At 59.4% G+C, this 57,014-nt stretch carries 51 protein-coding genes and 1 tRNA gene (2 of these 52 cut by a window edge); 29 read left to right on the forward strand and 23 right to left on the reverse strand.

Annotated elements, in window-relative coordinates:
* Positions 1-116, forward strand: partial view of an MFS transporter gene (locus ACQZ60_RS10605; protein ID WP_448735201.1) — the end only. It extends 1,216 nt beyond the left edge of the window; only the last 116 of its 1,332 coding nucleotides appear in the window; its start codon lies off the left edge, out of view; its stop codon occupies positions 114-116.
* Between the two features lie 71 nt (positions 117-187).
* Here the strand turns inward: ACQZ60_RS10605 and metH are convergent, their stop codons facing one another.
* On the reverse strand, positions 188-3,961 hold the full coding sequence (gene metH / locus ACQZ60_RS10610) for a methionine synthase (RefSeq protein ID WP_448735202.1): 3,774 nt from the start codon (positions 3,959-3,961) through the stop codon (positions 188-190).
* A gap of 192 nt (positions 3,962-4,153) precedes the next feature.
* Between metH and ACQZ60_RS10615 the strand changes: the two genes are divergently transcribed.
* Positions 4,154-5,401, forward strand: a complete 1,248-nt coding sequence (locus ACQZ60_RS10615; RefSeq protein WP_448735203.1) for an AGE family epimerase/isomerase — start codon at positions 4,154-4,156, stop codon at positions 5,399-5,401.
* A 133-nt stretch (positions 5,402-5,534) separates the two neighbouring features.
* Here ACQZ60_RS10615 and ACQZ60_RS10620 read toward each other — a convergent pair whose 3' ends face one another.
* Positions 5,535-6,095, reverse strand: coding sequence for a dual specificity protein phosphatase family protein (locus ACQZ60_RS10620; protein ID WP_035261022.1), 561 nt, complete (start codon positions 6,093-6,095; stop codon positions 5,535-5,537).
* A gap of 211 nt (positions 6,096-6,306) precedes the next feature.
* Positions 6,307-6,759 (reverse strand): hypothetical protein, encoded by a 453-nt coding sequence (locus ACQZ60_RS10625; protein WP_035261016.1) that lies wholly within the window; start codon positions 6,757-6,759, stop codon positions 6,307-6,309.
* A gap of 441 nt (positions 6,760-7,200) precedes the next feature.
* Between ACQZ60_RS10625 and ACQZ60_RS10630 the strand changes: the two genes are divergently transcribed.
* Together ACQZ60_RS10630 and ACQZ60_RS10635 are read left to right on the forward strand one after the other, a co-directional pair.
* Entirely contained in the window at positions 7,201-7,833 is a 633-nt protein-coding gene (locus ACQZ60_RS10630) for an outer membrane protein (protein WP_035261014.1), read from the forward strand.
* A 212-nt stretch (positions 7,834-8,045) separates the two neighbouring features.
* A complete protein-coding gene (locus ACQZ60_RS10635; protein ID WP_035261012.1) occupies positions 8,046-8,417 on the forward strand; it encodes a hypothetical protein in 372 nt (123 codons plus the stop codon).
* Between the two features lie 283 nt (positions 8,418-8,700).
* Here ACQZ60_RS10635 and ACQZ60_RS10640 read toward each other — a convergent pair whose 3' ends face one another.
* The gene (locus ACQZ60_RS10640) at positions 8,701-9,486 is read right to left on the reverse strand and encodes a hypothetical protein (protein ID WP_035261010.1); all 786 of its coding nucleotides are present in this window, start codon (positions 9,484-9,486) and stop codon (positions 8,701-8,703) included.
* Positions 9,487-9,871: 385 nt separating this feature from the next.
* Positions 9,872-9,947 (reverse strand) — tRNA-Ile (locus ACQZ60_RS10645).
* A gap of 180 nt (positions 9,948-10,127) precedes the next feature.
* Here ACQZ60_RS10645 and ACQZ60_RS10650 point away from each other — a divergent pair.
* The gene (locus tag ACQZ60_RS10650) at positions 10,128-10,871 is read left to right on the forward strand and encodes an SIMPL domain-containing protein (RefSeq protein ID WP_035261009.1); all 744 of its coding nucleotides are present in this window, start codon (positions 10,128-10,130) and stop codon (positions 10,869-10,871) included.
* Between the two features lie 184 nt (positions 10,872-11,055).
* On the opposite strand, the gene ACQZ60_RS10655 is transcribed toward ACQZ60_RS10650, so the two are convergent.
* Both ACQZ60_RS10655 and ACQZ60_RS10660 read right to left on the reverse strand, forming a co-directional pair.
* Positions 11,056-11,391, reverse strand: coding sequence for a hypothetical protein (locus ACQZ60_RS10655; protein WP_035260982.1), 336 nt, complete (start codon positions 11,389-11,391; stop codon positions 11,056-11,058).
* Between the two features lie 151 nt (positions 11,392-11,542).
* Entirely contained in the window at positions 11,543-11,965 is a 423-nt protein-coding gene (locus ACQZ60_RS10660; protein ID WP_448735204.1) for a secondary thiamine-phosphate synthase enzyme YjbQ, read from the reverse strand.
* Between the two features lie 253 nt (positions 11,966-12,218).
* Here ACQZ60_RS10660 and ACQZ60_RS10665 point away from each other — a divergent pair, with 253 nt between their 5' ends.
* Positions 12,219-14,771 (forward strand): HWE histidine kinase domain-containing protein, encoded by a 2,553-nt coding sequence (locus ACQZ60_RS10665; protein WP_035260978.1) that lies wholly within the window; start codon positions 12,219-12,221, stop codon positions 14,769-14,771.
* A gap of 43 nt (positions 14,772-14,814) precedes the next feature.
* On the opposite strand, the gene ACQZ60_RS10670 is transcribed toward ACQZ60_RS10665, so the two are convergent.
* The 3 genes from ACQZ60_RS10670 to dnaG all read right to left on the reverse strand — a co-directional run bounded on the left by ACQZ60_RS10670 (position 14,815) and on the right by dnaG (position 20,362).
* Entirely contained in the window at positions 14,815-15,732 is a 918-nt protein-coding gene (locus ACQZ60_RS10670) for a DUF930 domain-containing protein (RefSeq protein WP_035260976.1), read from the reverse strand.
* A gap of 196 nt (positions 15,733-15,928) precedes the next feature.
* Positions 15,929-17,983 (reverse strand): RNA polymerase sigma factor RpoD, encoded by a 2,055-nt coding sequence (rpoD, locus tag ACQZ60_RS10675; RefSeq protein WP_035260974.1) that lies wholly within the window; start codon positions 17,981-17,983, stop codon positions 15,929-15,931.
* A 393-nt stretch (positions 17,984-18,376) separates the two neighbouring features.
* Positions 18,377-20,362 (reverse strand): DNA primase, encoded by a 1,986-nt coding sequence (gene dnaG, locus ACQZ60_RS10680; RefSeq protein ID WP_035260972.1) that lies wholly within the window; start codon positions 20,360-20,362, stop codon positions 18,377-18,379.
* 174 nt (positions 20,363-20,536) lie between these two features.
* Between dnaG and ACQZ60_RS10685 the strand changes: the two genes are divergently transcribed.
* Positions 20,537-20,830 carry a BrnT family toxin gene (locus tag ACQZ60_RS10685; RefSeq protein ID WP_080707245.1) on the forward strand — a complete coding sequence of 98 codons (294 nt, stop codon included), beginning with the start codon at positions 20,537-20,539 and terminating at the stop codon, positions 20,828-20,830.
* Entirely contained in the window at positions 20,793-21,122 is a 330-nt protein-coding gene (locus ACQZ60_RS10690; protein WP_035260970.1) for a BrnA antitoxin family protein, read from the forward strand. Before ACQZ60_RS10685 ends, ACQZ60_RS10690 begins: the two co-directional genes overlap by 38 nt.
* A 282-nt stretch (positions 21,123-21,404) precedes the next feature.
* On the opposite strand, the gene ACQZ60_RS10695 is transcribed toward ACQZ60_RS10690, so the two are convergent.
* Complete coding sequence (locus tag ACQZ60_RS10695; RefSeq protein ID WP_003522833.1) at positions 21,405-21,857, reverse strand: GatB/YqeY domain-containing protein; 453 nt, start codon at positions 21,855-21,857, stop codon at positions 21,405-21,407.
* 335 nt (positions 21,858-22,192) lie between these two features.
* Here ACQZ60_RS10695 and carA point away from each other — a divergent pair, with 335 nt between their 5' ends.
* A complete protein-coding gene (gene carA, locus ACQZ60_RS10700; protein WP_003522834.1) occupies positions 22,193-23,398 on the forward strand; it encodes a glutamine-hydrolyzing carbamoyl-phosphate synthase small subunit in 1,206 nt (401 codons plus the stop codon).
* Positions 23,399-23,436: 38 nt separating this feature from the next.
* Here carA and ACQZ60_RS10705 read toward each other — a convergent pair whose 3' ends face one another.
* Positions 23,437-24,834 carry an MATE family efflux transporter gene (locus ACQZ60_RS10705; RefSeq protein ID WP_020809198.1) on the reverse strand — a complete coding sequence of 466 codons (1,398 nt, stop codon included), beginning with the start codon at positions 24,832-24,834 and terminating at the stop codon, positions 23,437-23,439.
* 329 nt (positions 24,835-25,163) lie between these two features.
* Here ACQZ60_RS10705 and mcpU point away from each other — a divergent pair, with 329 nt between their 5' ends.
* Both mcpU and ACQZ60_RS10715 read left to right on the forward strand, forming a co-directional pair.
* Positions 25,164-27,254: a methyl-accepting chemotaxis protein McpU gene (gene mcpU / locus ACQZ60_RS10710; RefSeq protein WP_448735205.1), complete on the forward strand. Its 2,091-nt coding sequence runs from the start codon at positions 25,164-25,166 to the stop codon at positions 27,252-27,254.
* 123 nt (positions 27,255-27,377) lie between these two features.
* Positions 27,378-27,857 carry a DUF2938 domain-containing protein gene (locus ACQZ60_RS10715; RefSeq protein WP_448735206.1) on the forward strand — a complete coding sequence of 160 codons (480 nt, stop codon included), beginning with the start codon at positions 27,378-27,380 and terminating at the stop codon, positions 27,855-27,857.
* Between the two features lie 40 nt (positions 27,858-27,897).
* Here the strand turns inward: ACQZ60_RS10715 and ypfJ are convergent, their stop codons facing one another.
* Positions 27,898-28,830 (reverse strand): KPN_02809 family neutral zinc metallopeptidase, encoded by a 933-nt coding sequence (gene ypfJ / locus ACQZ60_RS10720; protein WP_020809202.1) that lies wholly within the window; start codon positions 28,828-28,830, stop codon positions 27,898-27,900.
* A 99-nt stretch (positions 28,831-28,929) separates the two neighbouring features.
* Entirely contained in the window at positions 28,930-29,418 is a 489-nt protein-coding gene (locus ACQZ60_RS10725) for a DUF2306 domain-containing protein (RefSeq protein ID WP_448735207.1), read from the reverse strand.
* 92 nt (positions 29,419-29,510) lie between these two features.
* On the opposite strand from ACQZ60_RS10725, the gene ACQZ60_RS10730 reads away from it, so the two are divergent.
* The 3 genes from ACQZ60_RS10730 (at position 29,511) to ACQZ60_RS10740 (ending at position 34,361) form a co-directional block, all read left to right on the forward strand.
* Positions 29,511-30,332 (forward strand): LytTR family DNA-binding domain-containing protein, encoded by an 822-nt coding sequence (locus ACQZ60_RS10730; RefSeq protein ID WP_448735208.1) that lies wholly within the window; start codon positions 29,511-29,513, stop codon positions 30,330-30,332.
* A 156-nt stretch (positions 30,333-30,488) separates the two neighbouring features.
* On the forward strand, positions 30,489-33,977 hold the full coding sequence (carB, locus tag ACQZ60_RS10735; protein WP_003522842.1) for a carbamoyl-phosphate synthase large subunit: 3,489 nt from the start codon (positions 30,489-30,491) through the stop codon (positions 33,975-33,977).
* 195 nt (positions 33,978-34,172) lie between these two features.
* Positions 34,173-34,361, forward strand: a complete 189-nt coding sequence (locus ACQZ60_RS10740) for a type II toxin-antitoxin system antitoxin (RefSeq protein WP_031233516.1) — start codon at positions 34,173-34,175, stop codon at positions 34,359-34,361.
* Positions 34,362-34,440: 79 nt separating this feature from the next.
* Here the strand turns inward: ACQZ60_RS10740 and ACQZ60_RS10745 are convergent, their stop codons facing one another.
* The 3 genes from ACQZ60_RS10745 to ACQZ60_RS10755 form a co-directional block, all read right to left on the reverse strand.
* Positions 34,441-35,580 (reverse strand): GGDEF domain-containing protein, encoded by a 1,140-nt coding sequence (locus ACQZ60_RS10745; RefSeq protein ID WP_448735209.1) that lies wholly within the window; start codon positions 35,578-35,580, stop codon positions 34,441-34,443.
* Positions 35,581-35,731: 151 nt separating this feature from the next.
* Positions 35,732-37,180, reverse strand: coding sequence for a UdgX family uracil-DNA binding protein (locus ACQZ60_RS10750; protein ID WP_448735210.1), 1,449 nt, complete (start codon positions 37,178-37,180; stop codon positions 35,732-35,734).
* Positions 37,180-38,412 (reverse strand): putative DNA modification/repair radical SAM protein, encoded by a 1,233-nt coding sequence (locus ACQZ60_RS10755; protein ID WP_020809207.1) that lies wholly within the window; start codon positions 38,410-38,412, stop codon positions 37,180-37,182. Before ACQZ60_RS10755 ends, ACQZ60_RS10750 begins: the two co-directional genes overlap by 1 nt.
* A gap of 221 nt (positions 38,413-38,633) precedes the next feature.
* On the opposite strand from ACQZ60_RS10755, the gene greA reads away from it, so the two are divergent.
* Both greA and ACQZ60_RS10765 read left to right on the forward strand, forming a co-directional pair.
* Complete coding sequence (greA, locus tag ACQZ60_RS10760; protein ID WP_003522847.1) at positions 38,634-39,110, forward strand: transcription elongation factor GreA; 477 nt, start codon at positions 38,634-38,636, stop codon at positions 39,108-39,110.
* A 90-nt stretch (positions 39,111-39,200) separates the two neighbouring features.
* Complete coding sequence (locus ACQZ60_RS10765; protein ID WP_020811378.1) at positions 39,201-40,256, forward strand: glycosyltransferase family 4 protein; 1,056 nt, start codon at positions 39,201-39,203, stop codon at positions 40,254-40,256.
* Between the two features lie 186 nt (positions 40,257-40,442).
* On the opposite strand, the gene ACQZ60_RS10770 is transcribed toward ACQZ60_RS10765, so the two are convergent.
* On the reverse strand, positions 40,443-40,910 hold the full coding sequence (locus ACQZ60_RS10770; RefSeq protein ID WP_020811379.1) for an Lrp/AsnC family transcriptional regulator: 468 nt from the start codon (positions 40,908-40,910) through the stop codon (positions 40,443-40,445).
* A 266-nt stretch (positions 40,911-41,176) separates the two neighbouring features.
* Here ACQZ60_RS10770 and trxB point away from each other — a divergent pair, with 266 nt between their 5' ends.
* The 4 genes from trxB (at position 41,177) to ACQZ60_RS10790 (ending at position 45,202) form a co-directional block, all read left to right on the forward strand.
* A complete protein-coding gene (gene trxB / locus ACQZ60_RS10775; RefSeq protein ID WP_020811380.1) occupies positions 41,177-42,151 on the forward strand; it encodes a thioredoxin-disulfide reductase in 975 nt (324 codons plus the stop codon).
* Between the two features lie 24 nt (positions 42,152-42,175).
* Positions 42,176-43,072, forward strand: coding sequence for a LysR family transcriptional regulator VtlR (locus ACQZ60_RS10780; protein WP_020011327.1), 897 nt, complete (start codon positions 42,176-42,178; stop codon positions 43,070-43,072).
* Positions 43,073-43,671: 599 nt separating this feature from the next.
* Positions 43,672-43,962 carry an ArsR/SmtB family transcription factor gene (locus tag ACQZ60_RS10785; protein WP_003522852.1) on the forward strand — a complete coding sequence of 97 codons (291 nt, stop codon included), beginning with the start codon at positions 43,672-43,674 and terminating at the stop codon, positions 43,960-43,962.
* A 127-nt stretch (positions 43,963-44,089) separates the two neighbouring features.
* Positions 44,090-45,202, forward strand: a complete 1,113-nt coding sequence (locus ACQZ60_RS10790; RefSeq protein ID WP_003522853.1) for an alkene reductase — start codon at positions 44,090-44,092, stop codon at positions 45,200-45,202.
* A 53-nt stretch (positions 45,203-45,255) separates the two neighbouring features.
* On the opposite strand, the gene ACQZ60_RS10795 is transcribed toward ACQZ60_RS10790, so the two are convergent.
* Positions 45,256-45,645, reverse strand: a complete 390-nt coding sequence (locus ACQZ60_RS10795; protein ID WP_020811435.1) for a DUF6220 domain-containing protein — start codon at positions 45,643-45,645, stop codon at positions 45,256-45,258.
* Positions 45,645-46,682 carry an NAD-dependent epimerase/dehydratase family protein gene (locus ACQZ60_RS10800; protein WP_448735211.1) on the reverse strand — a complete coding sequence of 346 codons (1,038 nt, stop codon included), beginning with the start codon at positions 46,680-46,682 and terminating at the stop codon, positions 45,645-45,647. Before ACQZ60_RS10800 ends, ACQZ60_RS10795 begins: the two co-directional genes overlap by 1 nt.
* Positions 46,683-46,771: 89 nt before the next feature.
* On the opposite strand from ACQZ60_RS10800, the gene ACQZ60_RS10805 reads away from it, so the two are divergent.
* Positions 46,772-47,716, forward strand: a complete 945-nt coding sequence (locus ACQZ60_RS10805; RefSeq protein WP_003522856.1) for a LysR family transcriptional regulator — start codon at positions 46,772-46,774, stop codon at positions 47,714-47,716.
* A 109-nt stretch (positions 47,717-47,825) separates the two neighbouring features.
* Here ACQZ60_RS10805 and ACQZ60_RS10810 read toward each other — a convergent pair whose 3' ends face one another.
* Complete coding sequence (locus ACQZ60_RS10810; RefSeq protein ID WP_003522857.1) at positions 47,826-48,092, reverse strand: DUF2188 domain-containing protein; 267 nt, start codon at positions 48,090-48,092, stop codon at positions 47,826-47,828.
* Between the two features lie 194 nt (positions 48,093-48,286).
* On the opposite strand from ACQZ60_RS10810, the gene ACQZ60_RS10815 reads away from it, so the two are divergent.
* Positions 48,287-49,393, forward strand: a complete 1,107-nt coding sequence (locus ACQZ60_RS10815; protein ID WP_059757467.1) for a calcium:cation antiporter — start codon at positions 48,287-48,289, stop codon at positions 49,391-49,393.
* Positions 49,394-49,597: 204 nt separating this feature from the next.
* Here ACQZ60_RS10815 and ACQZ60_RS10820 read toward each other — a convergent pair whose 3' ends face one another.
* Positions 49,598-50,800, reverse strand: coding sequence for a pyridoxal phosphate-dependent aminotransferase (locus tag ACQZ60_RS10820; RefSeq protein ID WP_035263659.1), 1,203 nt, complete (start codon positions 50,798-50,800; stop codon positions 49,598-49,600).
* Positions 50,801-51,011: 211 nt separating this feature from the next.
* On the opposite strand from ACQZ60_RS10820, the gene ACQZ60_RS10825 reads away from it, so the two are divergent.
* From ACQZ60_RS10825 to ACQZ60_RS10840, 4 genes are all read left to right on the forward strand, one after another.
* The gene (locus ACQZ60_RS10825; protein WP_425647019.1) at positions 51,012-51,938 is read left to right on the forward strand and encodes an EAL domain-containing protein; all 927 of its coding nucleotides are present in this window, start codon (positions 51,012-51,014) and stop codon (positions 51,936-51,938) included.
* A gap of 146 nt (positions 51,939-52,084) precedes the next feature.
* Positions 52,085-52,396 carry a hypothetical protein gene (locus tag ACQZ60_RS10830; protein WP_080629628.1) on the forward strand — a complete coding sequence of 104 codons (312 nt, stop codon included), beginning with the start codon at positions 52,085-52,087 and terminating at the stop codon, positions 52,394-52,396.
* A gap of 150 nt (positions 52,397-52,546) precedes the next feature.
* Positions 52,547-53,449, forward strand: a complete 903-nt coding sequence (locus ACQZ60_RS10835; RefSeq protein ID WP_035263654.1) for a DMT family transporter — start codon at positions 52,547-52,549, stop codon at positions 53,447-53,449.
* A gap of 444 nt (positions 53,450-53,893) precedes the next feature.
* Positions 53,894-54,109, forward strand: a complete 216-nt coding sequence (locus tag ACQZ60_RS10840) for a cold-shock protein (protein WP_003494703.1) — start codon at positions 53,894-53,896, stop codon at positions 54,107-54,109.
* Positions 54,110-54,227: 118 nt separating this feature from the next.
* Here ACQZ60_RS10840 and ACQZ60_RS10845 read toward each other — a convergent pair whose 3' ends face one another.
* On the reverse strand, positions 54,228-54,872 hold the full coding sequence (locus ACQZ60_RS10845) for an MBL fold metallo-hydrolase (RefSeq protein WP_020811278.1): 645 nt from the start codon (positions 54,870-54,872) through the stop codon (positions 54,228-54,230).
* A 231-nt stretch (positions 54,873-55,103) separates the two neighbouring features.
* Between ACQZ60_RS10845 and ACQZ60_RS10850 the strand changes: the two genes are divergently transcribed.
* The 3 genes from ACQZ60_RS10850 to ACQZ60_RS10860 form a co-directional block, all read left to right on the forward strand.
* Entirely contained in the window at positions 55,104-55,703 is a 600-nt protein-coding gene (locus ACQZ60_RS10850) for a DUF1236 domain-containing protein (protein ID WP_448735212.1), read from the forward strand.
* Positions 55,704-55,944: 241 nt separating this feature from the next.
* Positions 55,945-56,451 carry a MarR family winged helix-turn-helix transcriptional regulator gene (locus ACQZ60_RS10855; RefSeq protein WP_031234081.1) on the forward strand — a complete coding sequence of 169 codons (507 nt, stop codon included), beginning with the start codon at positions 55,945-55,947 and terminating at the stop codon, positions 56,449-56,451.
* Positions 56,452-56,453: 2 nt separating this feature from the next.
* Positions 56,454-57,014, forward strand: the 5' portion of a protein-coding gene (locus tag ACQZ60_RS10860) for a response regulator (protein ID WP_003522866.1). The gene runs 153 nt beyond the window's last position; only the first 561 of its 714 coding nucleotides appear in the window; the start codon lies at positions 56,454-56,456; its stop codon lies off the right edge, out of view.

The raw sequence follows: 57,014 nt of genomic DNA on the forward strand, positions 1-57,014 counted from the left end.
GGTATCTAGTCTTCATCGCCGTCCTCGCCTTCTGCATTGGCCTTTACCTCTATCTGCGCGGCAGCGAAGTGGAGAGCCATGTCGGCATCGAGGAACTGGCGGCGTTACGGTCTTAAACAACCCAATGAATGCAAAAAGCGCGGGCAAGACCCGCGCTTTTTTTATTGAATGGCAGCACACCGGAACATCAGGCAGCGCTGTCGATTTCCTCAGCACCATTCGTCGGCACGTAGTTGAGGACAGGGCCGAGCCAGCGCTCCACCTCTTCCACCGGCATGTCCTTACGACGCGCATAATCGAGAACCTGATCGCGCTCCACCTTGGCGACACCGAAATAATAGCTCTCGGGATGGCCGATATAGATGCCGGAGACGGAGGAGCCCGGCCACATGGCATAGCTTTCCGTCAATTCCACGCCCGCCGCATTGGTGGCATCGAGCAGGGCGAACAGCGTCTTCTTTTCGGTATGATCGGGCTGGGCCGGATAGCCGGGTGCCGGGCGAATGCCAGCATAGGCCTCGCCAATCAGCTCTTCGCCGGCAAGAGCCTCGTCCGGTGCATAACCCCAGAACTCCTTGCGCACCCGCTCATGCATGCGCTCGGCAAAGGCTTCCGCAAAACGGTCGGCCAGCGCCTTGACGAGAATGGACGAATAATCGTCATTGGCCCGCTCGAAGCGCTCGGCAATCGCCACTTCCTCGATGCCCGCCGTTACCACGAAACCGCCGACATAATCGGCAACGCCGCTATCGACAGGTGCGACGAAATCCGACAGCGCCACATTGGGGCGACCGTCGCGCTTGGAAAGCTGCTGGCGCAGCGTGAAGAAAGTCGCCAGCTCTTCCTTACGGTTTTCATCCGTGAACAGCCGGATATCGTCACCCACGGCGTTTGCCGGCCAGAAGCCGATCACCGCGCGCGGCCGGAACCAGTTTTCCTCGATGATCTTCTTCAGCATCGCCTGCGCATCGCTGTAAAGCTGCCGCGCCGCCTCGCCCTGCTTTTCGTCATCGAGAATGACCGGGAAACGACCCTTTAGCTCCCAGGTCTGGAAGAACGGCGTCCAGTCTATGTAACGGGAAAGCTCTTCAAGATCGTAAGTCTCGAACACCCTGGTGCCGAAGAATTGCGGTTTGACGGCGCTATAGGCCGACCAGTCGATCTTATGCGCATTCTCGCGGGCGCGGGAAAGCGGCAGGCGCTGCTTCTCGCGCTCATTGCGTGCGTGCGCCTCCGCCACCTTGGCATATTCGCTGCGGATACCGTCGATATAAGCGGGCTTCTGCTCGGCGGAGAGAAGGGCCGACACGACGCCCACCGCACGCGAGGCGTCGGTGACATAGATTGCCTGCCCCGCCTCGTAACGCGGATGGATTTTCACCGCCGTATGCACACGGCTCGTCGTTGCGCCACCGATCAGCAGCGGGATGTCGAAACCCTGCCGCTCCATTTCGGCCGCCACATGCACCATCTCGTCCAGCGACGGGGTGATGAGGCCGGAAAGGCCGATCACATCGACCTTTTCGGCAATCGCCGTTTCGAGGATTTTCGTCGTCGGCACCATGACGCCGAGATCGATGATCTCGTAATTGTTGCAGGCGAGAACGACACCGACAATGTTCTTGCCGATATCGTGCACATCGCCCTTCACGGTGGCCATCAGCACCTTGCCGGCGGCACTGCGCTCGGAGCCGCCATTCAGGCGCTTTTCCTCTTCCATGTAAGGCAAAAGCACGGCAACCGCCTGCTTCATCACGCGGGCGGATTTCACCACCTGCGGCAGGAACATCTTGCCGGAACCGAAGAGATCGCCGACCACATTCATGCCGGCCATCAGCGGCCCTTCGATGACGTGCAACGGGCGCTCCGCCTTCTGGCGCGCCTCTTCCGTATCGGCTTCGATATATTCGGTAATGCCGTTGACCAGCGCATGTTCCAGCCGCTTCTCGACGGGCAGTTCGCGCCAGGAAAGGTCCTGCACCTTCGTATCCTTGGCGCCCGTGCCACGGAAGCGCTCCGCGACCTCCAGCAACCGTTCCGTCGCGTCGTCGCGGCGGTTCAGCACCACGTCCTCGCAGGCCTCACGCAGTTCCGGATCGATATTGTCGTAAACCGCAAGCTGCCCGGCATTGACGATGCCCATATCCATGCCGACCTGAATGGCATGGTAGAGGAACACGGCATGCATCGCCTCACGCACCGGCTCATTGCCGCGGAAGGAGAAGGACAGGTTGGAGACGCCGCCGGAAATATGCGTCAGCGGCATGGTTTCGCGGATGGTTTTGGTGGCCTGAATGAAATCCACGCCGTAATTATTGTGCTCCTCGATACCCGTCGCGACGGCAAAGACGTTGGGGTCGAAGATGATGTCTTCCGGTGACAGGCCAGCCTTTTCGGTCAAGAGCTTGTAGGCGCGCGAGCAGATCTCGACCTTGCGCTCATAGGTATCGGCCTGCCCGACCTCATCGAAGGCCATGACCACGACCGCCGCACCGTAATTATGGACGAGCCGCGCCTGCTGTAGAAACTTCTCCTCGCCTTCCTTCAGCGAAATCGAATTGACGATCGATTTGCCCTGAACGCATTTCAGGCCGGCCTCGATGATCTCGAACTTGGATGAGTCGATCATCACAGGCACGCGGGCAATGTCAGGTTCGGCGGCGATGAGGTTCAGAAACTCCACCATCGCCTTTTCGGAATCGATCAGACCCTCATCCATGTTGATGTCGATGATCTGCGCACCGTTTTCCACCTGGTCGCGGGCAACAGCCAGCGCCGCCGTATAATCACCGGCGGTGATGAGCTTGCGGAAACGGGCCGAGCCAGTGACGTTGGTGCGTTCGCCGACATTGACGAAGGGAATGTCCTTGGTCAGCACGAAAGGCTCGAGGCCCGAAAGCGACATGAACGGCTTGTGCTCAGGAATTTCGCGCGGCTTGTAGCCTTTGACAGCCTCTGCAATCGCCCGGATATGCTCCGGCGTCGAACCGCAGCAGCCGCCGACGATATTGACGAGACCGTCACGAACGAAGCCCTCGACCTGACGCGCCATCATCTCAGGCGTTTCGTCGTATTGGCCGAATTCATTCGGCAGGCCGGCATTCGGATAGGCGCAGACGAAGGTATCGGCCACGTCAGACAATTCCTGCAGATGCGGACGCATGGCGTCGGCACCCAGCGCGCAGTTCAGGCCGATGGTGAAGGGATTGGCGTGTCGCACCGAGTTCCAGAACGCCGAAGGCGTCTGGCCGGAAAGCGTGCGGCCGGAAAGGTCGGTGATCGTGCCCGAGATCATCACCGGCAGGCGGATGCCCTTGGCCTCGAAACGCTCCTCGCAGGCGAAGATCGCGGCCTTGGCGTTCAGCGTATCGAAGATCGTCTCGATCAGAATGATATCTGCACCGCCGTCGATCAGGCCATCGATCTGCTCGCCATAGGCGATACGCAGATCGTCGAAGCTGACGGCGCGAAAGCCGGGATTGTTGACGTCAGGCGAAATCGAGGCCGTGCGGTTGGTCGGGCCGATGGCGCCTGCCACGAAACGGCGGCGGCCATCTTCCCGCTCGGCGCGCTGGGCGGCACGGCGGACAATCGCGGCACCCTCGCGGTTGAGGTCGTAGACGGCATTTTCCATCTCGTAATCGGCCTGCGCGATGCGCGTCGACGAAAACGTATTGGTTTCGAGAATATCCGCACCCGCCATGGCGTAACGGTAATGGATGTCCTCGATGGCATCCGGCTGGGTCAGGATCAGAAGGTCGTTATTGCCCTTCTGGTGACAGACGCAGCCGATAAAACGATCGCCACGAAAATGGTCTTCGTCAAAACCCAGCCCCTGGATCTGCGTGCCCATGGCACCATCGAGAATGAGGATGCGTTCGCTGGCGGCATCGCGCAGCGCCTTGAAAATTTCCGCGCCGTCGCGCTTTGCCCCTTCAGGGCCAAACAGGTCGTCAAACACGGGCACACTCCTCATTTCGATTTGCAAGATCGCAAGCCGTCAAGTCACATAAAGATATGTTTATGTCAATATATCTTCAAGGGACAGGCATGGCTTTGCGCAGTTGCAGCACGTTACGAAATATCGCTGACAGATGACAGGTTTATACGGCAAGGATATAAGCCGAAGCAGCAAACCGCATGGAGGACGAGAATGCCCGAGGACGATCACAACAGCCGCAACTGGAACACTCTGCCCTGGCATCGCCAATGGCTGGTAAAACAGGCCGAGGGACTTTTCGATTTCTTCCAGTATCGTGCCCTAAACCCTGCCGGCGGCTTCTTCGATCTCGATGCCAGGGGCGCGCCGCTGCAGCCGAATGATCCCGTGCGCGGCATTCACGCATCCGCCCGCATGGTCCATTGCTTCTCCATCGGCCACCTGCTTGGCCGCCCGGGCTGCGGCGATATCGTCGACCACGGCATGACCTATCTCTGGAACAGGCACCGCGATGGCGAGCATGGCGGTTATTTCTGGCAGGTGAACGATGCCGGCCCTGTGGACGCCACCAAGCAGGGCTACGGCCATGCCTTCGTGCTTCTGGCCACCTCTTCCGCCAAGACCGTCGGCCACCCGCTGGCCGACAAGATGCTGGCCGATATTACCGAGGTTCTGGAAACCCGCTTCTGGGAAGAAAAACACGGCGCCATCGCCGAGGAATTCCATCGCGACTGGTCGCCCATCGAGAATTACCGCGGCCAGAACTCCAACATGCACCTGACCGAAGCGCTGATGGCGGCCTATGAGGTTACCGGCGACAATAGCTACCTCAGCAAGGCGGAGCGCATCGCCGATCTCGTCATCCGCCGCCGCGCCGGCGAGCTGGATTTCCGCGTGCCGGAGCATTTCGACGAGAACTGGACGCTCGACAAGGATTATCGCGGCAACGAAATGTTCCGCCCCTCCGGCTCCACCCCCGGCCACTGGCTGGAATGGGCGCGCCTCATCCTGCAATTATGGGTGCTGGGGGAGCGCCGCCACGACTGGATGCCGGTGGCCGCAAAATCGCTCTTCGTGCAATCCATGGCGCTCGGCTGGGACCGGGAAAAGGGCGGCTTCTTTTATACGCTCGACTGGAACGACAATCCCGACAAGCGGGCCAAGCTCTGGTGGCCCATGTCCGAGGCGGCGGGCGCTGCCCACTTCCTCAACGAGAACCTGCCGGCGGACAACTTCTATGAAGACAGCTATCGCCGCATCTGGAGCACCATCGCCAACAACTTCATCGACCATGAGAATGGCGGCTGGCACGAGGAATTGACGGAAGATCTGGTTCCCGCCCACACGCTGTTCCCCGGCAAGGGCGATATCTACCACGCGCTGCAGGCCTGCCTCATCCCGCTTTTCCCGGCGACGGGAAGCCTGACGAAGGTGATCAGGGAAAGCGGCGGGGATTATTGAGGCGCGCTGCGGCCAATAGCCCCTCTGCCGTCATGCTCGGGCTTGTCCCGAGCATCTGCAACCTATCCGCTGAACGCAACGTGGTTGGATCCTCGGCACAGGGCCGAGGATGACGCCGCGTATATAGCAATCCTCAAAACCCGATGGTTTCTTCGAAATCGTCCCAGGACTGGTACATTTCATAACGCCCGATACCCGGGATCGGCACATGCCCGTAATAGGGCGAAAGCTGAAATTCTGCGGCCGCCTCGCTCTTGCCGGCCACGGCGGCCACATAGATGGCGGAGGCGAGCCCCGTGCGGTTGGCGCCATGTTCGCAATGGATGAGAACAGGTTTTTCCGCATTGCGCAGCACGGCCGCCAGCGTTTCCGAATCTTCCACCGAGACCTTTTCGCTTGAGCTCAGCGGATAATCGACCAGCCGGATGCCGTTTTTCTTGGCCGCAAGGCTTTCGGCATCATACCAGCCTTCACGCTTTTCATCGCGCAGGTTGATGATCGTCTTGATGCCGTAAGCCTTGGCATAGGCCGCGATGTCCTTGCCGCTCGGCTGGGCCGAACGATAAAGCTCTCCGGGAATGACTTCGTGAAAATTTCCGGTGAGCTGGCCTATGCCCATATGCGCACCCGCCAGAACCGGCAGGGCGACAAGGCCGATGGCGGTTATTTTCAGAAACTTCAGAACAATACGCAAAACATCAACCCGCGACATTCATCGAATGGAGGGGGAGATGGCATCGCAAATGGACGAAAACAAGTCAGCGACTGCCCCAGCCGGTTCCCGTGCGGACGATAGGAGTTCACCGATCCGCCTGAAACCGCTGTGATGCAGGGATTTTCCGACCGCCGCTCACCGGCACGAAAATTTTCAAAATGTCGTGATAACCGGCCGTCGCACGAACCGCTCAGTCGAATTCCGCTGAAATGACGGTGACGCGCCATTCCAGCCGTTGCGGCTCCACCCTTTCATTGTTGCGCATCCGGAACGCCCGGCAGGCCGAGAAAGTCTCCCCGGCCTCGATCCGTCTTTCGCTCACCTGATAGGGATCGAAGGAAACGGAGGCACGGAAGGCCGGTTCGAACCCTTCGAGCGTATAGGTCAGCCGCTGTACGGCGACATTATTGTCGTTGCGGAAGCTGACGCGGATCGGCAATGCCGCATCCGGGCAGGCCGCATCGAATACGGCGCGGGCGACGATATGGTCGAGCCGCTGGTTGCCGCGCCACCAGTCATAAATCACAAAGGCGGCGGTGGCCGTCCAGATCAGCAACAGGCAGATAACGACGGATTTGAGATGCCGCGGAAATGCAATGAGGGTGAGAAGAAGAATGGCGCTGAGAACGGCTCCGACAATCACGTCGCCCCTCCTCCGCTAAAATAAAGCCTCATGCGATCTCTTCCTCCCATGCCCTTTCCGCCCGCAACGATCCCCTCACCGGGAAGTCGCAGGTGTAGTCTCAACCGCAGCTTATGCTGCCGGCAATGCAGCGAAAAACACCGGCACCGCCATAGTCTACCACAACTCTATGGTCGCGCCCTGCGCTGTCAAGACAACCAAGCGTGACGTCGGCCAGCCGCCCTGCCGGACTTTCGACGAAACGGCGAAGGGAACCAAACACGGCCAAAGACGTTCGCCGCATCAGAACAGCATGGCGGGGCGATAAAAAGCCGCGATCCGGGGCAAGTCGGCCAGCAAAGCCGGGAGGACACGAGCGCCTCTTGGAACCGCCGAACCCCGACCCATATTAAAAGCAGCTAATCTATGCTATGGATGTCAGTCAGCTCAGGGAGAAAAACGATGAAAACGCTGATCGTAACGTCACTCCTGGCCCTGTCGGCCAGCACCGCAATGGCCGCGGATGCCGTCTACGAAACGCCCGCACCTCCGGTCGCGCAGGAAACCCTGCCCGTCTTCACCTGGTCTGGCCCCTATCTTGGTATTCAAGGCGGCGCGGGCTGGGCGAATGGCGATTTTTCGGCGGGCGGCCCGGTCGCCTCGGATAATTTCGACGGCGGCATTCTGGGCGCCTTCGTGGGTTACAATTACCAGTTCGACAATAATCTGGTCCTCGGCATCGAAGGCGATGTCGATTATAACTGGAACGACAACGACTATGCGGGCACCGAAATCGGCACCGACTGGCAGGGCTCCGTTCGCGGCCGTGTGGGTTATGCCTTCGACCGTGCCCTGCTCTATGCCACCGCCGGCTGGACCGCGACACGCGGCTTCATCGAAACGCCCGGCGCCGGCAAGGACAGCACCACCTTCAACGGCTATACCGTTGGCGCGGGTCTGGACTATGCCTTCACCGACAATGTGTTCGGCAGGCTGGAATATCGCTACAACGACTATAGCGACAAGGACATCTTCGGCATCAACACCGATGTCGACCAGCACACTGTGAAGGTCGGTCTCGGCGTGAAGTTCTGATCGCGACCAATCGATTTCGACAAAAAAGCCCGGCCAACCGCCGGGCTTTTCCGTTACTGAAAGGCTGAACCGGCTCAAATTCTTACATTCTGACATCAGAAAAATATGAACTGTGCAGAAATGGAATATTCACAGGCCGTTCACCCGTCCCGTGCCATGATCCGGGCATAATGAGCCTCTATCTCCCGAAGCAGGCTTATGGAGTAGCCCCGATGAAAAAGATAATTCTTTCCACTATTGCCGCGCTGGTCGCCACCGGCAGCATTTTTGCATCCTATGGCACCGCTGCCGCGCAGGACTATCCCTATCGCCCCCGCTATGACCGTGGCTACGACCGCGGCGGCCCACCCCCGCCGCCCTACCGCGAACACCGCCGCCACAATGACGGCGCAGCGATTGCCGGCGGCCTCGCCGCAGGCGTCATCGGCGGCCTGATCGGCGGCGCCATCGCCAACAGCAACAACGGCCCGCGCTACTACGAGCCGCCACCGCCGCCTCGCCCCCGCTGCTGGTTCGAAGACCGCCGCGTGCCCAATTCCTATGACGGCGGCTGGCATACGGAAAGTATGCGGGTCTGTAACTGACATTAAAGCTTTCTCGATCCGGCTTGCCCCATCGGCACGCCGGATCGGCTCCGGCGCACTCATTCCGCAGCCGGACTTTGCCATCGGCATAGCAGAGATCACGCCTCAGACGTGACAGAAGAGCGCTCGCGAAGAGTCGCGAAACATCCCAAGCAATTGATCTCGAAAGAAAATGGTGGGCCTGGAGGAACATGAAAGATGCATGTATTCAGGTACTTAGGGTGCTTAAAAACCCTGATACCCGCATATGTGCCCCTATTTCACATACCAACCATATCAAGGGTTAGATCGACTGCTGCTCCAGTTGCACGATCAGCTTTTTGAGTTCGTCCACGGCGGTCATATCATGGGGCTTGCCAAAGACGTGTTTGAACCAGTCATTTTGCTTCTCGATATAATGAATTCGGGCTCGATAATCGGAGAGAGTTTTCGGCGGGAAGAAGCGCATAAACGACTGCCATGCTGTAATCGAAACCTGCACCAGTTCCTGAATGCATCCTTCTAGCAGGTCCGGTACGAGAAACGGCCCCATGTAGGCGTCAGCATTTGGCTCAGGACGCAGCATAGCAAAGCCAGCAAAGGTTGGGTGGCCGCATAAAACACAGAGCCGCTTATAGTGTGCTTCCCGCTTCTTCTCCGTGAAGCCATCGCGCTTATCCAGTTGGTCGCGGATTTTGCCGGGCCGGAACACGCTCTGCCGCCTGTCCTCTGGGGTTGCCTTCCACTCTTGGACCAAACTCGGATCGGTCCTCAGATAATCGAGCAGCCAACCGCTCTCCATGATGAAGCGAATCTGCAGTCCGGACGACTGGTAGTAGCCTCCGAGCAGCAACTTGAATGCCGACGCCATTGAATTGAACACGCTGGCACCGATGAGCGCCACGATCACCTGGTCCTCACTCATTTCGGGCGTATTCGTGCGAACGTATTGCATCATGTCCATGCAGGTTTCGATCATCGAGACGTGCAGCGACATGTCCTCGCTGGCCTCAATAAGCGCGATAGACTTTGCTCGAAGGTCTTCTTCGCCGCTGTGAAGCAGGGTGAGGTTTTCAGGAATGTATCTCATGTAACACCATCATGGCCAGCAACACCCAAGTCAGGCAGCAAGCCGGTATCTTGGGTGTAAATAGAAAATTGAGGGTATCGCGGGACTCGAACCCGCAACGTTTGGGACTCGAATCCCCAACCGCTTGCAGCACTTATTGAAGCGATACTCGACGTGCGAATCGGATGTACGTCGATGAGCTAACTAACTGAAATACATATTTGTTCTCACAGCAATAGCCGAACCAAAGCGCCATTTTATATTAAGCCAAAGTTGTGGTGCGGGCATTTGGGACATTTTTGGCTGGGTATATGGCCGCAAAAGTACCCGCAAAACCGCCCAAAATCACTCTTCTCAAGTGATCTTGACAAAGTTAAGCCATTGATTTTATTTGATAATTTTTAAATGGTGGGCCCGGAGGGACTCGAACCCCCAACCAAGCGGTTATGAGCCGCCGGCTCTAACCATTGAGCTACAGGCCCTTTTCGGAAAAACCAGTCCGAAACACCGGTCTCGCAATGGCTCGAATCCGGTGGGTCACGCTCTAACGTAATTTTTACAGGCCGACAAGCCAATGGTGCTTTCGCAAAGCAGTGCCGCCGTATTAGCTACACAATCTAAGGCAATACCCTTCAAAGGGACTCAATCAACGAGGAAACACCATGAAGACAAAAACGGCCCGCCTTTTCGCACTCACCGCAATGACCGCAGCAGCCATGATGCCGCTCGCCGCACAGGTGTCTGCGCAGGAGGCTACTCCGCGCGAAGCCACCATCAGTGTTTCCGGTGAAGGCCAGTCGGCCATTGCCCCCGACATGGCGATCCTGTCCTTCAGCGTCGTCAAGCAGGCGGAGACCGCGGCTGCGGCGCTGACCGAAAACTCCAAGGCGCTTGCCGATGTTCTGAAGGCGCTGAAAGAGGCCGCCATCGAGGACCGCGACCTGCAGACCAGCAACTTCTCGGTGCAGCCGCTCTACAAGCACTATGAACCCAAGGATGGCGTCTATGTCGCGCCCGAGATCACCGGTTATCAGGTGTCCAACGGCCTGACCGTACGGGTGCGCGACCTGAAAAAGCTCGGCGCGATCCTCGATACATCCGTCAAGCTCGGCATCAACCAGGGCGGCGACATCACTTTCACCAATGACAAGCCCGAAGCGACGGTGACCGAGGCCCGCAAGCTGGCCGTTGCCGATGCGCTGGCCAAGGCGAAGACGCTGACGGAAGCGGCGGGCGTGAAGCTTGGCCGGGTCATTCAGATCAGCGAAAACTCGCAGCGCCCGATGCCGATACCGGCGGGCATGATGCGCGCTTCGATGGCGAAGGAAGCCGACAGCGTTCCGATCGCTTCTGGCGAGAACAGCTATAGCGTGGTGGTTAACGTCACCTTCGCTCTCGAGCAATAAGATCGACGGCGGGCGGCGCTTCGGCGCCGCTCCTGCTCCGTCTTGCGCTCAGCTATTCACATAACCCAAAATAAAATGCCCCTCGCCTGCCTTTCCGGACAAGCGAGGGGCATTTTTGATCCATCTGCCGTACGGGGATATCGGCAGATCGATAAGGTCGCCGCTGTTAGCGGCGGATTACATATTAGCGGCGGATGACGGGGCAGCCGCGCTCATTGGCGAAGACGACGCGGTCACGGCCGTAACGGTTGAAGCCAGCCACCACGACACGGCGCGGCGATACATCAACCACGCGGGCGCGGCGAAGACCCATGCGGCCTGCCTTTTCTTCCGCCAGCCAGGGCGAGCAGCCACGGCGCGGGCGATCCGGGCGACCCCAGCCGGGACGATGGCCATAGCCATCCTGAACCTGAACTCTGAACTGAACATCCGAGCCCGCGGAAGCCGCCGGCGCAGTAAAGGAAATTCCACCGAGGGCGATGAGGGCAGCCAGGCCGGCTTTTGCGAAGGTGCTGAACATGAACTCACTCCGTTTGTTGCTTTGCCGACAGGGGAACATCCCCCGGCGATTGACGAGACCCTAGACTCGCCCGCCTGAATATCAGCAGAACCGAATGTTCAGCAGGCGTTCAGGGAGGTTAACGCGGAACGCCTCGATCCGGATCCGGATATCACGGCGAGATATGCAGCACGATTTCGCGCCGATGCGGCTCATCGCGGTGTTCGAAAAGATAAAGGCCCTGCCAGGTGCCGAGCACGAGCCTGCCGTCGCTGATCGGCACGCCGATGGAAACCGTGGTGAGCGCCGATTTGATATGGGCGGGCATATCGTCGGGGCCTTCGAGCGTGTGGATGATCCAGCGCATGGAAGGATCGTCGGAGGGCGGCACGAGACGGGAGAAAAACACCGTGAGATCGCGCCGCACGTCGGGATCGGCATTTTCCTGGATAAGCAGCGAGCAGGATGTGTGCCGGACGAAGATCGTCAGCAGGCCTTCTTCCAAGCCGGCGTGGCTGACGAATACCTTGGCCTCGGATGTGAATTCGTAAAGACCCTGCCCCCGGGTGGCGACGATCATTTTTCTCTGCGGCACATTTTTTCCTTCAACGGGTTGGAACAAAATCGGCGCTGCCAACGTTTCAGCATGTCAAATTGTATCCAATGACGTAATGGATACGATAATTGCGTGACGACGGCCTATAAGAGCAGAACGGAAAACCGGCGTCACAGTTGCAAAAAACGGGGAAGGGTTGGCACTATTAGAATGAATTATTCAAGCTTACCCGTTCCTCGACGAACACAATACTCCCCGTACAAGACAGGCACAGGGTGCGAAAGACTTATTCATGGCCCCCAGTGACTATCATGTCGACCTGACCAATTGCGACCGCGAACCCATCCACATCCCAGGCTATATTCAACCGCATGGCTGCCTCATCGCCTGCGATAACGCCATGCGCATGGTGCTGCGGCATTCTGAAAACTGCCGCGAACTGCTGGGCGTCCAAGGCGATATCAATGGCAGGACCGCCGAGGAAGTGCTCGGCAAAAAGCTCGTCCACGATCTTCGCAATGCGCTCACCGTCACCGGCAGAACCACACGTCCCGCCATGCTGCCCGCCATGGAAATGAGCGACGGCCGCAGCTTCGATATTTCCCTGCACCGCTACAAATCCACCACGATCATCGAATTCGAACCCTCCCGCAGCGAAACGCAGCCGCTGGGCACCGCGCGCAAGATGGTGGACCGCATCCGCGAGGCGGACAGCGTCGAAAGCCTGATCTCCAGAACGACGCGGCTGATAAAGGCGACGCTCGGTTACGACCGGGTGATGATCTATCGTTTCGAGGAAGACGGCGCCGGCAAGGTCGTGTCGGAAGCCAAGCAGCCGGAGCTGGAAAGCTTTCTCGGTCAATATTTCCCCGCCAGCGACATACCCCAGCAGGCCCGCGCGCTCTATCTCAAGAACACGTTGCGCATCATCTCCGATGCGAGCGGCGCCCGGGTTTTCGTCCTGCCGGCGCTCGACGCATCGGGCGAACCTCTCGATATGTCCTTTGCGCATCTGCGCAGCGTCTCGCCCATCCATTGCGAATATCTTCGCAACATGGGTGTTGCGGCTTCCATGTCGATTTCGGTGATTGTCGACGGTGCGCTGTGGGGCCTGATCGCCTGCCATCATTATTCCCCGCGCGTGCTGACGATGCCCGTCCGGATCGCCGCTGAAATGTTCGGAGAGTTTTTCTCCATGCATTTGCAGGTTCTGAAACAAAAGCGCAGGCTCGATACCGTCAACCATGCCCATGCCGCGCTTGACCGCTTTCTTCGGCTTGCCGCCCATCACGCCAACATCGAAGAACTGCTGATCGACAGCTTTCAGGATTTTGCCGATCTGATGCCCTGCGATGGCGTCGGCCTGTGGGTAGGAAACAACTGGCACGGCCATGGCGCAACGCCGCCACATGACGCCATTCCAAGGCTGGCGCGATTCGTCGCCTCGGCGTCGGAAGGCAAGGTCTGGGCGACGCACGCGCTGTCGCAGGCCATACCGGAGGCGGAAATCTATGCCGGCACGGCAGCCGGAATGCTCGCCATTCCGCTGTCGCAGGTGAAAAACGACTACCTGCTGTTTTTCCGCAAGGAGATCGTGCAAAACCTGAACTGGGCCGGCAATCCGGAAAAATCCTACGAGACCGGCCCGATGGGCGACCGCCTCACCCCGCGCAAGAGTTTTGCGATCTGGAAAGAGACGGTCCGCCTGCAGGCGCAGCCCTGGTCGGAAGCCGACCGGGAAATCGCGGAAGCGGCGAGAATTGCGCTGGTCGAGGTCGCATTCCATCACAGCGAACTGATGGCGGGCGAAAGAGAGCGCGCGGAAGTGCGCCAGCGCATGCTGAACGAGGAACTCAACCACCGCGTCAAGAATGTTCTCGCCATCATCAAATCGCTGGTCGGTAATCCCTCGCAAGAGGGCAAGACCCTGCAGGAATATGTGACCGCCCTGAAGGGCCGCATTCAGGCATTGTCCTTTGCCCATGACCAGATCATTCGCGGTGAAGGCGGCGGCGCGCTTCGCGATCTTCTGGATGCCGAACTGTCGCCGCATCGCTCGCCGGAAACCGTTGTGAAACTGACCGGCCCGCAGGTGACGCTCGATTCGCGCGCTTTTTCCGTCATGGCTCTTGTTCTGCATGAGCTGGCGACGAACGCCGCCAAATACGGCGCGCTTTCGCAAAATGGCGGGCAATTGCATGTGCGCTGGACTATCAACGAGAACCGCGATTGCGAGATTGAGTGGCGCGAAATCCTGCCCACCAAACTGCCCCCGCCATCGCGCGCGGGCTTCGGCACGGCGCTCATCAGCCGCAGCATCCCATACGATCTCGGCGGACGCAGCACGATACGCTATTTGCCTGACGGGCTGGAGGCGGAAATTCTCCTGCCCTCCCGTCACGTTTCCTCGGCCACGGCAATCGCCGACACGCAAACCGAAGATGAAACCGCGCCGCAGCCCAGACGCTATAACCGGGAGGAGCCGTTGAAAGTATTACTCGTTGAAGACCAGATGCTGATCGCCATGGATGTCGAGAATATGCTGGAAGACAACGGCATCAAGGCAATCGAAACGGCAACCTCGTCGGCAATGGCCATTGAAAAGCTGAAGACCTATGTGCCGGATGTGGCCATTCTCGACATCAATCTCGGCTCCGATACATCGATCCCTGTCGCCCGGGAACTCCACCGCCGTGGCGTCCCCTTCCTCTTCGCCACCGGTTATGCGGATGGCAGCATGGTGCCGGATGAATTCGGCACCGTGCCGGTGATCAGGAAGCCCTATGATGAAGATGCGCTAATGGCGGGCATTGGGTTGCTGGTGGGGGACACGGAGCGGGTGTAAGAGACTTATGTGAACGAGGCTTCCTGATTGAGAAAACCCGCCCTCACTGAAACCTCGTAAAGCCCCGCTTTTTCGCGTCTTCCGGGCTGACCTCATCTCCGATTTTAAACCGGAATTCCGTCACCGTGTAATTTTCCAGATCGACTTCGCACTGGAACGAGACGTCATGCCAGCCATTGCCCGTGTTGAACGCGCCGCCGGAAGCATCGATCGAATTACCGGAAATCCTGCCGCCCGTGTCCGAATAGGGGATCATGCCTCTGGCGGCAAATCCCGCGCCCTGAATCTGGGCCAGAGCTTCGGTGCTGCAAAGCTGAACGACGCGGCGACGCGGTGGCAGATCGCCAAACATCTGGCGTCTCTGGGCCGGTGACAGCATGGCCGAAGACAGGAGGTTTTTAGCCGCCGGAAGTTTCGCGGGCTTCTTTTCCGTCACTTCCGCCGGCTTTTCCTCAGTCGGCTTGGCCTGCGGCACCGGTGGCTGATCGGGCTGCGCTTCTTCCGTCACGGGTGAAACCGCGATCTCCCCCTGTGCGGCGGAAGCCTGAAGATCGCTGTTGGCGGCAGGAGCTGCGGGCTTTTCCTCAGCCGTTTTCTCAGGCTGGCTTGCAGGCTCCTCGGAAGGCTCGGTCTTTTCCGCTTCCTCCGTCTTGCCCGGCTTGTCCTCAGGGTCCGCCTGCGTTTCCTCGGGCCTCATGGCAATGGCCGGCAACGTCGCCTGCGGCGGCGGCAAAGGTTTTGCCTCTTCCGCCGGAGGAGCGGGCGGCGGCGGGGGTTGCGGCTTTTCCTCTTTCGCCTTCTCTTCACCCGGCGGCGGGGCCTCTTCCGCCTTTTTCTCCTCGGGCGGAGGCACCAGATCGACGCTGATGCTTTCCGGCTCCTGCGGCTCGGCTATCCGCTCCGGCAGCTCGAAAAAGAAAAGCGCGACGACGGCAAGATGCAGCAGCACGGAGACGGGCACAGCCCATCCTCCCCTCCGCCATTTGCCTGCCGAAATCTGTTGCATCTCATCGAACCAAATCGAACCCGGGCTTATCCAGCAAAAGCGGAATGCCTGTTTTCACACATAAGGCTTGTCGCAGAGTTCGCCAGTGCGGGAAACAAAAAACCCGGCCAGCGCGGACTGACCGGGTTCAATTTTAAAGGAAACAAACAGCTTAGCTGTCGAGGAAGCTCCGGAGCTTTCGCGACCGGCTCGGATGCTTCAGCTTGCGCAGCGCCTTCGCCTCGATCTGGCGGATACGTTCGCGCGTGACCGAGAACTGCTGGCCGACTTCTTCCAGCGTATGGTCGGTGTTCATGCCGATGCCGAAGCGCATGCGCAGAACGCGTTCTTCACGCGGCGTCAGCGAAGCCAGAACGCGGGTTGTCGTCTCGCGCAGGTTCGCCTGAATGGCGGCGTCGATAGGCAGCAGCGCATTCTTGTCCTCGATGAAGTCGCCGAGATGCGAATCCTCTTCATCGCCCACGGGGGTTTCGAGCGAAATCGGCTCTTTGGCGATCTTCAGAACCTTGCGCACCTTTTCAAGCGGCATGGCGAGCTTTTCGGCCAGTTCTTCCGGGGTCGGCTCGCGGCCGATCTCGTGCAGCATCTGGCGCGAGGTGCGAACGATCTTGTTGATCGTCTCGATCATGTGAACCGGAATACGGATCGTGCGGGCCTGGTCGGCAATCGAACGGGTGATCGCCTGCCTGATCCACCAAGTCGCATAGGTCGAGAACTTGTAACCACGGCGATATTCGAACTTATCAACCGCCTTCATCAGGCCGATATTGCCTTCCTGAATGAGGTCGAGGAACTGCAGGCCACGGTTGGTGTATTTTTTCGCAATCGAGATCACGAGACGCAGGTTGGCCTCGACCATCTCCTTCTTGGCGATACGCGCTTCGCGCTCGCCCTTCTGCACCATCGAAACGATGCGGCGGAATTCGGCGATGGAAATGCCGGTTTCCGTGGAGAGGTTCTGGATTTCCTGACGGATTTCGCGGATCGTATTGCTTTCCTCGCGGGCGAATTCCTTCCAGCCGCGGGCGGCCAGATTGGCAATCGACTTCATCCAGTTCGGATCGAGTTCCGCACCGTGATACTGCTCAAGGAAGCTGTCACGCTTGACGCCATAGGATTCGGCAAGGCGCAGCAGACGGCCTTCATTCTGCATCAGACGCTTGGAAATATCGTAGAGCTGCTCGACAAGGCTGTCGATACGGTTCTGGTTCAGCGACAGCGACTTGACGGCCGTGATCAGCTGATCCTTCAATTCCTTGTACCGACGCTCCTGACCGGAAGACAGGGTGCCGGTGCAGGCAAGACGCGCCTCAACCTGCTGATCCTGAAGCTTGCGCAGCTTCTTGTAGGTGTCGGCGATGGTGTCGAGCGTTTCCATGACCTGCGGGCGCAGTTCGGCTTCCATCGCGGCAAGCGAAAGATTGGACTCGTCGTCGTCCTCTTCTTCCTCTTCCGGCGGAAGGCCATCGCCGCCAACATCCGTCACATCCTCGTCGCCTGTCGGCGCACGCAGCTTGCGGGTCTTTTCCTTCTCTTCGGCAGCCTTGCGGTCCGCTTCGATCTTTTCCGGGCTCTGGAACTGCGGAGCCGCCTTGGCTTCCGGACCGGAATAGGTGGTTTCGAGATCGATGATCTCGCGCAGCAGCGTCGTGCCTTCGTTGAGCTCGTCGCGCCAGATGATCAGCGCCTGGAACGTCAGCGGGCTTTCGCACAGGCCGGAAATCATCGTTTCGCGGCCGGCCTCGATGCGCTTGGCGATGGCGATTTCGCCTTCGCGCGACAGAAGCTCCACGGAACCCATTTCGCGCAGATACATGCGCACCGGGTCGTCGGTACGGTCGGTCGGTTCTTTCTTCTTGGCGGTCGCAAGCGCGGTGCCGCTGGAAGGGGCAAGTTCCCCACCCTCGGAATCGTCGCTATCGGAATCGCTGTCGTCGTCGCTGCTGGCGGCTTCCTCGGCGTCCTCGTCCTCGATCACGTTGATGCCCATGTCGGACAGCATCGCCATCGTGTCCTCGATCTGCTCGGAGGTCACCTCTTCAGACGGCAGGACGGAATTCAGCTCGTCCATCGTCACATAGCCGCGCTTCTTGGCGGCCTTGATCATTTTCTTGACCGCGTCATCCGAAAGGTCGAGAAGCGGGCCGTCCGTCGCACCGTCGCGTTCGTTTTCTGCTTCTTCGTTTTCTTTGACTTTGGTTGCCATCTATCTCGTCGCTTTCCCTGACGCTAACACCTGTTCCGCCGCATCGCCGTCCGCCCCTTGAGCATCCGGCGCATTGCCGCGAATCACTGTCAGACACCTAACGGAGTGATCTTTAATTGCCGATTAACCACGGCAGCCTCAGGCAGAATGCAAAGACAGTGCACCCGGAAATGCTTGCTCATGCAATTTCTATCCGCCAAGGCTCATTCCACCTTACTTTTCCTGAAATGGTGATTCCCGCTATTTCCCGCCCCGTCAAGCCTTTGAGGGCGAGACAGCCAAGGAAATTCTTAAAAAGAGCCGCATTTTGCGGGTTATCACCAGACTATCCCCTATTTAGGACGCCTGCCGCAAAAGGCAACCCCAAACACCTTTCAATTCTGCCGACCGCCCTCAGCCATGGCCGACGGCCGGCCCCTTCACCCGGCCGGACATGACCCCGAAACCATCGATGATCGCCTCCTGATTTTCCATACGGCCGATTTCAAGCTGCACTTCGGCCAGCGCCCGCACCAGCAATGTACCGCGTTCGTCATCCGTCGCCTCGGCGATTTCCCGCTCCAGTTCCTTTTTCTGCCAGAGCAGGGATTTCGTCCTCTTATGCAGGGAAAGCGCCTGCACATAGCCTTCGCGCGCATCCTCCATCGCGGCCTCACCGGTCGCCGTCCACAGGCGGGCATTGCGCACCTGCTGGTCCATGGTCTTCAAAAGCGCTTCAAAACCCTGTTGCGACAGGCGCTCGACCAGCCCGGCCCGCGATATCTCCGCCGCATTTTCCGCCGCATAGGTCAGCACCGTCGACCACAGGCGCTGCAAATCACGGCTCTCGTAATCGATGGCGGCGATTTCGTCATATTCCTCGAGCAGCAATTCGGGATGGTTGACGATGGTGATGGCGAGAACGCTTTCCCGGAGCGAAGGCTTTGTCTGATAGCCCCTGACAAGGCCAGACTGCGCCAGCCGGTCTGAAATGCTGCTGGCCGGCGCGGCCATCGCCCCGCCCCGCCCCGGCGCATTGCGCTGGAAGCCGCGTCCCGCGGGCTGCGCGCCGTTGCGGCGGAAATTGCCGTTCTGAGCCCCGCTTTGCTGAAAACGCGGCTGGAAAAAACCGTTCAGCCTGTCGCGCATATCCTGCTGGTAAAACCGGCGCACCGTCTCGTCGCCGATAACGGCCACGATCTGCCGCAACCGGCTTTCAAGCTGCGCGCGTTTTTCCGGCGTATCGAAAGTGACGCCGGAGGTCTCGCGGCTCCAGATCATCGCGGCCAGCGGCTTGGCTTCAGACAGCACCCGGTCGAAAGGCGCGCGCCCCTCCAGCCGCACGAGATCGTCCGGATCCTTGCCATCGGGCAGAAGCGCGAAGCTGACGGAACGGTCCGGCTTGATATGCGGCAGGGCCAGATCCGCCGCACGGTTGGCGGCGCGAATACCGGCGCCATCGCCATCGAAGCAGAGGATCGGCTGCGGCGACATTTTCCAGAGGAGATCGAGCTGGCTTTCCGTCAGCGCGGTGCCGAGCGGTGCGACAGCATTCTCAACGCCCGCCTGATAAAGCGCGATGACATCCATATAACCTTCGACGGCGATGACCGTGCCACCCGCCGCCTGCGAGGCGCGCCGCGCCCGGGCGAAATTGTAGAGAACGTTGCCCTTGTGAAAAAGCTCTGTTTCGTTGGAGTTCAGATATTTGGCCACCGCATCCGCCGCCATGGCGCGGCCGCCGAAAGCGATCACCTTTTCCCGCGACGACAGGATCGGGAACATGATGCGGTCGCGGAACCGGTCGTAGGAGACCGGCACATTCTCATGCACCACCAGCCCGCAGGCCTCCATCTGCTCCTTCGTCACGCCCTTGCTCGCCAGATGCTCTTTCAGCGCATTGCGGCTATCCGGCGCAAAACCGAGCCGGAACGTCTCGATGGTGCGCCCGGTCAACCCGCGATCGCGCAGGTAAGCCCGCGCCCGCGCACCGAGCGCGGTCTGCAACTGGTCCTGAAAGAACAGCGTCGCCATTTCCATGACGTCCTGAAGCGAGGTGCGCTCGCGCTCGCGCTTTTCCGCCTGCGGATCGGGCTGCGGCATGGAAATGCCGGCCATATCGGCAATCTGCTGCACGGCCTCCGGAAAACTCAGGCCCTCAAGCTCGGTCAGAAAGCGGAAGTGATCGCCGGAAACGCCGCAACCGAAACAATGATACCGCCCCTTGCGGTCCTCGCAATGGAAGCTCGGGCTTTTTTCCCCATGGAACGGGCAGCAGGCCCAATAATCCCCGCGCGACGTGTTGGTCTTCTTCTTGTCCCAGGACACACGTCGACCGATCACATCGGAGATGTTCACGCGGTCGCGTATCTCATCGAGGAAAGAGTTGGAAAAGCGCATGGGTTACCTATTCGAGGCCAGTCTTTCATATAAGCGCAGAAAAGCCGCAATACAAAACTGGCAGGTAAATAATACCCACTATTCACAGGCGGCGTTGACATTAATGTATATACAGATGAATATACACAAACGGCGCATGAGTGCTTTTGAACTGGAACCGGTTTCAGGCTGCTCATGGACATTGTGACGAAAGATTTCATTTCCTTTGAATGGGATGAAAACAAGCGGCAGATTAATATTCAGAAGCACGGCATCGACTTTCCACGGGCGGCGCGGGCGCTTTCGCAACCCCATCTGGAAAGTCGCTCCGATCAAAACGGGGAAAGTCGTATTCTGGCGATATGCCCGGATACAGGCGATCTCATCGCCATCATTTATACGATGCGGGGCGAGGTTTGCCGGATCATATCAGCAAGGGCGACGAGGAAAAATGAGCGAAGAACGTATCGTCAGATATTCTCCGGATGAAATCCGCAAAAAGATTGCCAAGGGCGAAGATCGAACCGACTGGGCGCGCGTCGACGCCATGACCGACGAGGACATCGAACGCGCCACACGTGACGACCCGGACTGGGCGGGCTTTGAGGATATCGACTGGTCGAAGGCCGATGTGGTTTTCCCCACAGCCAAACAATCCATTTCCATCCGTGTCGATCAGGACGTCGTGGACTTTTTCAAGTCCACCGGCAAAGGATATCAGACACGTATGAACGCCGTTCTGCGCCATTATGTGCATGAACAGAAAAAGCGGCAGGGTTGAAGACTGCAAATCGCCATTGCGCCCGCTTCGGGCAAATTTATGGCACCGCAACATCACCAAAAATTATGTTTTTGTAATTTGAGCCGGCCGCAGCGGCGATGTAAAAACATCAGCGAAGGCAGCAATTGACCTCCGTATAATCTGCCGACGCCCGCAGGCACGCCCCCCGAAAAAAGCCTGTGAAGGACCGCATTTTGATCCGCCGGAATGCGTTTTCGTCGACAGAAAAAAGGCAGGGCAGCCCACATCTGCCCTGCCTTTACTTTTTAAGGATGCCCGAACTTACTTCAGCAAATCCTTGACGACGCCGGAAGCCTTGGCGAAGTCGATCTGGCCGGGATAACGCTCCTTCAGCGCGTTCATGCACTTGCCCATGTCGCGCAGGCCGGAGGCGCCGGTCTCAGTGATGACGGCCTGGCAGAGTTCGCGCACCTTCTCGGCCGGGATTTCTTCCGGCATAAATTCCTTGATGATGACGATTTCCTCGCGCTCCTGAGCGGCAAGCTCGGGGCGGCCGGCGCCTTCATAGATATTGGCGGATTCTTCCCGCTGCTTCACCATCTTGGTCAGGATCTGCATGATGTCCTCATCGCTGACGGGGTCTTTGCCCACGCCGCGATTGGCGATATCGCGATCCTTGATGGCGGTCTGGATAAGGCGCACGGTCGAGGTGCGGCGTGCATCACGAGCCTTCAATGCGTCCTTCAAAGCGTTTGCGAACGTGTCGCGCATCATTTTTCTTCTCCTTGGGAAAGCGCTTTCCGCAGCTTCTCGATACGGAAACTTTCCACCTCATTTTGCGAAACGACATAAACGAGCAGACACGCTCAAGCAAATCAAATGCATAAGACCTTGAAAATACGGTGGTTTAATTCCACGTAAATCTTGGCCCTGCGGTTGACCGCTTGGGCTGCTTTCGTTATTTTCCGGCACCTGCACGAGATTTTAACGAAGGGTCGGAACGCGAGCTTTATCGCGCGCCCCTTTATGTCACGAAGCCTGCGACAAAAATGGCCCCTTACCCCCTGCCTTTCAAGAGGCGGGGTGCGAAGCGGCAGAAACGGAACGAGATGACCGAGACAGCGCCCTGGACTACCCGCAAACCGACCGCAATGCTTGTTCTTGCCGATGGCACGGTGATTGAAGGAACGGGCATTGGCGCAACCGGCAAGGTTCAGGCCGAAGTCTGCTTCAACACGGCGCTTACGGGTTACGAGGAAATCCTGACCGATCCTTCCTATCTCGGCCAGATCGTCACCTTCACCTTCCCGCATATCGGCAATGTCGGCACCAATGAGGAAGACATCGAAGACCTGACGCCCGCCGCCCGTCGCGGCGCCGTCGGCGTCATCTTCAAGGCCGACATCACCGATCCGTCGAACTTCCGCGCCGCCAAGCATCTCGATGCCTGGCTGAAGGCCCGTGGCGTCATTGGCCTTTGCGGCATCGACACCCGCGCGCTCACCGCATGGATCCGCGAAAATGGCGCGCCGAACGCGGTCATCGCCCATGACCCGAACGGCGTCTTCGACATCGAAGCGCTGAAGGCGGAAGCCAAGGCCTGGAGCGGCCTCGTCGGCCTCGATCTCGCCATCGAAGCCACCTCCGGCCAGTCCTCCACCTGGACGGAAACGCCGTGGGTCTGGAACAAGGGCTACGGCACGCTCGGCGAAGCCGATGCCAAGTATCACGTCGTCTGCGTCGATTTCGGCGTCAAGCGCAACATCCTGCGCCTCTTCGCCGGTCTCGATTGCAAGGTCACGGTCGTTCCGGCCCAGACATCGGCCGAAGACATTCTGGCGCTGAAGCCGGATGGCGTGTTCCTGTCCAACGGCCCGGGAGACCCGGCCGCGACGGGCGAATATGCCGTGCCGGTTATCCAGAACCTCATCAAGAGCGAGCTGCCGATCTTCGGCATCTGCCTCGGTCACCAGATGCTCGGTCTCGCCGTCGGTGCAAAGACCGAAAAGATGCATCAGGGCCACCACGGCGCCAACCACCCGGTCAAGGACTTCACCACCGGCAAGGTTGAAATCGTCTCCATGAACCACGGCTTTGCGGTCGACACCAAGTCGCTGCCCGAAGGCGTCGAAGAGACCCATATCTCGCTGTTCGATGGCACCAATTGCGGCCTGCGCATCGTCGGCAAGCCGGTCTTCTCCGTCCAGCACCACCCGGAAGCATCGCCCGGCCCGCAGGACAGCCACTATCTCTTCCGCCGCTTCGTCAACCTGCTGCGCGAAAGACAAGGCGAGGCAGCGCTCGCCGAGCGCTGATACCTCGTAAAATCAGGAAAGAGTATGCGGCCCGCTTTTCAGCGGGCCGTTTGCATTTCACGCTTCACCAGAAGGACGAAGCGGACGGTGAGCAGAACCGCCGCCGTCGAAAGGCCGATCACGAAACCGAACCAGACGCCTCGCCCGCCAAAGCCGAGCGGAAAGGCCATGGTCCAGGCAAGCGCCAGCCCGATCGGCCAATAGGAAATCAGCGCCAGCATCGCCGGAATGCGCGCATCCTTCAATCCGCGCAGCAGGCCCGCCGTCACGGCCTGAATGCCGTCGACAAGCTGGAAGATGCCGGCGATCACCACCAGGCTGCTGGCATAGGCAAGCACTTCCGCCGCCTCGGGCAACTTCGCATCCAGGAACCATTTCGCCAGAAATTCCGGCACGGCCGCAAACAGAATGCCGCCGCAAATGGCAATGCCGCAGGCAATCGCATAGACCATGATGGAAGCGCGGATGAGGTTCTTGAAGTCCCCCTGACCGCGTGCGATGCCCACCCGCACGGTCGCCGCCTGCGACAGCCCGAGCGGAATCATGAAGGCGATGGAGGCGAGCTGCAGGGCAATGCCGTGCGCCGCAAGCTGCACGGTGCCGATCTGCCCCATCAGGATCGAAGCGGCGGCGAACAGCGTCACTTCGGCAAGGATGGTGATGCTGATCGGCAGGCCGAGGCGCAGCACTTCGAAGAGCGCATGCCAGTCCGGCCGCCAGAAACGCACGAACAGCTCGTATTTCCTGGTTTCCTCCCGCGTCTGCACATAGGCGACGATGAAGATGAAGCTGAAGGCATTGACGATGACGGCAACGACGGCAGCACCGTTCATGCCCATGGCCGGCAATCCGAAATGGCCGAACACCAGCGCATAGGCAAGCACACCGTTCATCACCAGCATGATGATGGTGACATAAAGAATGATGCCGGCGCGCCCGATGGCGCTGACGAGCCCGCGCAGGACATAAAACAGCAGCGCCGGCAAAAGACCGAATTTGGCAATGGCGAGATAATGGCCGGTCAACGCCGCCACATTGGGGTTCTGCCCGAGAGAAATGAGAATGCGCTCGGCGTTGAAGAAGATCGGAAGGGCGAGCAGCCAATAGGCGATCGCCACCCACATGCCCATACGCAGCGAGCGACGAGCCGCCGTCGCATCCCCCTGCCCGTAGGCCTGCGCCACCATCGGCACCACGGCCACGGAAAAGCCGGAGCCGAAAATGAAGACGACGAAGAAGAACTGCCCGGCCAGCACCATGGCCGCCAGCTTTTCAGCACCAAGCTGTCCGACGATGACCATATCCGTTGTATGGATGCCAAGCTGTGCGAGCTGCGCACCGATGAGCGGAATTCCCAGCGCAAGCGTAGCCTGAAAATGCGAAAACCACGACCCCGATCCGGACGGAACGGTTTCTGCAACAACCGACGAAGACATTGTAATTCACCTGAACTTTGGCCGTTGCCCGCGAATTGCGCAACGGCAGCATGGTGATGAATAAAATATTCCCTTCCTGCACGCAACCTTTGCGGATGAGTGATCAAAATTTACGCAAACGAACGGCGCCACTCCGGCCTCGGCGCAAACGACATGACATAAGACAAATTTAGCTGAATTTTACCATTCCGCTTTATTCATTAGAACATCGCGTAGTTCTTTTAAATCACAAGCTGCATGATGCAGAATATTCCCGCCTTTCTGGCATGTCTTTCCCACCATTTCACAAGATGAGCCGAACGGTACATCCTGTTCCAAGGACGTGTAGCTTGCCCAAAAAAACCAACCTCATGACACGCATCCTCTTTGCGGCGTCTTCGCTTGTCGTCGCCGCCTTTGCCGGTTTTTCTTTCTACATCGACAGCCTTCAGCACCGTGTCACGACGGAAGCGGTGGCGGAAAACATCGATTCTTCCGGCAAGCAGGCCGCGCAAAGCATCGCCAACTGGCTGAACGGCCGCATCATGCTGACGGAAACAGTAGCAAAGACGCTTGCCAAGCTTCCGGATGAAGAGGCGAAGCTGCGGTTTCTGGAAAACGACGTTCTGACCGCGCAGTTCATGTCGACCTATTTCGGCAATGCCGAAACGGGAAGCTTCACCACCTTCCCCAAAACGCCGCTGCCGGAAGGATATGACCCGCGCAAGCGTCCGTGGTATCTGGACGCGGTCAAGGCCGGCAAAACGGTTCTGACCGAACCCTATAACGACGCCTCGACCGGCGGGCTCATCATCACCGCCGCCATTCCCGTTTCCATCGATGGCAAGCTGGCCGGCGTGACGGGCAGCGACTTCTCGCTCAATTCGCTGGTCAACATGATCAAGTCGGTGGATGCCGGCACGGACGGATATGCGTTCCTCGTCAGCAAGGACGGCAAGATCCTTATTCACCCCGATCCGAAATTCGTCGACAAGCCGCTGACCGATCTCTTCAAGGTCAATACGCCGGCGATTTCCTCGGCGATTTCGCAGACCGAAATCGACGGTAAGGGCAAGATCACCAGCTTCATTCCGGTCGCCGGCTTGCCCTCGGTCGACTGGTATCTCGGCTTTGTCGTTGATTCCGATGTTGCCTATGGCGCCATTGGCCAGTTCCGCCTGGCGGCGACCATCGCCACAATTCTCGCCGCCGCGATCATGATCGGTCTCTTGGCCACCGTGCTGTCCCGCTTCATCGTTCGCCCGGTGACGCAGATGACCTCGGCCATGGAAGGCCTCGCATCCGGCAATCTCGAGGTCGCCATTCCCGGTCAGGAGCGCACCGACCAGATCGGCTCCATGGCCGCAGCCGTCGCCGTGTTCCGGTCGAACGCCATGGAACGCCTGCGCCTCGAAGGCGATGCCGAAGAAAACCGCACGCTTTCCGAACGGGAGCGCAGCGAGCGCGAAAGACTGGCGGCAAAGGACGCCGCCGACATCCAGTTCGCGGTCGATTCGCTTGCCCGTGGATTGGCGCATCTTTCCGATGGCGACCTCAATTACCGCATCGACACACCTTTCGTGACCCGCATCGACCGTCTGCGCGATGATTTCAACAATTCCGTCGCCAAGCTGAACGCAGCGCTCAGCACCGTCGGCCAGAACGCTCGCGCCATCGACGCCGGCGCCGGCGAAATCCGCCAGTCCGCCGACGATCTCGCACGGCGCACCGAGCAACAGGCGGCTTCCGTGGAAGAGACCGCAGCGGCGCTTGAGGAAATCACCACGACGGTCAAGGATTCCGCCCGCCGTGCGGAAGAAGTGGGCCGTCTGGTCGACCGCGCCCGCAACAATGCCGAACAGTCCGGCGTCATCGTCGAAGATGCGGTTCGCGCCATGGAAGGCATCGAAAAATCGTCGTCCGAGATCAGCAACATCATCGGCGTGATTGACGAGATCGCCTTCCAGACCAACCTTCTGGCGCTGAATGCCGGTGTGGAAGCCGCCCGCGCCGGTGAGGCCGGCAAGGGTTTTGCCGTCGTCGCCCAGGAAGTGCGCGAGCTTGCCCAGCGCTCCGCCAATGCGGCGAAGGAGATCAAGACGCTGATCAACGCCTCCACATCGCAGGTGCAGTCCGGCGTCGATCTCGTCGGCAATGCCGGCAAGGCGCTGGAAACCATCGTCCGCGAAGTGCAGGAAATCAATCGCCACATCGACGCCATCGTGACGTCGTCGCGCGAACAGTCGACCGGCCTTCAGGAAATCAACACCGCCATCAACACCATTGATCAGGGCACGCAGCAGAATGCCGCCATGGTTGAGGAACAGACGGCCGCAAGCCACGGGCTCGCCTCGGAAGCGGCGGCGCTCAACGAGCTGCTCGCACAATTCCAGCTCGCCACGGCTACGCGGCGGCAGGCGGAGTATGGGCGCGCTGCATGATGGCAAAAACAGAAATGGCCGGAGCGATCCGGCCATTTTTCTTGTCCGCCCCGGCAATAGCCGGTTTCCGCCACCGGCGTGATCCGCTAGAGCTTGATCGATCATGATCATGCGGAGGGATTCATGCTGGAACTGATTTGGCGCGGCATTGCCATGGGCATTGGCGGCACCGTGTTTATGGATATATGGGCAATCGTGCTGCACCGGTTCTTCGGCCAGTCCGCGCCAAACTGGGCGCCGGTCGGCCGCTGGTTCTGGCACGTGCCGAAAGGTACGATATTTCACGACAGCATCGCCACGGCTGAACCCTATGAACACGAACTGGCGCTCGGCTGGATTTCACATTACGCCGTCGGCATTCTTTATGGCGTCATTCTCGCGCTGGTGGTTCCGGCCGCGTGGTTTGCCAATCCTTCGTTCATTGAGCCGTGGATCGTCGGCATCATAACGGTGGGCGCGGGCTGGTTTCTGTTGCAGCCAGGCCTCGGCATTGGCTGGGCAGCGTCGAAGACCCCCAACCCGAACAAGGTCCGCTTTCTCAACCTTGTGGCCCATACGGTTTTCGCCCTCGGCATGTATGCCGTGGCGCTTTTGATGCGCTAAATGAAAAGGGGGCTGAAAAGCCCCCTCTCCTGTCCGGTTCTCAGATATTCGCCGAGAACGTATCGCAATCTTCGACGCGGCCGCTCTGGAAACCGCGCTTGAACCATTCCGCGCGCTGTGCCGAGGTGCCGTGGTTGAAACTGTCAGGCACCACATAGCCCTGGGTCTGCTTCTGCAGCGTATCGTCGCCGATCTGGTGGGCGGCGTTCAGCGCTTCCTCAAGGTCACCGGTTTCGAGAATACCCTTCTGCTCGGTGAACTTGCCCCAGATGCCGGCATAACAATCCGCCTGAAGCTCGACGCGCACCGACATCTTGTTGGCATCCACCTGGCTCATCGACTGGCGGCGGCGGTTGAACTCCGGCAGAACGCCGGTCAGGTTCTGGATATGGTGGCCCACCTCATGCGCAATCACATAAGCCTGCGCGAAATCGCCGGCCGCGCCGAAACGCTGGTCCAGTTCCTTGAAGAAGCTGGTGTCGAGATAGACCTTGCGGTCGCCCGGGCAATAGAACGGGCCGCTGGCGGCGGAAGCATAACCGCAGGCGGAAGACACCTGACCGGAGAACAGAACCAGCGTCGGCTTCTGATAGGTCTCACCGGCCGACTGGAAAATGCCGCTCCACGTATCTTCGGTCTCGGCCAGCACCGTGCGCACGAAAGCCGTCGTCTCGTCCGACGACTGGCCTTGCGGACGCGTGCCTGCCTGCTGGCCGCCGGATTGCTGCGTCGTACCGCCGCCATCCAGCGAAATATCGCCGCCCGAAAGCAGCGTCAGCGGGTTGATGCCAAGCACCCAGCTTATCAGCAGGATAACCAGAATGCCGCCAATACCGATACCGCCGCCGCGCCGCCCGATAGGCACACGCATTCCGCCACGGGAAAAAGGATCGTTGCCCGACGGCCCCGATCCCGCCGACATGCCGCGCCGGTCCTCGATATTGTCCGACTGGCGGCGCCCTCTCCATTCCATGCTATTCTCCCGGCGGATATCGCCTTAACAAGCTGCCTTATAACGGCACTATAATACATCTTGTTCCGGAAGGAAGCAGAGGCGAAAAAACGGAGGCCTTCATGCGGTTCGGCGTCTTTGTTTCAGCACGGCCAGAAACAGGAAGGCAAACACGAGAATACCGGCGAAAACGGCCGCAAAACCAGCTTTACCATCTTCGAAAGCAATCTGATGCATGATGCGTCCCGGAACGAAGGTGAAGCCCCCGGCAATCACGATGCCGCCGAGATAAACGCTCTGCATGATCCGCATATGGCGTCTGATATCGCCGCGGCGCGCGAAATAGATCGATTGAAGACAGCCATATATCGTGAAGGCGGAAAGCAGGTGGATCGGGCTGAAACCGTAAAACATCCTCAATTCATGGATGAAGAACGTCGAAACGGACGTCGTGACCATCAGCATCACCCATATCTTGCCGAACAGCCGGTGGATGGCAGTTCCCTTGGGGCGCAGGAAGATGAAGGCGCCGAGAATGGCCGCAGGCACGACAGTGGCGACATGGAACTGCACGGCAAGCGGTGCGTCTAACAAAGGCTGGAATGACATGGGTGCTGTTTCGGCTCGGTTGAAATCACCGGCAATTTCGGCAAAACATGCGCTCAGGAAAAACGGATTGACGCCAACCGCAGGAAAACTTCGTGGATCACCCATATCTGCAATCCACGCTTCGTGAAATGCACGCCATCCTGCAATCGCGCAGGCTGTGGCTGACGTTTCTCGCCGTGCTGGCGATCTTCATCGTGACCGGACCTTTCGGAACGAGCGAAACCATGAGCTTCGCCGACCGGCTGCTCTACTGGACAATCATACAGGCCAGCGCCTGGATATTCGCCATATCCTTTTCCATCATCGCCAACAGCATCCTTGCCGGCAGCATCGAAAATATGCTGACGCGCATGATGATCGGCTCGCTGACGGCCGCCCTGCCGATCGGGCTGCTGCTTACCATCACGAACCGGGTCTTTTTTGGCAAGGAAATGGGTTTCGGCCCCTTTTTACAAAGCAGCCTGTCGTCTCTGCCTCTCTGCGCCATCTTCTGCCTGCTAAGTTATCTCACCGCCTGCCAGTCGCTCGAAACAGCGGCCAATGCCACTACGGACACGGGCGAAGATACCAGACGCGAGGTAAAGGGCATCGTACCGCTGCTGGAGCGGCTACCGCCGCAAAAGCGCGGAGAATTGCTGCGGCTGTCGGTGCAGGACCACTATACTGAAATCGTCACCACGCGCGGGCATCAGCTCGTTCTGCTGCGTTTTTCCGATGCGCTGAAAGAAATAGGCCAGACGGGAGGCTTGCAGGTGCACCGGTCGCACTGGATTGCCGATGCCGACGCCGTCTCGCTGCGCAAACAGGCCGGTCGTCTGCATGTTATCACAAGAGACGGCACGGAAATTCCCGTCAGCCGCTCCTATAGTGCAGCGGTCCAGGCCCGTTTTACCGCACACGCCCCTGCCGGTTAAGAGTTTCTGTCGATTCCGGAATTTATGGGGTTCCGTTCTCAAAAACATTTGCCTATAAGCCGCTTCTAGCCTGAAAACATTTGAATTGCGCCCCCGGCCGGTGATCCTTCACCCTGGCCGGTGTTTTGCGCAACCGAAAAGCGGAACGAGAGAGCCATGCCGAAGCGCCAAGATATCAAGTCCATCCTCATTATCGGCGCGGGACCGATCGTCATCGGTCAGGCATGTGAATTCGACTATTCCGGCACGCAGGCCTGCAAGGCGCTGAAGGAAGAGGGTTACCGGGTCATTCTGGTCAACTCCAACCCGGCGACGATCATGACCGATCCGGGCCTTGCCGACGCCACTTACGTCGAGCCGATCACGCCGGAAGTCGTCGCCAAGATCATCGCCAAGGAGCGTCCGGATGCGCTTCTGCCGACCATGGGCGGCCAGACCGCGCTCAACACTGCGCTCTCTCTCAAGCGCATGGGCGTTCTCGACCGTTACAATGTCGAAATGATCGGCGCCAAGCCCGAAGCCATCGACATGGCCGAAGACCGCGCCCTCTTCCGCGAAGCCATGGCCCGCATCGGCCTTGAAACCCCGCGCTCCATGCTGGCCAACGCCACCGAAATCAAGGATGCCGACCGCAAGAAGCACGAGGCCGCCCGCACCGAGCTGAAGGGCAAGCTTTCCGGTCCCGATCTCGACAAGGCGCTGGACGATCTCGAAAACCAGTGGAACCTCGGCGAAACCGACCGCAAGCAGCGCTACATGGCCCATGCCATGGCAATCGCCGCGCAGGCAATCGATCATGTCGGCCTGCCGGCCATCATCCGCCCCTCCTTCACGCTCGGCGGCACCGGCGGCGGCATTGCTTATAACCGCTCGGAATTCTTCGACATCGTCTCGGGCGGTCTCGACGCCTCGCCGACGACGGAAGTTCTGGTCGAGGAATCGGTTCTCGGCTGGAAGGAATATGAGATGGAAGTCGTCCGCGACAAGGCGGACAATTGCATCATCATCTGCTCCATCGAAAACATCGATCCGATGGGCGTCCACACGGGCGACTCGATCACCGTCGCGCCGGCGCTGACGCTGACCGACAAGGAATACCAGATCATGCGCAACGCCTCGATTGCGGTGCTGCGCGAGATCGGCGTCGAAACCGGCGGCTCGAACGTGCAGTTCGCCGTCAACCCGAAGGACGGCCGCCTCGTCGTCATCGAAATGAACCCGCGCGTCTCGCGCTCCTCCGCTCTCGCCTCCAAGGCAACCGGCTTCCCCATCGCCAAGATCGCCGCCAAGCTCGCCATCGGTTACACGCTGGACGAACTGGAAAACGACATCACCGGCGGCGCGACACCTGCTTCGTTCGAGCCCTCCATCGACTACGTCGTCACCAAGATCCCGCGTTTTGCCTTCGAGAAATTCCCGGGCGCCTCGCCGATCCTCACCACCGCCATGAAGTCGGTCGGCGAAGTCATGGCCATCGGCCGCACCTTCGCGGAATCGCTGCAGAAAGCGCTGCGCGGCATGGAAACCGGCCTCACCGGTCTCGATGAAATCGAAATCCCCGGCTATGAGGAAGGCGAAGGCTCCAAGAACGCCATCCGCGCCGCCATCGGCACGCCGACGCCGGACCGCCTGCGCATGGTCGCCCAGGCGCTGCGCATGGGCATGAGCGAAGAGGAAGTCCACGAGAACTCGAAGATCGACCCGTGGTTCATCGCCCAGTTCAAGGCCATCGTCGACATGGAAGCCCGCATCCGCGAGCATGGCCTGCCGCAAGATGCCGAAAACCTGCGCATGCTGAAAGCCATGGGCTTCTCCGACGCCCGCCTCGCCAGCCTGACGTCCAAGCGCCCGAAGGAAGTGGCCGAGCTGCGCAACAGCCTCAATGTTCGCCCGGTCTTCAAGCGCATCGACACCTGCGCGGCCGAATTCGCGTCGCCGACCGCTTACATGTATTCGACCTATGAAATTCCCTTCGTCGGCGCCGCCCGCTCGGAAGCGCAGGTTTCGGATCGCAAGAAGGTCGTCATCCTCGGCGGCGGTCCGAACCGTATCGGCCAGGGGATCGAGTTCGATTATTGCTGCTGCCATGCCGCCTTCGCGCTGAAGGATGCCGGCTTCGAGGCGATCATGATCAACTGCAACCCGGAAACCGTTTCCACCGACTACGACACGTCCGACCGCCTCTATTTCGAGCCGCTGACGGCCGAAGACGTGATCGAGATCATGCGTGCGGAACAGGAAAAGGGCGAGCTGGTCGGCGTCATCGTGCAGTTCGGCGGCCAGACTCCGCTGAAGCTCGCCGAAGCGCTGGAAAAGAACGGCATTCCGATCCTCGGCACCGCGCCTGACATGATCGACCTTGCCGAAGACCGCGACCGCTTCCAGAAGCTGCTGATGAAGCTCGATCTTGCCCAGCCGAACAATGGCATCGCCTATTCGGTCGAGCAGGCCCGCCTCGTGGCTTCCGAAATCGGCTTCCCGCTTGTCGTGCGCCCGTCCTATGTTCTGGGTGGCCGCGCCATGCAGATCATCCATTCGGAAGGCCAGCTCCAGACCTATCTGCTCGACACGGTTCCGGGCCTCGTACCCGAGGACATCAAGCAGCGTTACCCGAACGACAAGACCGGCCAGATCAACACCCTGCTCGGCAAGAACCCGCTGCTGTTCGACAGCTACCTGACCAACGCCGTCGAAGTGGACGTCGATGCGCTGTGCGACGGCGAAAGCGTCTTCGTCTCGGGCATCATGGAGCACATCGAAGAAGCCGGCATCCATTCGGGCGACTCGGCCTGCTCGCTGCCGGTCCGTTCGCTGTCGAAGGAGATCGTCGATGAGCTGGAACGCCAGACGACGGCGCTTGCCAAGGCGCTCAATGTCGGCGGCTTGATGAACGTGCAATATGCCATCAAGGACGGCACGATCTACGTTCTCGAAGTCAATCCGCGCGCCTCGCGCACCGTGCCTTTCGTGGCGAAGACCATCGGCGCGCCGATCGCCAAGATCGCCGCCCGCGTCATGGCCGGCGAGAAGCTCGATCCGGCGATTGCCGCTTACGGCGAAAAGCCCGATCCGCGCAACCTGAAGCACATTGCCGTCAAGGAAGCCGTCTTCCCCTTCGCCCGCTTCCCCGGCGTCGACATCCTGCTCGGACCGGAAATGCGCTCGACCGGCGAAGTCATCGGCCTCGATACCGATTTCGCGCTGGCCTTCGCCAAGAGCCAGCTCGGCGCCGGCGTCGACCTGCCCCGCTCCGGCGCGGTCTTCGTCTCGGTGCGTGACGAGGACAAGGAAGGCGTTCTGCCCGCCATCCGCATTCTCGTGGAAAGCGGCTTCAAGGTGCTGGCCACCGGCGGCACCCAGCGTTTCCTCGCCGAAAAGGGCATCAACGCCGAAAAGATCAACAAGGTGCAGGAAGGCCGTCCGCATATCGAAGACGCCATCCGCAACCGTCAGGTCCAGCTCGTCATCAACACCACCGACAGCAACAAGGCGATTTCTGACTCGAAGTCGCTGCGCCGCGCGACGCTGATGCAGAAGGTGCCTTACTACACGACGATGGCCGGCGCGGAAGCGGCAGCGCTTGCCATCAAGGCGCTGAAGGCCGGCAATCTGGAAGTGAAGCCGCTGCAGAGCTACTTCCAGTAAGCTGCGCGAACCGCAGGTTCCAGCGCTGAATGAAAACAAAGCGCCGCGGGTCACCATGCCCGCAGCCATTCGCCGCACCGTTGCCAAAGCTCCGGTCAAACGCTCCATGAAGATACTGAAGCGCCCCGCCATCGGGTCCCAGCGATGGGAACACCAGGCCCCGACAGGCCAAAGCACCGCCTTGAGGGACTGATCATGGCTGGACGCCCACCGGGACCGGAGCGGGTGGCTTTTCCGCTGCGGATCGAACCCGCAATATTGAACATGATCCGGCACACCGCGAGCGGCGAATTGCGCAGCGTCAATGCCCAGATCGAGGTTCTTCTGAAAGAGGCCCTGTCCCGTCGCGCCACGGCCGATGAAGCAGACAAGCCGCCCTTTTAGACCGAAGGGCAACAACGACGCTACACGACACAAAGATGCGGTGCGGCCCTGCGGAAAGATCGACGGCCCGCAGCCCCGCCTATGCCGCCTGCGCCTCCCGAACGCAATTGCGCCCTTCCATCTTCGCGCGGTAAAGTGCGCGATCCGCCATTTCCGCAAGCGTCTGGAGATCGCAGCGCATCTCGCCAGTGGCGGCAACGCCGATGCTGATGGTGACGCCGACACGCAGACCGCCGCAATCGACCTCGCTTACCGCAATCGCATCGCGAATGCGCTCGCCGATCATACAGGCCTTGCGAACGCCGGCGCCCGGCAGGTAGATGATGAATTCCTCTCCGCCGTAACGCGCCAGCACGTCCCCGCCGCGGATGCTGCCGCCGATGCGCTTCGCCACTTCCTGCAGCACGCTATCGCCGACGGCGTGGCCAAAACGGTCGTTGATCGACTTGAAGTGATCGATATCCAGCAACATGGCCGCATCGGCGGGATCGGGCGTCGCAGGCATGGTCTGGAAGAAGAAACGCCGATTCTTCACGCCCGTCAGCGGGTCGGTATTCGCAAGAACCAGCAGTTTTCGTTCTGACCGCTCGGCCACGAGCATCATCACGAACAGGGCAATGGCGAAGTTCAGCATGATGATGAAGAAGAACGCATTGACCAGATCGATGGTGGCATAATCGGGGAAAAGCACGCTTTTCACCACAAATAGCGAAATGAGACCGGAGACGCCGGTGATGCCACCCAGCGCCAGGCGCGAGAGCAGCGGCTCCCTGCGCCATCTGGCGAAAAGCACCGATGCCCCGGCGAGATAGGCGAGCGATGCGCAGCCATTGAAGAGCGCCGCGCGATACGCATTATTGTCCGCCACCTGCTGCGCGACCACCATCGCCAGCACGGAGATGAGGCAGACAATGGATACGGTCCGTCGGTCGACGGGACGCCCATCGCTCAACGCCTTCAAGCCGAGCCAGATCAGCGCGTAACCCACAATACCGAAAACGACACTGCCGAGCCGCCACAGGGCCGGCGACAATATTCCCCATTCTCCGTAACCGGCAAGCGTGGAGCCAATCGCCATCGAGGCGAAACCCGCCGCAAGGGGGACGGGACCGCGCAAGCCGCGATTGGTCATTTTCAGATAGATAAAACTCAAAAGCCCAACGATGTAAGAACACTTTTGCATCAGTATGACTGTCGCAAGGTCGAGTTCACCCAACATGATTTGTCCATATGGTAAATAAATTCGGAGAAATTAATTATAATATTAAGTATAAAATTTCAATAAAAATAACAGATAAATAATCAGTAAATAATACTACTGCAAGTTACGGCTCGAATATTGAATAAATCTCCAGCGCGCAAATGGAAATTTATTCGAATATTCTAATAAAACTAATATCCTTCTTGAACCGCATCATTTCCGCCTCTTTCACCTGCCCATCGGCAAGGCGTAGGAGATAGGACGGGTGCACGGTAACAAAAAGCGTTCGGCCTTCCTCCATCGGCAGAGGACGGCTCCGAATCTTGGAGAGCTTTTCCTTGCCGCCGGTCAGCGCATAAAGCGCCGTTGCGCCCATGGCAACGATCAGTTTCGGTCGGACGAGCGCGATTTCCTGATTGAGCCACCAGCGGCATTGCTCCACTTCCCCCGCATTCGGCCGCTGATGGATACGCCGTTTGCCGCGCATTTCATATTTGAAGTGTTTGACGGCATTGGTGACGTAAAGCTTTTTGCGCTCGATACCGGCATCGGCAAGAGTCCGTTCGAAAAGCTGGCCGGCCGGGCCGACAAAAGGCTTTCCGGCGAGATCTTCATGATCGCCCGGCTGTTCGCCAACGATCATGATTTCCGCATCCTCCGGCCCCGAACCGAAAACCGTTTGCGTAGCGCTGCAATGCAGGGGACAGCGGGTGCAATGGCCAGCCTCCCGCACCAGCGACGCGAGCGTGCCGTCCGGCACGGGTTGCGGCATCTCCCGGGCAGCAGCCGCAGCCTGCAGGCGATGATGAAAGGGCTGCGGCTGGCTTGCCGCCCTGGCGGCCATCTCCAGCACCCGCGCCTCCGCGCCGAGGATGAGGTCGGGAATGAGATCGGCTTCCGGCAGGTTCTTCCAGTATTTCTTCGGCATCTCCGCCGTCATGGCTTTGATCTTGAGGCGCGCCGGATTGAATATATTGGCATAATAGGTCCGCCAGAGTTCATCCGTCTCGTCCGTCAGATCAGGCTTCGCCGCCGCCTCCCGTGAGGTTTGCAGCTCGCTTCCATCCCATCGGGCGGACCCTTTCGGCGTGGCGATCAGCCAGTCCATATCGGTAAACCGTCGCTGGAAAAACGCTGCCGTTCGTTCGATGATGAAATGATCCGGCTCGAACCAGGCCACGAACCGCCGTCGCCCGCCCTGCCCCTGCGGCAAGGGCAACTCCTTGAAACGGACGAAGGCCGTCATCTTGTGACAATCCCGGCGCACCGATTTCTCGAGCAAGCGGGCCTCTGCAACATCCGGATCGGACTTGAACTGCAACAGGGCGCGATCCCGCTTCAGCCGCCACAATAACCGGTAAAGCAACGCGAACCGGCCGGGATCGCCATGGCAGATGACGGCCTGCGCCAGCGCCACGAACGAGGCAGGAACGGAAACCTGCCCATTGCCGGCATCGACCGTCGGCAATGGCTCGCCGGCGAAATCCAGCAGCCCTGCCCCGTCATCCCGCAACCGCCAGTCAATCGTCTCCGGCCGAATATCGGCGGCAAGGGCCGCACGCGCGGCATCGCGCCACTCGCCGAAATCGCCCCGCCCTTCCAGAACCGGACCGTACATCACAACAGCGATAATTGTTCGGGCTGCGGTGCAAACATCGCCCGCAAATCCGGCCGCTCGGTCAGCTTGCCCGGCGTCCAGCCCTCAGCGACGATGAAAGCCTTCACCTTTTTCAGGGAAACACCGAAACGGGCGATGTCCTCCAGCCGCAGCCGCCGGAACCGCCGCGACGATAGAACGGAGGCCACCGTCTTGGTGCCGAAACCGGGCACACGCAGCAGCATTTCCCGATCCGCCGCATTGACGTCTACCGGGAAACGGTCGCGATGTTTCAGCGCCCAGGCGAGTTTCGGGTCGATATCGAGATCGAGCATGCCGTCACCCCCGATCGCCGTTATCTCGCTGATATCGAAGCCATAAAAGCGATACAGCCAGTCGGCCTGATAAAGCCGGTGTTCCCGCATCAGCGGCGGCTTGATGAGCGGTAGGTTTTTCGACGAATCGGGAATGGGGCTGAAGGCCGAATAATAGACGCGCCGCAAACCGTAACTGCCATAAAGCCGGGCGCTGGTGGAGAGAATGGTGCTATCGTCAGCGCCATCCGCCCCCACGATCATCTGCGTGCTCTGCCCGGCCGGCGCAAAGCGCCTGGTCTTGCGTGTCCAGACGGTCGGCTCCCCGGCCTCCTCGATCTTCAGGCGGATATCGGCCATGGAGCGGCGAATATTGACGGGCTGCTTTTCCGGCGCAAAGCGGCCAATGCCGCTATCGGTCGGCAATTCGATATTGATCGAGAGACGATCCGCATAAAGCCCTGCCTCCTCGATGAGCCTGGGCGATGCTTCGGGAATGGATTTCAGGTGGATATACCCGCGAAAACCATGGGTAACCCGCAACTCCCGCGCCACGCGCACCATCTCCTCCATCGTATGATCGGAGGAACGGATGATGCCGGAGGACAGGAACAGCCCCTCGATATAGTTGCGCCGGTAAAACTCCAGCGTCAGCCAAACCACCTCTTCCGGCGTGAACCGCGCCCGCTCGACATTGCTGGAGGAGCGGTTGATGCAATAGGCGCAATCATAGATGCAGAAGTTGGTGAGCAGGATTTTCAAAAGCGAAATACAGCGCCCGTCCGGCGCATAGGCATGGCAGATGCCCGACCCTTCCGTGGAGCCCAGACCGCCCGATGCTGCGGAGTTGCGTTTTGTCGTGCCGCTCGATGCGCAGGAGGCATCGTATTTCGCCGCGTCGGAGAGAATGGCCAGCCGTTGCCTGATCGACTTCTTCATAGGTATGTTCACTATATGTTCCATAGGCGAATGTCAATGACATAGGGTAAGACATTGATTACGTGAGGAAATATGCGCGCCTCAAATTTGCTGGCATTTCGCTGTCGTCTTCTGATATAGTCGGCTCAGTTATGATTTTGGCATGGTTCCGGAGTTCCCCTCCGGAACCTGTTTCTTTTTGTGTCTGCAAGTAAAGCGACCGGAATGCGAAGGATAAAAAAATGGTAGAAAAAGTACCGATGACTCAGGGTGGATTCGTCAAGCTGCAGGAGGAGCTGCGCTGGCGCCAGCAGGAGGAACGCCCCCGTATCATCGAGGCGATTGCGGAAGCGCGCGCCCATGGCGACCTTTCGGAAAACGCCGAGTACCATGCTGCCAAGGAAGCACAGAGCCACAATGAAGGCCGCATCACCGAACTCGAAGACCTGACCGCACGCGCAGAAGTCATCGATCTCTCCAAGATGTCGGGCTCGAAGATCAAGTTCGGTGCCACCGTGAAGCTGGTGGACGAGGATAGCGACGAGGAAAAGACCTATCAGATCGTTGGCGACCAGGAAGCCGATGTGAAGGCCGGCCGCATCTCCATCTCCTCGCCCATCGCCCGCGCCCTCATCGGCAAGGAAGTCGGCGACAGCATCGAAGTCAACGCGCCTGGCGGCGCCAAGGGCTACGAGATTCTCGCGGTTCAGTGGGGCTGATGCCCTCACATGCAATGCGCCCCATGCGGGCGCATTGCTTTTCTTGACGTCTTCAATCCCCCGAATTAGCCGCAAAGACGGAAGCCCATCTTGTCCCACGTCAGTCTGAAAGATGTGCAGGTGCTTGCGCCGAATTTCAAACGCAGGCTCTCCGGCGTCACCTCCACCATCGTTCAGCTCATTCCGGTGCAGAACCGGCTGGGACAGAAGGTGGCCGTCATTGGACCGGGTCTGCCGCCGCATCTGCCGCATGTGCGCTTCCGCGATCTGTGGCGGCTCTGGCAAAACGGCCCGCAGGGCGGCCCGCGCATCTGGCATGCCCGCCGCAATCTTGAAATGTTGCCGGGTCTTTTCATGCGTGACGTGCTCCGCATGAAGGTAAAGCTGCTGTTCACCTCGGCCGCACAGAGGCGGCATTCCGCCTATACACGCTTTCTGATTTCGAAGATGGATGCCGTGGTCGCGACCAGCACCCGCTCCGGCTCATTTCTGGAAGTACCCCATCGCGTCGTCATGCATGGCGTCGATATCGACCTGTTCCATCCGGCAACCGGCCCGGAAGACACAATCGCGGCAACCGGCCTGCCGGGACAATATCTCATCGGCTGCTTTGGACGGGTGCGCCACCAGAAGGGCACCGATCTCTTCGTGCGCGCCATGATCGAGCTTTTGCCCGCCCATCCGCAATGGACAGCCATTGTTTCCGGCCGGGTAACGGCGGAACACAAGGCTTTTGCCGAGGCACTCGAGGCCGATGTCAAGGCCGCCGGCCTTTCGGACCGCATCGTGTTTCAGGGTGAGGTGGACGACATCAAGCCCTGGTACCGGCGGCTGACGCTCTATGTCGCCCCATCGCGCAACGAAGGTTTCGGCTTGACGCCGCTCGAGGCCATGGCATCGGAAACGGCCGTCGTCAGCAGCACTGCCGGCGCCTATGAGGAAATGATCGTCAGGGGCGAGACCGGCGCTGTCGTCGAGGCGGGTGACTATACATCGCTCAGGGATGCGATAAGGACCTATCTTGCCGATCCGGCTCTGGCCGAGAGCCATGCGAAGGCCGGGCTTTCGCATGTACGCAGCACATTTCCGCTTGAGAAAGAGGCCACGAGTCTCGGCGAAGTCTATGAGGCTTTGCGGCGCAGATAAAACGCCGCGCGCGCTTTTGAGCGCCACGATACACAACAAAATTCCATATGCAGGCATCCCCCTCCTTCCGTCATCCGGCCTTGAGCCGGAATCCAGCCGACGCGCGTCTGCGCGGCGGAGAGAGTATTTTCAGCCCAAGGACTTGGGCTGGCTGGATTCCGGCTCAAGGCCGGAATGACGGAAGGGTCAGATTTCCACGAGACCGACGCGCTTGACCTGCCGGATGGTGAGCATGGTGCGCACCGTATCGACATTTTCGTCCGCCGTCAGAACCTCGATGACGAAATCCTGGAACTCGGTCAGGTTCTTCGCCACGCAGTGCAGCAGGAAATCGCTTTCGCCCGACACCATCCAGGCCTGACGCACCAGCGACCAGCCGGCGGTTGCCGCGGCAAAAGCCTTCAAATTGCTGTCCGACTGGCGCTTGAGACCAACCATGCAGAAGGCGACGAGATCGAAACCGAGCTTCGGCGCGTTCAACATGGCGTGATAACCCTCGATCACGCCCGCCTCTTCCAGCTTGCGGACGCGCCGGAGGCAGGGCGGCGCGGAAATACCGACCCTTTCGGCCAGTTCCACATTGGTCATACGCCCGTCGCGCTGCAATTCGCGCAGGATTTTCAGATCGATGGCATCGAGTTCGACGCTGGTCACGGAGGAGTACCTCGTTAAGCTGTGGAACTTCCTTGTACTATTCGGCGCGGGATTCGCAACATTATGCCACCGCCCGGTCACAAAATTGCGCGCGCATCCACAACTGCCTTGTTGGTAACGCAAGGCTGCCCTTGAATAAAGACACTAGACAACCTTAAATACCGGGCAACGAAGGGGTTGTGGCCTGTCCGCCGTCGTGCGGCTCCAGGGCCCGGTGCCGAAAGGCGCTGCCAGGGAAAGGCCCCGCTATTGAAAGGAACGCTTCCATGTCTGCCCGCCACACGAAGGTATTGATCATCGGCTCCGGTCCCGCCGGTTATACCGCAGCGATCTACGCGGCCCGCGCAATGCTCAAACCCGTGCTGATCGCCGGCATGGAACAGGGCGGCCAGCTGATGATCACCACCGATGTCGAGAACTATCCGGGCTTTGCCGATCCGATCCAGGGTCCGTGGCTGATGGACCAGATGCTGAAGCAGGCAACGCATGTGGGCGCGGAAATCGTCAGCGACCTCGTCACCGAAGTTGAAACCAATGTACGGCCTTTCGTGGTCAAGACCGATTCCGGTCAGGTCTGGACCGCCGACACGCTGATCATCGCCACCGGCGCCAAAGCCAAGTGGCTCGGCATTGAGAGCGAGCAGCATTTCCAGGGCTTCGGCGTTTCCGCCTGCGCCACCTGCGACGGTTTCTTCTATCGCAACAAGGACGTGATCGTGGTCGGCGGCGGCAACTCCGCCGTGGAAGAAGCGCTGTACCTCGCCCATATCGCCAAGTCGGTCACCGTCGTTCACCGCCGTGATAGCTTCCGCTCGGAAAAAATCCTGCAGGAGCGGCTGTTCGCCAAGGAAAACGTCAAGATTCTCTGGAACACCGAAATCGCTGAAATTACCGGCGCGCCCGCAAAGCCGCCAATGCCGCCTTCCGTTTCCGGCGTAAAGCTGCGTGATACCAAGACCGGTGCGATCAGCGAATTCCCCATCGACGGCGTCTTCGTCGCCATCGGCCATGCGCCGGCGGTCGAGCTGTTCAAGGGCAAGGTGAAGCTGAAAGACAACGGCTACATGTGGACCGCCCCCGATTCCACGGCGACCGACGTGGAAGGCATTTTCGCTGCCGGCGACGTCACCGACGACATCTACCGTCAGGCGATCACCGCCGCCGGCATGGGCTGCATGGCCGCGCTGGAAGCGGAACGTTATCTCACCGCGCATCAACCGCTTGCTGTCGCAGCGGAATAACCGAAAGGCAGGGTAGGCATGGCAATGCCATTGGACTGGGATAAACTGCGCATTTTTCATGCGGCTGCCGAAGCGGGGTCTTTCACCCACGCTGCCGACAAGCTGCATTTGTCCCAGTCGGCCATCAGCCGTCAGGTCAGCGCGCTCGAGCAGGATGTCGGCGTCAAGCTGTTCCATCGCCACGCTCGCGGCCTCATCCTCACCGAACAGGGCGAGTTGCTGTACCGCACCGCCCATGACGTGCTGCTGAAGCTCGAAACCGTCAAGATGCAGCTCACCGAAACGACGGAGAAGCCAAGCGGCAAGCTGCGCGTGACGACGACGGTTGGTCTCGGCCAGGGCTGGCTGACGGACAAGGTGCAGGAATTCCTGCAGCTCTATCCGGAAATGTCGATCCAGCTCATCCTCGACAATGAGGAGCTGGACGTGAACATGCGTCATGCCGATTGCGCCATCCGCCTGCGCCAGCCGCAGCAGTCGGACCTCATTCAGCGCAAGCTGTTCACGGTGCACATGCACGTCTATGCCGCGCCGTCCTACATCAACCGCCATGGTGAGCCGCAGTCGATCGAGGATCTCGACAATCACCGCATCATCTCCTTCGGCGAACCGGCGCCCAACTATCTGCTGGACGTCAACTGGCTGGAGAATGCGGGACGCTCTTCCGACAATACGCGCACGCCGCATCTGCAGATCAACAGCCAGACCTCGATCAAGCGCGCCTGCCTGCTGGGAATCGGTATTGCCTGCTTGCCGGATTATATCGTCGGCCGCGATCCCGGCCTTATCCAGCTATCGCTCGCCGCAGATATTCCGTCCTTCGATACCTATTTCTGCTATCCCGATGAGATGAAAAACGCTGCAAAGTTGAAAGCCTTCCGCGACTTCATCGTCGCAAAGGCGCGGAACTGGAACTTCTGACGTTAAAATAATCGGCGTTCGGTTAAAGCGTTTAAATTTCAATAACTTATCTGACAAGATACACGAGCGGCGCGCCTGCGCCGCCCGGGAGCATTGCACATAAAATATACCGGAAATATCGAGGGCTGCGTGGTGCGCATGCCTGACCTGCACAAAAAAGAGTTGTTTCGTGCACAAAAAAGCACCATATCGCTCTCAGCTGATGCACACGGTGGCTTTTCCTCCCAGTTCCACCGCATCAGCTGTTCCCCTCTGGAGGTTTTTGACCTTCACACTTAAAGGGCCCTGGATCCATCCGGCGGCCCTCTTTTTTTACCCGCAAGAATTTTCTCCGAATTGGCGAAATATCGCATGATGCAACCTTGTTTTGCATTATTCCCACACCCATATTTTAGTCAGCTGTCACGCTCGCCCAAGGCACGCGACAGCTGTTCCCCTCTGGAGGTTTTGACCTTCAAACTTATCAGGCCGCGGAGATATCCAGCGGCCTTCTTTTTTGGAAATGCCTGCACGCCCCCTCGATCCTCACAGAGACGTGACTTGTATATCGATGATGACCGATATAAATATCGGACATGCCAGATATTGAAGAAACACCGATGAACCCGGAGGAAATCCTCAAAGCCCTTTCGCACCCCGCAAGGCTGAAATTCCTGGAATGGCTGAAGTCTCCGGAAAGTCACTTCTGCCAGGAGCATCCCCTCAGCATGGGTGTATGCGCCAACCAGTTTCAGATCAGCGGCCTGTCGCAATCCACCGTCTCGTCGCATCTGGCGGTGTTGCAGGCAGCCGGGCTGATAAGGTCGAAAAAGGTCGGGCAATGGGTGTTTTTCGAACGCAACGAGGAAACCATCGACGCCTTCCGCAATTATCTGCAAGCCAATCTCTGAGCCTCCCAAGCTTTGAGCCTCGGGGTGTCGGACCGGAAACCGCAAGGCGGTTTTCATTCCGGCACCCAGACAGAAAGACAGCGCGTCCCCCGCGCAATTTCGCCAACCGACCAGAAAGTGAAGTCGCATGACCAGTCTTTTCGAACCGGCACAGGCCGGCGATATCGCACTCGCCAACCGTATCGTCATGGCCCCCCTCACCCGCAACCGTTCGCCGGGCGCCATTCCCAACAATCTCAACGCCACCTATTACGAGCAGCGCGCCACGGCCGGGCTGATCGTCACCGAAGGCACGCCGATTTCCCAGCAGGGTCAGGGCTACGCTGACGTTCCCGGCCTCTACAAGCGGGAAGCAATCGCGGGCTGGAAACAGGTTACCGATGGCGTGCATTCGGCCGGCGGCAAAATCGTTGCACAGATCTGGCATGTGGGCCGCATTTCCCACACCTCGCTGCAGCCGCATGGCGGCCAGCCGGTCGCGCCTTCCGCCATTCCGGCCAAATCGAAGACCTATATCATCAATGATGACGGCACCGGCGCCTTTGCCGAAACCTCCGAGCCCCGCGCGCTCACCATCGACGATATCGGCCTCATCCTCGAGGATTACCGCAGCGGCGCCCGCGCAGCACTGGAGGCCGGTTTCGACGGCGTCGAAATCCATGCCGCCAATGGCTACCTGATCGAGCAGTTCCTGAAATCCAGCACCAACCAGCGCACGGATGATTATGGCGGCTCTATCGAAAACCGCGCCCGCTTCCTGCTCGAAGTTGTCGATGCGGTGGCGGAAGAGATCGGCGCAGGCCGCACCGGCATTCGCCTCTCGCCCGTAACCCCCGCCAACGACATTTTCGAAGCCGATCCGCAGCCGCTTTATAATTACGTGGCGGAACAGCTGGGCAAGCGTAATCTCGCCTTCATCCATGTCGTCGAAGGCGCAACCGGCGGCCCGCGCGATTTCAAGCAGGGCGACAAGCCTTTCGATTATGCAGCCTTCAAGGCCGCTTATCGCAATGCCGGCGGCAAGGGCCTTTGGATCGCCAATAATGGCTACGACCGTGAGAGCGCCATCGAGGCGGTTGAAAGCGGTAAAGTCGACGCAGTGGCTTTCGGCAAGGCCTTCATCGCCAATCCGGATCTGGTCCGCCGCCTGAAAAACGACGCGCCGCTCAACGAGCCGAACCAGCCGACCTTCTATGGCGGCGGAGCCGAAGGTTACACCGACTATCCGGCGCTTGCCTGATAAAGGATAAAGCAAAGACGCCGCACTGCCCGAAAGCAGTGCGGCGTTTTCTTTCAGCGCAGGCTTCGCGCCTGCCGCGCGGCAAAATCGGAAAACGCACCCATGACGAAGGCGTTGGGCACATGCAGCGCCTGCAGGAAGCCATTGCCCGTTTCCCGGCCGATGCTCATCAGGGCCACCTGAAGACAGTAAAGACCAAGCAGGACCAACGCGCGGGCAAGGTTCGGCCGCAGATCGTCATATAGAGAAGCGAGAACCGCCAGCGACAGGATCGGAACGGCGATCAAAAAGCCGAGCCCCTTGTGCAGCGAAAGTAGTGATCCATCGTAATAGATCGACAGCCCGGCCAGCAGCACCTGCGCGAAGATCAGCACCGGCACGCTTGCCGAAATCACGGCAAACACGCGACGCCGGGCCGACATCCCATTCGCAACCGTGGCCATCACACCCTGCCCCCGGCATCGGCCGGATGCGGAAGGCTCGACGGCTGCGGCCTCTGTTCAAGGCAGCCGAGGCTCGCCAGCGTCGTCGCTACCGCGATGTCGAGCGGTGTTCTGGGTTCCGTTCCGAGAAAATCCGTCAGCCTGCGATTGCTCATCCGGATCGGCATCTGCCAGAGATATTGCATTTCCAGCACTTCGCGGAACAGGGGAACGAAGGGAGCGGCCAATTTGATGCCCGACCAGGATAGCTGCCGCCTCTTGACCGGATAACCGACAACCCTCTCGATGGCTTCAACAAGTTGCAGCCCGTCGAAATCCCAGAAACCTTCCATGTGATAGACGGCGAAAGCCGGAAGCTCGCCTGCGCGGTCCAGCAGCCGGCCAATGGTCTCGGCGACATCCGGCAGATAGGCCCATTGATGCCCGGCATGGGGCGCGGCGGGATTCTGGACACTCCGGACCGGCTTTCCGGGCTTCACCAGCATCTGCGAAAACCAGTTGTTTCTCGCGTCCGGCCCAAAGAAATCCCCGGCGCGGACGATCAGCACCGGCACGCCGCGCATCGACGCCATTTTCAGCCGCCGCTCCATCTCCACACGCAAAGCGCCCTTGCGGGTAAAAGGCTTTTGCGGGCTGTCTTCCGTCAGAAGCGGAAAGGCGTCCGGGCCGAAATTATAGACGCTGCCCGGAAAGACGATCCTCGCCCCGCAGGCCTCGGCGGCGGCAATGCTATTGTCGAGCATTGGCAGCACCTGGCTTTCCCAGTTGCGATATCCGGGAGGATTGACCGCATGGACGATGAGGCTTGCGCCTTTTGCCGCATCCATCACATCCTGCCGGTTCATGGCGTCCCCGGTCACACGTTCGACGCCATCCGTAGCGCCCGTTGACATCCGCTGGCGCGTCATCGCCCTTACCCGCCATCCCCGTTGCTGCAGCATTCTGGAGACCTGACTGCCGACACCGCCATTCACCCCCAAAATCAGGGCCAGAGGCCGTTCATTCCGCGCTGTATTTGCGTTGTTTTCATATATCATCGCCGTACTCCTTGTTGTGGGCTGGAGTATCGTCCCGTTCCGCGATATACGAAATTATCGAAATGAGTGGATCAGCTATACAAAATCTTATGACCAGAAACCGTGACATCAGCTGGGATTTCTATCGCACCTTCCTCAGCGTGCTGAGCGACGGTTCGCTGTCCGCCGCCGCCCGCGAGCTTGGCATCACCCAGCCGACGGCGGGACGTCATATCGGCGCGCTGGAAGAGGCCGTCGGCTTTCCACTGTTCATCCGCTCGCCGCACGGGCTGATGCCGACGGAAGCGGCGCTTGCGCTCCGCCCCTATGCGGAAAATCTCGCGGCAACCACCGCCGCCCTCATGCGCGCGGCCTCCGGCGAAGTCGGCAAGATCGAAGGCACGGTGCGCATCAGCGCATCCGATATCATCGGTGTGGAAATGCTGCCGCCGATCATCACGGCCATGCAGGAGGTTCACCCGCGGCTTGAAATCGAGCTTTCGCTCTCCGATACGCTGGAAGACCTTTTAAGGCGCGAGGCGGATATCGCCATTCGCATGACCGAACCGCAGCAGGATGCGATCGTGATGCGTTATATCGGCAATTTCCGTCTGGGATTCCATGCGACGCGCGACTATCTGGCAAGAGCCGGCACCCCGAAGAGCATGGAAGATCTGAACCACCACCGGATGGTCGGTTTCGACCGCAAGACGCCTTTCATCCGCGCGGCCATCCAGCGGATGCGCTCGCTCGATCCGGACATACCCGATATTGAGGAAATTTCCTTTGAAATCCGCGCCGACAGCAATCTCGCCCAGCTTGCCATGATCCGCGCCAGTGCAGGCATCGGCGTCTGTCAGATCGGTCTGGCGCGCAAGGACCCCCGGCTCGTTCAGGTTCTTCCGAAAATCGACATCCCGCTCCACACCTGGGTCGCGATGCATGAAAATCTCAAGACCTCGCCGCGATGTCGTGCCGTGTTCAGCGCCCTCGTCGAAGGCCTCAAGGGTCATCTTAAAGAAACCGATCCGGGCGCCCCGCCGAAACGGCGCTAATGCCGATCCCGCATCGATGCCACGCAGGTCGGCATCCGCAATTGCCTGAAGGAGACCGGCGGAATACGCAAAGTGATCCCGGCTTTGCTGGAAATCCACGGATCGCCGATCAAAACGGTCTGGCCTGCTGCGTCGTCTTGTCGACCACCTCGGCTTCCGGCCGGTCACCGCCCTGGCTATATTCTTCATGCCAGTGGCCGCTCTCATCCTGATAGCTGATTTCCTCGTCATCGCCCCCCACCTGCTGTTCGGCGGCGACGATGCGCGCAGCTTCGACGGCATCCGCATAAGAAGGGAATGTTTCGGAATAAGCGCCGTTCATGCGGTAGGCGAAGCCTCCGTCATGTTCGACAATTTCATATACCACTTTGGTCATGCATGGTCCTCCTGTCTCGGTAGGCGACATGGCAACCACAACCGCGTTTCAAGCATTGCACCCGATGGGACACCGCGGCATGAGCAGCATGTCCTGCAACACCACTATCCTACCAAAAGCATTCAAGCGCAAATCCTGCTTGATCTGAGGGACGATACGTCACAGCCTGAGACGATCAGGGGGAAGGGAAATCGATGGCGGGTTCTATTCTGAAGCAGGAGCGCATGCTGCTGCTGGCGATACCGGCGGCAATCGTCGCCTATCTGGCCGAACATGCAATATTCGAAGCCGGAAAAACGGCGGCGCTTATCGCTGCGGTCGCGCTGATCGGGCTCATCGTCCTCGTCTCGATGCGGGTTGCCCATCACGCCGAAATCCTCGCCACCAAGGTCGGCGACCCTTACGGCACCATGATCCTGACGCTGTCGGCCGTCGCGGTGGAGGTGCTGATCCTCGCCATCATCATGAGCGAATCCAGCTCGCCCACTCTGGTGCGGGATACGATCTATTCCGCCGTAATGATCGACATCAACGGCATTCTCGGTCTCGCGGCGCTGCTCGGCGGTCTTCGCCACGGCGAGCAGCCCTATAACGACGATTCCGGCAAGACCTATGGCGTGATGATCCTCACCGCCATGGGTATCTCGATGATCGTGCCGGAATTCATCCCCAATGAAAGCTGGCATGTCTACTCCGCCTTCACCATTGTCGCGATGATCGCGCTTTATGCCCTGTTCCTCAAAATGCAGGTCGGCCCGCACAGCTATTTCTTCAGCTATGCCTATCCCCGCAAGGCGCATCCGGCCGGGCAGGCATCGGACGGCCATGCGGAAGAGGAGGACGAAGGCAGCGTATCGCTCTCCATCGGCCTCATCATCGCCGGCGTAGTGCTGATCGGTGTGCTGGCGGAATTCATGTCGGCCTTCTTAAGCGAAAGCCTCGAGGGCACCAGCGCGCCGCCGGCGCTGATGGCGGTGGTGGTGGCGACGATCTCGGCATCGCCGGAAATCCTCACCGCGCTTCGCTCCGCCTTGCGAAACCGCATGCAGGCCGTGGTCAATATCGCCATGGGTGCATCGCTGTCGACGGTTATCCTGACCGTGCCCGTGATGGAGGGTATCGCGCTTTATACCGGCCAGCCTTTCATCATGGCGATGACGCCGGTTCAGACCGTCATGGTCTTCATCACCCTCATCGCCGCCGCCATCAATCTCAATGACGGCGAGACCAACGCGATTGAAGGAATGACGCATTTCATTCTCTTCGCCACCTTCATCATGCTGCTGTTTCTGGGGCTTTGACCAAAACGAAAAAAGCCCGGCATCGCTGGCCACGACACAACGTCATCCTTGGGCTTGTCCCAAGGATCTAATCACGCCCAAATAAATCTCGACGTTGCAGATGCTCGGGACAGGCCCGAGCATGACGGCGGAGAGCTTACGGCACTTTGAAAACAAAAAAGCCCGGCATCGCTGCCGGGCTTCTTCATTTGAGATCGCAACCGATCAGCGGCAATCGGCGCAGAAGCGCTGGATGCGCTTGCAGGCTTCTTCCAGCAGCGCTTCCGACGTGGCGTAGGAAATGCGGAAGTTCGGGCCGAGGCCGAAAGCCGATCCCTGCACGACGGCGACGCCTTCGGCTTCCAGAAGCTCGGAAACGAAATCCGTATCCGTCTCGATGACCTTGCCCGACGGCGCGGTCTTGCCGATCAGGCCAGCGCAGGAAGGATAAACGTAGAATGCGCCTTCCGGAGCCGGGCAGCTGATGCCCTTCGCCTGGTTGAGCATGGAGACGACGAGATCGCGGCGGCCTTCGAAGATTTTCTTGTTCGCCGGAATGAAATCCTGCGTGCCGTTCAAGGCTTCGACGGCGGCCCATTGCGCAATCGAGCTTGCGCCCGAGGTCTGCTGGCCCTGGATCATGTCCATGGCCTTGATCAGCGGCAGCGGGCCGGCAGCGTAACCGATACGCCAGCCGGTCATGGCATAGGCCTTGGAGACGCCGTTCATCGTCAGCGTGCGGTCATAGAGCGAAGGCTCGACTTCGACCGGCGTGACAAATTTGAAATCGCCATAGGTCAGGTGCTCATACATGTCGTCCGTCAGCACCCAGACATGCGGATGCTTGACGAGCACGTCGGTCAGCGCCTTCAACTCGTCATGCGAATAGGCGGCGCCCGAAGGGTTGGACGGCGAGTTGAACACGAACCACTTGGTCTTCGGCGTGATCGCCTTTTCCAGCGCTTCCGGCTTCAGCTTGAAATTGTCTTCCAGCGTGGCGTCGACGAAAACCGGCGTACCGCCGCAGATCGCCACCATTTCCGGATAGCTGACCCAGTAGGGCGCCGGAATGACGACTTCATCGCCGGGGTTCAGGGTGGCCATGAAGGCGTTGAAGAGGATCTGCTTGCCGCCCGTGCCGACAATCGTCTGCTCCGGCTTGTAGTCCAGGCCGTTTTCACGCTTGAACTTGTCGGCAATCGCCTTGCGCAGTTCCGGAATACCCGAAACCGGCGTGTATTTCGTTTCGCCGCGCTTGATGGCGTCGATGGCCGCTTCCTTGATATTTTCGGGCGTATCGAAATCCGGCTCGCCGGCGCCAAGGCTGATCACATCGCGGCCCTTCGCTTTCAGCTCACGGGCTTTCTGGGTAACGGCGATGGTGGCGGATGGCTTTACGCGGGAGAGAATGTCGGCAAGGAAGGCCATTTTTAATCGGTCCTATTGGGGTTGACATCAGCAGAGGTTGGAAAACTTGTCATCTGCGGCATTTTCTATGTCGAAATACAGGCCTTCTTTCAAGGTCAAAAGCCGGCTTATGTGCTGCATCGCAGAATTTAAACCTTCCTTAACCCGGAAGTAACGCTTGATACGCTACATTCGCGAGCCTAGAGGTCGTGTCTCTATAGCTGGTTGAAAAATGGCGCTCAAAAGCATCTTTTCCAGTCTTGTCCGCGAGGTCGATGGCACATGGTCCACGGCCTATAGCACCTTCAACCTGAAATCGGCCCTGCAGCCCATTTTCCGCCGCACGGCGAGCGGTATTCTCGACATCGATTCCTTCGAGGGTCTGGTGCGTCCCCATCGCAATGGCGAGCCGGTAACGCCGGGCGAATTCTTCTCGCTGGTCGCGCCGGAAGACATCGAAAATATCGACAGCATCCTGCGCACGATCCACATTCTCAACACCGGCAGGCTCAACCGGTCCCGCGCCCGCATCTTCGTCAACTTCCATCCGGGCCTGTTCCAGACCCCGGCCAAGATGCGCCAGGAAGTGGAGCGCATGCGTCTTGCCGCCCACGAAGCCGGCATGACGGCGGATCGCATCGTCTGCGAAATCTCCGAGAAAAAAGCCTCCGACACGCAGATGGTCGCCGACTTCGCCTACCACATGCACGATATCGGCTTTCGCGTGGCGCTCGATGACTATGGCGCCGGCGATTCCGACATCGACCGGGTGAAGCTCATCAAGCCGGACTATGTGAAATTCGAGGCCGGCTGGGTGCGCGATTTCATGCAGAATTCGGCGGGTGCTGCCCTTTTGCGCGTCATCGTCAGCCAGTTTCGCGCCGATGGCATAGAGCCGGTCTTCGAAGGGCTGGAAGCCGGATGGCAGGTCGATCTGTGCGAGGAACTCGGCGTCCTGTTGATGCAGGGTTACGTGCTGGCAAAGCCCGAACTTGCCCCGACCAGTTTCGACACACGTTTCCCGGAACTCGGCAGCGAATATTTCGCCCCCTCAAGGGCGGAGAGAGGCCCTGCGCCACCGGCATTTTTCCGGGAAGAACGCCCCGCCGATCCGCACCCGCTGCGCCAGACCCGGACCTTCGGAAAACGCGGCCTCTGACGCCAAATCCGGCCAAACGGCTCTCCTGACCGGCTTTGCCACAATATTGCCGCAATAAATGCCGCGGAACGCCAGAATTCGGTCTCCAAGCCGTCCATTTCGAAGCCTCTTTTATCCTTTAAGAACAGGGACAAGAGGCGACAGCCATGTTTACCAACGATCGGACTTCCGTTGAAAGGTTAAGGGCGCAGAGAACGCTGTTTTCCCTCTGGATGGCCGTTGCGGCTTTTCTTGTCATCGTCACCATGGCCGCCGGCATCGCAACCTCAGCCAATGCGGCTGCCCAGGCGGTCGATACGCTGCATACATCCGCCATTCCGCAGGTGGCGGCGACGACGAAAGCGGGTCCCCACATCCTGCTCATCGTCCTTTCGGCCGCGGCCTTCATCGGCCTCGGCATTGGCGGCCTGACGCTCACCCGGCGCAGCCTTAAGGACGAGGCCCGCCGCTACAAATAAGCGGCCCTCCCCTCGACTTGCGGCATCGGCAGCTTGCTGCTAAAGCACCCGGAAACAGTCATCCGCATCGCGGATCGATATTTCAAAAATCCCCTGTTTGCCACGGCCGCGACTGAATGATCTTCCGGCCCTGCCGTGCTGGTGCCAACAATGACACGTATTCAGGCCAATATGCTGCTTCTGCTCGCCGCAGCAATCTGGGGAGGCGGCTTCGTCGCGCAATCCTCCGCCATGGCCTCTATCGGCCCGTTCTGGTTCGTCGGCCTGCGTTTCGCCATCGCCGCCATCGCCGTGCTGCCCTTCGCGCTCATGGAAACACGGTCGCTGAAATCGCCGCCGCGCCGGCGCGAAATCGGCAGCTTCATCCTCGTGGGTCTGGCCCTGTTCGGCGGCGCTACCACCCAGCAGGTCGGGCTCCTGACCACGACCGTCACCAATTCCAGCTTCCTGACCGGGCTTTACGTCATCTTCGTACCCGTGATCGCCGTCGTGCTTTACCGCCGTCACCCCCACTGGATCGTCTGGCCATGCGCGCTGATGATGCTGGGCGGCATATTCCTGCTCTCCGGCGGCGCCTTCGAGGCGCTGACCACCGGCGATATTCTCAGCATCATCTGCGCCTTCTTCTGGGCGATCCAGATCACGCTGGCCGGACGCTTCGTCTCCGAAAGCGGAAGGCCGCTGGCGCTTTCCTGCACCCAGTTCGCCGTTTGCTCCCTTCTTAGTTGCATGATCGGTGTCGTGTTCGAACCGATCAGCATGGCCTCCATCGAGGCGTCGCTGGCGGAAATCCTTTATGTCGGCCTCGTCTCCTCCGGCCTCGCCTTCGTGCTGCAGGTCATCGGCCAGCGTTACACCACCGCCCCGCAGGCCGCAATATTCCTGTCCTCGGAAGCGCTTTTCGGCGCTTTGCTGGCTTCGGTGTTCCTGAAGGAAACCATTTCAAGCGCCGGCTATATCGGCTGCCTGATCATATTCGTCGCGATCCTGATCGTGGAACTGGTGCCGGAATTGACGCGCAAACGGCAGAAATCCATGGCCGGAGCGGCCTGACGCAAAAAGAACTTATTTTTCTCTTTCCGCCATAAATTCAGATAGGGCATTCAAATTTTGCCGTGAAATCCTGCGGCAAACGGCAATTATTTCATCAATTGTCGTTTCTGCGGAAAAAATATGCGATTGCGCGATGTTATTCTACCGCAGGTTTTTTATCTGACAAAAAGCCCGTGAAAACTTTTGCTTGCCAATTTTCGATAAACGCATCACTCTACCGCGGTTCGGGCAATTTGCGAGCATGGGAAGGCCTATAATTTTGCGCACTGGGGACGCTATAAACCTCGGGCGGTGGGACGAAAAACGTTGGATGAGAACGCCATTACTTCCCGCTGCGAAGGTCCATTTTCTCAATAGTCAAAAACTGCCTGCCAACGCCCACGCGGGGCAAAACTGTAATGCTGCCTGTAGCTGAACGCGGGCAGAGCGAAAAGGACCTGATGCATGGCCGAAACTGGCACCGTAAAATTCTTCAATACAGACAAAGGCTTCGGCTTCATCAAGCCAGACAATGGTGGCGCTGATATCTTTGTTCACATCTCTGCCGTACAGGCTTCTGGCCTGTCCGGACTTTCAGAAAATCAGAAAGTGAGCTTCGACACGGAACCGGATCGTCGCGGCAAGGGGCCGAAGGCAGTCAATCTGCAGATTGCTGGCTGACCCTAAAACGGCTTTCTTTTCTAGTTGAAGCCCGGCAGGAATGCCGGGTTTTTTTGTGCGGTCCCGCAGGCCTTAGAGCATTTCCAGGAAAAGCGGAAAAACTCTAATGGGCCGGTACTCAGAGCCCCTTGAGATAGGGGTTGGTGAGCCGTTCCTCGCCCAGCCGTCCACCCGGGCCATGGCCGCAGATGAAACCGACATCGTCACCCAGCGGCAAAAGCTTGTCGCGAATGGACGCCATCAATTGCTCGTGGTTTCCGCCCGGCAGGTCCGTGCGCCCCACCGATCCCGAGAACAGCACGTCGCCGACATGGGCGAAGTTCTGGTCGCGGTTGTAATATATGACGTGGCCGGGCGCATGGCCCGGGCAATGATAGACTTCGAAGACGTGATCCCCGAAGGATACCCTGTCGCCGTCCTTGAGCCATTTGTCAGGTGCGACGTTCCGAAGACCGCTAATGCCGTATTTTTCGGCCTGCGCCTCAACTCTTTCGAGCAGAGGACGGTCGTCCTCATGCGGCCCGATGACCGGCAGCGACAGTTTTTCACGCAGTTCATCGGCACCGCCGGCATGATCGAGATGCCCATGCGTCAGCCAGATTTCCTTCAGCGCGATGCCGTTTTCAGACACGACCTGGAGAATGACGTCCACATCCCCACCGGGATCGACGACGACGCCCTCCTTGGTATCCTGATCGAACAGGATGGTGCAATTCTGCTCGAATGGCGTGACCGGAATAATGCCCGCCTGCAATTTTCCCATATCCTGTGTCTCCTGTCTGAAAGCTCCTGCCTCCTATAGCCCGCGACCGGTGGCGGCACAATGGCGGCGGAAAAGACCCCGACTTCCGGCGACTGAAGCAGTCTAAAAATCGAATTAGAAACAGTTAGATAGCAATAAATCTTCGGCGGATGGCGGGAATTGCCGGCAAAAAATGTGGAACGCCCCGATGGTTGCGACGTTCTAGCTCCAGTCTTGAAAGGAGTGAGACACATGGACAAGACGCTTAAAATGCTCATGGCTGGCGGCGCCTTCGCCTTGATGGCCGGTTTCGCGAACGCCGCCATGGTCGCCACCACCGCATCGGATATTTCCGTTCGCTCAGGCCCCGGTGAAGACTATCCCGAAGTGGGACTGGCCACCCGCGGCAGCAATGCGGTTCTGGATGGCTGCATGGAAGGCAGCAGCTGGTGCCGGATCGAAGTCAACGGCCTGCGCGGCTGGGCCCATGCCGATTATCTGAATGTCATGTATGAGGGCTCGCCGGTCATTCTCGAACAGCGCCGCTCGGAACTCAGCGTGCCGGTCGTGACCTATGAAACGACCTCAAGCGTGCAGGCAGAACCCAATCCCGGCGATCCGAACCTCGGCCGCGTCGGCGAAGTCGATCCGCCGCAATCGGTGATGACCTATATTGACGAACATCCCGCAGACACCGTCACCTATGACGGCGACATAGCCGTCGGTACTGTGCTGCCGTCGGATACGCGTCTCGTTGAAATTCCGGACTATCAATATCGTTATGTCCAGGTGAACGACGTGCCGGTTCTGGTCGAACCTTCGACGCGACGGATCGTTTACGTCTATCAGTAAACGCACGGCGGACATCAAGAGACGGATGAAGAGCGCGGAGTTTCCGCGCTCTTTTCTATTTCCGGTAAAGGTCACTCAGGATTCCAGTTGCACCCGCACCCGCGCCATATTATCCACCGCAACAGAAAATGATCGCGGCATTCTCCCGAGCGGACGCATTTTCGGCTATGTTTACAGAATATTGGCGCATCGACGCCTGTCAGCCTATGATCAGACAGCCGCAGAATATGAAGGAACCGCAGTGCCACCGCAATCGCTCAAAACCGCAGCCGCCAGGCAGACACCGGCACTCCCAAAGGTTGACGACGGCAAGATCGACTTCGACACGATCGAGGCGCTGTTTTTCGCCTATCGCGATTTCGTCTCCGATCCCGATGTCATTCTGTCGAAACTGGAATACGGACGAGCGCATCACCGAGTGGTCTATTTCGTCAGCCGGCAGCCGGGTATGACGGTGGCGGATCTGCTCGATACGCTGCAGATTACCAAGCAGAGCCTTGCCCGTGTGCTGAAGCAATTGATCGACGACGGTTACATCCGCCAGATGGCGGGCCCGGAAGATCGCCGCCAGCGCAGGCTTTACCCCACGCTGACGGGCCGTGAACTGGCGCTGGCGCTGAGCGAGCCGCAATCGCGCCGCATCGACCGCGCGCTGGAAGGTCTCGGGCCGGACGCCCGCGCCTGCGTGCGCAAGTTCCTGGCGCAGATGCGCAGCCCGACGACGACCACCACCGTGGAGGACGAGTGACAATGGCGACAGCACCGACAAAACGTCCACCGGCGGATGACGATGCAGCCCACCTACTGATCGTCGACGACGATGCCCGCATCCGCGATCTCCTGCAGCGCTTTCTGGGCGACAAGGGCTATCGCATCTCCGTGGCGGCCGATGCCGCCGAAGCCCGGCGTAAAATGGTGGGCATCCGTTTCGACCTGCTCATCCTCGACGTGATGATGCCGGGCGAAAACGGGCTTTCGCTGACCCGCTCGCTGAACGAGGACAAATCCGTGCCGGTCATCCTTCTGACCGCCCGCTCGGAAGCGGATTCGCGCATCGCCGGGCTGGAAGCCGGTGCGGACGATTATCTCGCCAAACCCTTCGACCCGCGCGAGCTCGTCCTGCGCATCAACAATATCCTGCGACGCAATACCTCGCCCGATACGCCCAAGATCGAACAGATCATGTTCGGCCCCTACAGCTTCTCCATCCCCAAAAAGGAATTGCGGCGCGGCCCCGAAACGATCCGCCTGACGGATCGCGAGCAGGAGATCATGCTGCTTTTTGCGCTGCGCGCCGGCGATACCATTCCC

This window comes from Agrobacterium sp. 22-223-1 (assembly GCF_053522385.1).

What these genes read in the sequence shown, in the direction of transcription:
- ACQZ60_RS10785 (WP_003522852.1), top strand. Translation starts at nt 43,672, where the DNA reads ATGAACCCGGAGGAAATCCTCAAAGCCCTTTCGCACCCCGCAAGGCTG.
- ACQZ60_RS10745 (WP_448735209.1), bottom strand. Translation starts at nt 35,580, where the DNA reads ATGTTGGGTGAACTCGACCTTGCGACAGTCATACTGATGCAAAAGTGT.
- ACQZ60_RS10725 (WP_448735207.1), bottom strand. Translation starts at nt 29,418, where the DNA reads ATGTCATTCCAGCCTTTGTTAGACGCACCGCTTGCCGTGCAGTTCCAT.
- carA (WP_003522834.1), top strand. Translation starts at nt 22,193, where the DNA reads ATGACCGAGACAGCGCCCTGGACTACCCGCAAACCGACCGCAATGCTT.
- ACQZ60_RS10805 (WP_003522856.1), top strand. Translation starts at nt 46,772, where the DNA reads ATGACCAGAAACCGTGACATCAGCTGGGATTTCTATCGCACCTTCCTC.
- greA (WP_003522847.1), top strand. Translation starts at nt 38,634, where the DNA reads ATGGTAGAAAAAGTACCGATGACTCAGGGTGGATTCGTCAAGCTGCAG.
- ACQZ60_RS10850 (WP_448735212.1), top strand. Translation starts at nt 55,104, where the DNA reads ATGGACAAGACGCTTAAAATGCTCATGGCTGGCGGCGCCTTCGCCTTG.
- ACQZ60_RS10705 (WP_020809198.1), bottom strand. Translation starts at nt 24,834, where the DNA reads ATGTCTTCGTCGGTTGTTGCAGAAACCGTTCCGTCCGGATCGGGGTCG.
- ACQZ60_RS10845 (WP_020811278.1), bottom strand. Translation starts at nt 54,872, where the DNA reads ATGGGAAAATTGCAGGCGGGCATTATTCCGGTCACGCCATTCGAGCAG.
- ACQZ60_RS10835 (WP_035263654.1), top strand. Translation starts at nt 52,547, where the DNA reads ATGACACGTATTCAGGCCAATATGCTGCTTCTGCTCGCCGCAGCAATC.
- ACQZ60_RS10800 (WP_448735211.1), bottom strand. Translation starts at nt 46,682, where the DNA reads ATGATATATGAAAACAACGCAAATACAGCGCGGAATGAACGGCCTCTG.
- ACQZ60_RS10830 (WP_080629628.1), top strand. Translation starts at nt 52,085, where the DNA reads ATGTTTACCAACGATCGGACTTCCGTTGAAAGGTTAAGGGCGCAGAGA.
- ACQZ60_RS10615 (WP_448735203.1), top strand. Translation starts at nt 4,154, where the DNA reads ATGCCCGAGGACGATCACAACAGCCGCAACTGGAACACTCTGCCCTGG.
- trxB (WP_020811380.1), top strand. Translation starts at nt 41,177, where the DNA reads ATGTCTGCCCGCCACACGAAGGTATTGATCATCGGCTCCGGTCCCGCC.
- ACQZ60_RS10825 (WP_425647019.1), top strand. Translation starts at nt 51,012, where the DNA reads ATGGCGCTCAAAAGCATCTTTTCCAGTCTTGTCCGCGAGGTCGATGGC.
- ACQZ60_RS10690 (WP_035260970.1), top strand. Translation starts at nt 20,793, where the DNA reads ATGAGCGAAGAACGTATCGTCAGATATTCTCCGGATGAAATCCGCAAA.
- ACQZ60_RS10795 (WP_020811435.1), bottom strand. Translation starts at nt 45,645, where the DNA reads ATGGCCACGGTTGCGAATGGGATGTCGGCCCGGCGTCGCGTGTTTGCC.
- ACQZ60_RS10715 (WP_448735206.1), top strand. Translation starts at nt 27,378, where the DNA reads ATGCTGGAACTGATTTGGCGCGGCATTGCCATGGGCATTGGCGGCACC.
- ACQZ60_RS10650 (WP_035261009.1), top strand. Translation starts at nt 10,128, where the DNA reads ATGAAGACAAAAACGGCCCGCCTTTTCGCACTCACCGCAATGACCGCA.
- ACQZ60_RS10790 (WP_003522853.1), top strand. Translation starts at nt 44,090, where the DNA reads ATGACCAGTCTTTTCGAACCGGCACAGGCCGGCGATATCGCACTCGCC.
- ACQZ60_RS10810 (WP_003522857.1), bottom strand. Translation starts at nt 48,092, where the DNA reads ATGACCAAAGTGGTATATGAAATTGTCGAACATGACGGAGGCTTCGCC.
- ACQZ60_RS10640 (WP_035261010.1), bottom strand. Translation starts at nt 9,486, where the DNA reads ATGAGATACATTCCTGAAAACCTCACCCTGCTTCACAGCGGCGAAGAA.
- ACQZ60_RS10635 (WP_035261012.1), top strand. Translation starts at nt 8,046, where the DNA reads ATGAAAAAGATAATTCTTTCCACTATTGCCGCGCTGGTCGCCACCGGC.
- ACQZ60_RS10685 (WP_080707245.1), top strand. Translation starts at nt 20,537, where the DNA reads ATGGACATTGTGACGAAAGATTTCATTTCCTTTGAATGGGATGAAAAC.
- dnaG (WP_035260972.1), bottom strand. Translation starts at nt 20,362, where the DNA reads ATGCGCTTTTCCAACTCTTTCCTCGATGAGATACGCGACCGCGTGAAC.
- ACQZ60_RS10755 (WP_020809207.1), bottom strand. Translation starts at nt 38,412, where the DNA reads ATGAAGAAGTCGATCAGGCAACGGCTGGCCATTCTCTCCGACGCGGCG.
- carB (WP_003522842.1), top strand. Translation starts at nt 30,489, where the DNA reads ATGCCGAAGCGCCAAGATATCAAGTCCATCCTCATTATCGGCGCGGGA.
- ACQZ60_RS10630 (WP_035261014.1), top strand. Translation starts at nt 7,201, where the DNA reads ATGAAAACGCTGATCGTAACGTCACTCCTGGCCCTGTCGGCCAGCACC.
- rpoD (WP_035260974.1), bottom strand. Translation starts at nt 17,983, where the DNA reads ATGGCAACCAAAGTCAAAGAAAACGAAGAAGCAGAAAACGAACGCGAC.
- ACQZ60_RS10750 (WP_448735210.1), bottom strand. Translation starts at nt 37,180, where the DNA reads ATGTACGGTCCGGTTCTGGAAGGGCGGGGCGATTTCGGCGAGTGGCGC.
- ypfJ (WP_020809202.1), bottom strand. Translation starts at nt 28,830, where the DNA reads ATGGAATGGAGAGGGCGCCGCCAGTCGGACAATATCGAGGACCGGCGC.
- ACQZ60_RS10655 (WP_035260982.1), bottom strand. Translation starts at nt 11,391, where the DNA reads ATGTTCAGCACCTTCGCAAAAGCCGGCCTGGCTGCCCTCATCGCCCTC.
- ACQZ60_RS10665 (WP_035260978.1), top strand. Translation starts at nt 12,219, where the DNA reads ATGGCCCCCAGTGACTATCATGTCGACCTGACCAATTGCGACCGCGAA.
- ACQZ60_RS10740 (WP_031233516.1), top strand. Translation starts at nt 34,173, where the DNA reads ATGGCTGGACGCCCACCGGGACCGGAGCGGGTGGCTTTTCCGCTGCGG.
- ACQZ60_RS10780 (WP_020011327.1), top strand. Translation starts at nt 42,176, where the DNA reads ATGCCATTGGACTGGGATAAACTGCGCATTTTTCATGCGGCTGCCGAA.
- ACQZ60_RS10840 (WP_003494703.1), top strand. Translation starts at nt 53,894, where the DNA reads ATGGCCGAAACTGGCACCGTAAAATTCTTCAATACAGACAAAGGCTTC.
- ACQZ60_RS10820 (WP_035263659.1), bottom strand. Translation starts at nt 50,800, where the DNA reads ATGGCCTTCCTTGCCGACATTCTCTCCCGCGTAAAGCCATCCGCCACC.
- ACQZ60_RS10695 (WP_003522833.1), bottom strand. Translation starts at nt 21,857, where the DNA reads ATGATGCGCGACACGTTCGCAAACGCTTTGAAGGACGCATTGAAGGCT.
- ACQZ60_RS10815 (WP_059757467.1), top strand. Translation starts at nt 48,287, where the DNA reads ATGGCGGGTTCTATTCTGAAGCAGGAGCGCATGCTGCTGCTGGCGATA.